The sequence below is a fragment of the Reichenbachiella sp. genome (assembly GCF_039944555.1).
In the GTDB taxonomy this organism is placed as follows: domain Bacteria; phylum Bacteroidota; class Bacteroidia; order Cytophagales; family Cyclobacteriaceae; genus Reichenbachiella.
In genome coordinates, this window is sequence record NZ_JBDUYN010000004.1 from 115344 (window position 1) to 173014 (window position 57671).

At 40.9% G+C, this 57671-nt stretch carries 43 protein-coding genes; 18 read left to right on the forward strand and 25 right to left on the reverse strand.

Annotation, left to right across the window (positions count from 1 at the left end):
- Window positions 1–246 precede the first annotated feature (246 nt).
- The 4 genes from cmk to ABJD64_RS02020 are packed head-to-tail and all read left to right on the forward strand — an operon-like array spanning window position 247 to window position 2997.
- Entirely contained in the window at window positions 247–930 is a 684-nt protein-coding gene (gene cmk / locus ABJD64_RS02005) for a (d)CMP kinase (protein WP_348176880.1), read from the forward strand.
- Between the two features lie 50 nt (window positions 931–980).
- Window positions 981–1535 carry a hypothetical protein gene (locus ABJD64_RS02010; protein WP_348176882.1) on the forward strand — a complete coding sequence of 185 codons (555 nt, stop codon included), beginning with the start codon at window positions 981–983 and terminating at the stop codon, window positions 1533–1535.
- A gap of 28 nt (window positions 1536–1563) precedes the next feature.
- Entirely contained in the window at window positions 1564–2460 is an 897-nt protein-coding gene (locus ABJD64_RS02015) for a 4-hydroxy-3-methylbut-2-enyl diphosphate reductase (protein ID WP_348176884.1), read from the forward strand.
- Complete coding sequence (locus ABJD64_RS02020; protein ID WP_348176885.1) at window positions 2461–2997, forward strand: metal-dependent hydrolase; 537 nt, start codon at window positions 2461–2463, stop codon at window positions 2995–2997.
- Between the two features lie 3 nt (window positions 2998–3000).
- On the opposite strand, the gene ABJD64_RS02025 is transcribed toward ABJD64_RS02020, so the two are convergent.
- On the reverse strand, window positions 3001–3687 hold the full coding sequence (locus ABJD64_RS02025; protein ID WP_348176887.1) for a hypothetical protein: 687 nt from the start codon (window positions 3685–3687) through the stop codon (window positions 3001–3003).
- A gap of 20 nt (window positions 3688–3707) precedes the next feature.
- The gene (locus ABJD64_RS02030) at window positions 3708–3857 is read right to left on the reverse strand and encodes a hypothetical protein (RefSeq protein ID WP_348176889.1); all 150 of its coding nucleotides are present in this window, start codon (window positions 3855–3857) and stop codon (window positions 3708–3710) included.
- Between the two features lie 172 nt (window positions 3858–4029).
- On the opposite strand from ABJD64_RS02030, the gene ABJD64_RS02035 reads away from it, so the two are divergent.
- The 6 genes from ABJD64_RS02035 (at window position 4030) to ABJD64_RS02060 (ending at window position 11561) form a co-directional block, all read left to right on the forward strand.
- Complete coding sequence (locus tag ABJD64_RS02035) at window positions 4030–5385, forward strand: Na(+)-translocating NADH-quinone reductase subunit A (protein WP_348176890.1); 1356 nt, start codon at window positions 4030–4032, stop codon at window positions 5383–5385.
- A gap of 2 nt (window positions 5386–5387) precedes the next feature.
- Window positions 5388–6578 (forward strand): NADH:ubiquinone reductase (Na(+)-transporting) subunit B, encoded by a 1191-nt coding sequence (locus ABJD64_RS02040; RefSeq protein ID WP_348176892.1) that lies wholly within the window; start codon window positions 5388–5390, stop codon window positions 6576–6578.
- Window positions 6565–7365: an NADH:ubiquinone reductase (Na(+)-transporting) subunit C gene (gene nqrC / locus ABJD64_RS02045; protein ID WP_348176894.1), complete on the forward strand. Its 801-nt coding sequence runs from the start codon at window positions 6565–6567 to the stop codon at window positions 7363–7365. The genes ABJD64_RS02040 and nqrC overlap by 14 nt, the downstream gene beginning before the upstream one ends.
- A gap of 47 nt (window positions 7366–7412) precedes the next feature.
- Complete coding sequence (locus tag ABJD64_RS02050; protein ID WP_348176896.1) at window positions 7413–8096, forward strand: NADH:ubiquinone reductase (Na(+)-transporting) subunit D; 684 nt, start codon at window positions 7413–7415, stop codon at window positions 8094–8096.
- 30 nt (window positions 8097–8126) lie between these two features.
- Window positions 8127–8738, forward strand: coding sequence for an NADH:ubiquinone reductase (Na(+)-transporting) subunit E (gene nqrE, locus ABJD64_RS02055; RefSeq protein ID WP_348176898.1), 612 nt, complete (start codon window positions 8127–8129; stop codon window positions 8736–8738).
- 1035 nt (window positions 8739–9773) lie between these two features.
- Window positions 9774–11561, forward strand: coding sequence for a hypothetical protein (locus ABJD64_RS02060; protein ID WP_348176900.1), 1788 nt, complete (start codon window positions 9774–9776; stop codon window positions 11559–11561).
- A gap of 86 nt (window positions 11562–11647) precedes the next feature.
- Here ABJD64_RS02060 and ABJD64_RS02065 read toward each other — a convergent pair whose 3' ends face one another.
- The 10 genes from ABJD64_RS02065 to ABJD64_RS02110 form a co-directional block, all read right to left on the reverse strand.
- Window positions 11648–12970: a tetratricopeptide repeat protein gene (locus ABJD64_RS02065; RefSeq protein ID WP_348176902.1), complete on the reverse strand. Its 1323-nt coding sequence runs from the start codon at window positions 12968–12970 to the stop codon at window positions 11648–11650.
- Between the two features lie 141 nt (window positions 12971–13111).
- Window positions 13112–13270 (reverse strand): hypothetical protein, encoded by a 159-nt coding sequence (locus tag ABJD64_RS02070; RefSeq protein WP_348176904.1) that lies wholly within the window; start codon window positions 13268–13270, stop codon window positions 13112–13114.
- A gap of 294 nt (window positions 13271–13564) precedes the next feature.
- Window positions 13565–15520 (reverse strand): hypothetical protein, encoded by a 1956-nt coding sequence (locus ABJD64_RS02075; RefSeq protein WP_348176905.1) that lies wholly within the window; start codon window positions 15518–15520, stop codon window positions 13565–13567.
- Between the two features lie 132 nt (window positions 15521–15652).
- Window positions 15653–18286 (reverse strand): ABC transporter permease, encoded by a 2634-nt coding sequence (locus tag ABJD64_RS02080; protein WP_348176907.1) that lies wholly within the window; start codon window positions 18284–18286, stop codon window positions 15653–15655.
- On the reverse strand, window positions 18283–18609 hold the full coding sequence (locus tag ABJD64_RS02085; protein WP_348176909.1) for a helix-turn-helix transcriptional regulator: 327 nt from the start codon (window positions 18607–18609) through the stop codon (window positions 18283–18285). The genes ABJD64_RS02080 and ABJD64_RS02085 overlap by 4 nt, the downstream gene beginning before the upstream one ends.
- A 139-nt stretch (window positions 18610–18748) precedes the next feature.
- Window positions 18749–19738 (reverse strand): carboxypeptidase-like regulatory domain-containing protein, encoded by a 990-nt coding sequence (locus tag ABJD64_RS02090; RefSeq protein WP_348176911.1) that lies wholly within the window; start codon window positions 19736–19738, stop codon window positions 18749–18751.
- A gap of 177 nt (window positions 19739–19915) precedes the next feature.
- The gene (locus ABJD64_RS02095; protein ID WP_348176913.1) at window positions 19916–20401 is read right to left on the reverse strand and encodes a CHAP domain-containing protein; all 486 of its coding nucleotides are present in this window, start codon (window positions 20399–20401) and stop codon (window positions 19916–19918) included.
- Window positions 20402–20627: 226 nt separating this feature from the next.
- Complete coding sequence (locus tag ABJD64_RS02100; RefSeq protein ID WP_348176915.1) at window positions 20628–22607, reverse strand: choice-of-anchor D domain-containing protein; 1980 nt, start codon at window positions 22605–22607, stop codon at window positions 20628–20630.
- 367 nt (window positions 22608–22974) lie between these two features.
- A complete protein-coding gene (locus ABJD64_RS02105) occupies window positions 22975–23679 on the reverse strand; it encodes a helix-turn-helix transcriptional regulator (RefSeq protein ID WP_348176917.1) in 705 nt (234 codons plus the stop codon).
- A 6-nt stretch (window positions 23680–23685) separates the two neighbouring features.
- Window positions 23686–24330 (reverse strand): LuxR C-terminal-related transcriptional regulator, encoded by a 645-nt coding sequence (locus ABJD64_RS02110; protein ID WP_348176919.1) that lies wholly within the window; start codon window positions 24328–24330, stop codon window positions 23686–23688.
- 409 nt (window positions 24331–24739) lie between these two features.
- On the opposite strand from ABJD64_RS02110, the gene ABJD64_RS02115 reads away from it, so the two are divergent.
- Entirely contained in the window at window positions 24740–25183 is a 444-nt protein-coding gene (locus tag ABJD64_RS02115) for a hypothetical protein (protein WP_348176921.1), read from the forward strand.
- Here ABJD64_RS02115 and ABJD64_RS02120 read toward each other — a convergent pair.
- The 3 genes from ABJD64_RS02120 to ABJD64_RS02130 all read right to left on the reverse strand — a co-directional run bounded on the left by ABJD64_RS02120 (window position 25180) and on the right by ABJD64_RS02130 (window position 33498).
- Window positions 25180–28860, reverse strand: coding sequence for a BamA/TamA family outer membrane protein (locus ABJD64_RS02120; protein ID WP_348176923.1), 3681 nt, complete (start codon window positions 28858–28860; stop codon window positions 25180–25182). The two genes, ABJD64_RS02115 and ABJD64_RS02120, sit on opposite strands and share 4 nt — an antisense overlap.
- 82 nt (window positions 28861–28942) lie before the next feature.
- Window positions 28943–32602: a metallophosphoesterase gene (locus tag ABJD64_RS02125; protein ID WP_348176925.1), complete on the reverse strand. Its 3660-nt coding sequence runs from the start codon at window positions 32600–32602 to the stop codon at window positions 28943–28945.
- On the reverse strand, window positions 32602–33498 hold the full coding sequence (locus ABJD64_RS02130; protein WP_348176927.1) for an SdiA-regulated domain-containing protein: 897 nt from the start codon (window positions 33496–33498) through the stop codon (window positions 32602–32604). The genes ABJD64_RS02125 and ABJD64_RS02130 overlap by 1 nt, the downstream gene beginning before the upstream one ends.
- A 134-nt stretch (window positions 33499–33632) precedes the next feature.
- On the opposite strand from ABJD64_RS02130, the gene ABJD64_RS02135 reads away from it, so the two are divergent.
- A complete protein-coding gene (locus ABJD64_RS02135) occupies window positions 33633–34856 on the forward strand; it encodes a Pycsar system effector family protein (protein WP_348176929.1) in 1224 nt (407 codons plus the stop codon).
- An 8-nt stretch (window positions 34857–34864) separates the two neighbouring features.
- Here the strand turns inward: ABJD64_RS02135 and ppk1 are convergent, their stop codons facing one another.
- Window positions 34865–36961, reverse strand: a complete 2097-nt coding sequence (gene ppk1, locus ABJD64_RS02140) for a polyphosphate kinase 1 (RefSeq protein WP_348176931.1) — start codon at window positions 36959–36961, stop codon at window positions 34865–34867.
- Window positions 36962–37115: 154 nt separating this feature from the next.
- On the opposite strand from ppk1, the gene ABJD64_RS02145 reads away from it, so the two are divergent.
- On the forward strand, window positions 37116–39500 hold the full coding sequence (locus tag ABJD64_RS02145; protein WP_348195227.1) for a GAF domain-containing protein: 2385 nt from the start codon (window positions 37116–37118) through the stop codon (window positions 39498–39500).
- Between the two features lie 51 nt (window positions 39501–39551).
- Here ABJD64_RS02145 and ABJD64_RS02150 read toward each other — a convergent pair whose 3' ends face one another.
- Window positions 39552–39683, reverse strand: a complete 132-nt coding sequence (locus ABJD64_RS02150; RefSeq protein ID WP_348176935.1) for a hypothetical protein — start codon at window positions 39681–39683, stop codon at window positions 39552–39554.
- Window positions 39684–39731: 48 nt separating this feature from the next.
- Window positions 39732–40304 carry a DNA-3-methyladenine glycosylase I gene (locus ABJD64_RS02155; RefSeq protein WP_348176937.1) on the reverse strand — a complete coding sequence of 191 codons (573 nt, stop codon included), beginning with the start codon at window positions 40302–40304 and terminating at the stop codon, window positions 39732–39734.
- A gap of 97 nt (window positions 40305–40401) precedes the next feature.
- Between ABJD64_RS02155 and ABJD64_RS02160 the strand changes: the two genes are divergently transcribed.
- The 3 genes from ABJD64_RS02160 (at window position 40402) to ABJD64_RS02170 (ending at window position 42797) form a co-directional block, all read left to right on the forward strand.
- Window positions 40402–41529 carry a hypothetical protein gene (locus tag ABJD64_RS02160; RefSeq protein ID WP_348176939.1) on the forward strand — a complete coding sequence of 376 codons (1128 nt, stop codon included), beginning with the start codon at window positions 40402–40404 and terminating at the stop codon, window positions 41527–41529.
- Window positions 41530–41624: 95 nt separating this feature from the next.
- On the forward strand, window positions 41625–42227 hold the full coding sequence (locus tag ABJD64_RS02165; protein ID WP_348176941.1) for a peroxiredoxin-like family protein: 603 nt from the start codon (window positions 41625–41627) through the stop codon (window positions 42225–42227).
- A gap of 12 nt (window positions 42228–42239) precedes the next feature.
- A complete protein-coding gene (locus ABJD64_RS02170) occupies window positions 42240–42797 on the forward strand; it encodes an EF-hand domain-containing protein (protein ID WP_348176943.1) in 558 nt (185 codons plus the stop codon).
- A 1-nt stretch (window position 42798) separates the two neighbouring features.
- On the opposite strand, the gene ABJD64_RS02175 is transcribed toward ABJD64_RS02170, so the two are convergent.
- From ABJD64_RS02175 to tpiA, 4 genes are all read right to left on the reverse strand, one after another.
- The gene (locus ABJD64_RS02175; protein ID WP_348195230.1) at window positions 42799–47769 is read right to left on the reverse strand and encodes a hypothetical protein; all 4971 of its coding nucleotides are present in this window, start codon (window positions 47767–47769) and stop codon (window positions 42799–42801) included.
- Between the two features lie 69 nt (window positions 47770–47838).
- The gene (gene prmA, locus ABJD64_RS02180; RefSeq protein ID WP_348176947.1) at window positions 47839–48672 is read right to left on the reverse strand and encodes a 50S ribosomal protein L11 methyltransferase; all 834 of its coding nucleotides are present in this window, start codon (window positions 48670–48672) and stop codon (window positions 47839–47841) included.
- The gene (locus ABJD64_RS02185) at window positions 48673–49011 is read right to left on the reverse strand and encodes a DUF6150 family protein (RefSeq protein WP_348176949.1); all 339 of its coding nucleotides are present in this window, start codon (window positions 49009–49011) and stop codon (window positions 48673–48675) included.
- 28 nt (window positions 49012–49039) lie between these two features.
- Window positions 49040–49795 carry a triose-phosphate isomerase gene (gene tpiA, locus ABJD64_RS02190; RefSeq protein ID WP_348176951.1) on the reverse strand — a complete coding sequence of 252 codons (756 nt, stop codon included), beginning with the start codon at window positions 49793–49795 and terminating at the stop codon, window positions 49040–49042.
- Window positions 49796–49968: 173 nt separating this feature from the next.
- On the opposite strand from tpiA, the gene ABJD64_RS02195 reads away from it, so the two are divergent.
- Window positions 49969–51753 (forward strand): glycoside hydrolase family 15 protein, encoded by a 1785-nt coding sequence (locus tag ABJD64_RS02195; RefSeq protein ID WP_348176953.1) that lies wholly within the window; start codon window positions 49969–49971, stop codon window positions 51751–51753.
- A gap of 6 nt (window positions 51754–51759) precedes the next feature.
- Here ABJD64_RS02195 and ABJD64_RS02200 read toward each other — a convergent pair whose 3' ends face one another.
- From ABJD64_RS02200 to ABJD64_RS02210, 3 genes are all read right to left on the reverse strand, one after another.
- The gene (locus tag ABJD64_RS02200; RefSeq protein ID WP_348176955.1) at window positions 51760–53664 is read right to left on the reverse strand and encodes a tetratricopeptide repeat-containing sensor histidine kinase; all 1905 of its coding nucleotides are present in this window, start codon (window positions 53662–53664) and stop codon (window positions 51760–51762) included.
- A 26-nt stretch (window positions 53665–53690) separates the two neighbouring features.
- The gene (locus ABJD64_RS02205) at window positions 53691–54098 is read right to left on the reverse strand and encodes a hypothetical protein (protein WP_348176957.1); all 408 of its coding nucleotides are present in this window, start codon (window positions 54096–54098) and stop codon (window positions 53691–53693) included.
- A gap of 251 nt (window positions 54099–54349) precedes the next feature.
- On the reverse strand, window positions 54350–55519 hold the full coding sequence (locus ABJD64_RS02210; RefSeq protein WP_348176959.1) for an AIR synthase related protein: 1170 nt from the start codon (window positions 55517–55519) through the stop codon (window positions 54350–54352).
- A gap of 227 nt (window positions 55520–55746) precedes the next feature.
- Here ABJD64_RS02210 and acs point away from each other — a divergent pair, with 227 nt between their 5' ends.
- Complete coding sequence (gene acs / locus ABJD64_RS02215; protein ID WP_348176961.1) at window positions 55747–57642, forward strand: acetate--CoA ligase; 1896 nt, start codon at window positions 55747–55749, stop codon at window positions 57640–57642.
- The last annotated feature ends 29 nt before the right edge of the window (window positions 57643–57671 follow it).

Below are 57671 nucleotides of genomic sequence, written 5' to 3' on the forward strand. Positions count from 1 at the left end.
TTGTTGCTATATTTGTTCAAACAAAAATTTACATGCGCTACAAACTCACTTCACGAACTTTTTCATTAATTTTAATAGGGTTGCTACTAAGTTTTGGCTCATGTAAGTCGTCTCATTATCCTAAAGAGAGAAAACCAAGGAAGATCAAGAAAGGCAAGCCAATTCCTTGCCCAATAAAAGACTGCTAAAAGTCAAGAGCACCTTAAAGAATTATTGACTCATTAACCCACTTGAGCTAAACATCTTATGAGAAAAATCATCATAGCCATTGACGGCTATTCGGCTTGCGGAAAGAGTTCCACAGCCAAGCGAGTAGCTGCAGCACTCAATTATGGATATGTAGATACAGGAGCGATGTACAGATCTGTTACTTTGTATTTCATCGAGCACTATATTGATCTAACTAATCCAAAGTCTGTAAGTAAGGCCCTTGACAACATAGAAATTACTTTTCATCACAATGAGTCTACAGGCCAAAACGAGACCTTTTTGAATGGATTGAACGTTGAAGCTAAAATTCGGGACATGGAAATCTCCCAAAAAGTGAGCGAAGTAGCAGCGATTCGAGAAGTTAGACTGGCCATGGTAAAGCAGCAGCAAAAAATGGGGAGATCGAAAGGTGTTGTGATGGATGGGCGCGATATTGGGTCCGTAGTGTTTCCCGAGGCAGAATTAAAGATCTTCATGAATGCTGATTTCGATGTTAGGGCAGAACGGAGACAAAAAGAACTTTTTGACAAGGATCAATTGGTCGATTTGGATGTAGTAAAAGAAAACCTTAGAAAGCGGGATAGGATTGACACCACACGAGAAGAGAGTCCTCTTATTCGACCCGAAAATAGCGTTGAGGTAGATACCACGCATATGTTTTTGGAAGAGCAAGTCGAGCACATCGTGCAATTGGCTACCACAAAGATGGTGGACTCGTAATGACCAGGAGTTTGCTCCTTATGGGTGTGCTTTTAGCCAGCTGTCAGCCAATGAGCAGACCAGAGGCAGCGAATCAAGATGTTCAGGAGTACATGGCTACCGAAAATCCAATTGTTGATGTTTGGTCTAGTATTGAGGTGAATACAGAAAAGCCGGATTTGGCAAATGCTGATGAAAACCTTTTCGGAAAGTTTTATAATGATCGAATAGAATTTCATATCATCGACGAACCTGACATTCAGCTTCACGATGCGGAAGTCAGTAAGATTACACTTTATTATATCGATGGTGTATTGTGTCGAAAGAAGTATGAACTTGATCGTGCCATTGCAGACGAGCTTGCCATCAAATACGGAGCCGTTTCATATAAGTCGCTAAATCATGCTACAGACTCGTTGGCTCGTGAAATGGGCATTGTACTCTCCTCAGCCAACGGTAATCGCTTCAATCCCTATTTGAAAAAGTATCAACTCCGATGGAAACTATCGGATATGTCTATTTATTTTCTTCATGAGGAAGATTCTACTGCGGTTATCAATCAATACATAGAAGAAATGGTTGAATACAGACAGCTGTACAAGTCTGTTCAAAAAGAATTGATATAATTTTGCATCAAATCTCGTTGTTGAAAGAATGAATATAGAAATCGACAAAAATTCTGGGTATTGCTTTGGTGTGGAGTATGCCATTGAAATGGCGGAAGATGAGCTCAATGAGAACGGACAGCTCTACTGCCTGGGAGATATTGTGCACAATCACATGGAGGTAGATCGATTGGCAGCTAAGGGTCTAAAGGTGATTGAACATGAAGAGTTGAAAAAACTACATGACTGCAAAGTGCTTATCCGAGCGCATGGCGAACCACCAGAGACCTATAAGATTGCCATCGAAAACAACATCGAGTTGATTGATGCATCATGTCCGGTCGTACTCAAACTTCAAAATCGAGTAAAGGGGTCATTCGACCAAATGGAAGAACGCGAAGGTCAGATTGTGATATATGGTAAGCCCGGACACGCCGAAGTCATAGGCCTGACAGGGCAAACCAAAGAAAAAGCGATTATTGTTATGGAAGATGAAGATCTCAATCAAATCGATTTTTCAAGACCTGTTACACTATATAGCCAAACCACCAAAAGCACCAAAGGCTTCTATCGTTTCAAGGAAATGATTGAGACTAGAATAGAAGCGGTCAAGGGAGAGGGATTGGAAGTCACTGATTTCAAAGCCAATGACAGCATTTGCCGACAGGTATCCAACCGAGAACCAAGTATGGAGAAGTTTTCGCAAAAGCATGATGTAATCATCTTCGTAAGTGGCAAGAAAAGTTCAAATGGAAGAGCGCTCTACGGTGTATGCAAGAATTTCAATGAACGAAGCTATTTCGTAGGAAGCGAAGAAGAAATTGACATTAGTTGGATCGAGCCTACAGATTCCGTGGGCATCTGTGGAGCCACCTCTACTCCGATGTGGTTGATGGAGCAAGTGAGAGATTTCATCCAATCTCAATTTGCTGCAGTCCCTAAATAAATGGCTTCAGCTTTCGGTCATGCAGTAGTAGCCATTGCTCTGGGTAAGAGTTTTTCTCAAAAACATATCAGTTGGCTAGTCATTTTAGTAGGTGTGATTTGCACCATTGTTCCAGACTTAGATGTAATTGCTTTCAAATTTGGTATACCTTATGAAAGTTTTTGGGGGCATCGCGGGTTTTCGCATTCCATTCTTTTTGCCTTACTTTTTGGAATACTGTGCGCTATTTGTTTTTCTCTTAGACGGTTTTCGTGGAAAGTCTTTTGTTTTCTTTGGAGCTTCTTTTTCTTGTGTACAGTCTCTCATGCGTTATTAGATGCTATGACTAATGGAGGACTTGGCGTCGCTCTATTTTCTCCCTGGGATGATACTCGGTATTTTCTCCCCTGGCGTCCTATTGCAGTCTCGCCGATTGGAGTGGAGAGATTTTTTTCAGAATGGGGGCTAAAGGTGCTTAGGAGTGAGGTACTCTGGATAGGTCTACCGTCCGCTGTGCTTGCAGTTGGTTCAATAGCAATTAGAAAGCTTTCGAAATAGGATTTACTTCTTATTCGTATTCATCTTCACCCCAACCGATATCTCTACTCCCTCCAATAGCACTTCGGCATCTGGATAATCGATGGTACGAGTTTCAACATTGCTTCCTACAGAGCCACCAGAGTATTCTCCAGTAATGGCTGCACCTGAAGTCCCGGATAGATATTGCACCTCCGTAGTAATTGAAAATTTACTACTGACATGAAAAGCAAATTCCACTCCCGTCATCCAGCCGAACCCGATTTTGTTTTCGACACTTAAGTCGGAATTGGCAACATCCCAATTCTCATATTCCCGAATAGCACGATCCATGTTGCCGTAGTTGATTCTTGGGGCTATATGGCCCATGCCAAAACCCCCCGCCAGCAACTTCACCGCGATAGCGTCCGAATCAATGGTCAAAGACAGCTGCAGCGGCATCAGTATTGACCAATGTGGCCCGGTAAGTGGTTTGTTGGCTTCAAAAGGAAGGCCTTTCATAGGTAAGCCTGGCATATTATATAAAGAAGCACCGGTTTCAATACCGAGCATACCCATACTGATACCAAGACCGCGAATCGATAGCGGACTGACAGGTACTGAGAGATAGCCATCTTTAGGAATTAATACGGAGGCCGAAATGCCTTGCGCTCTTGAAGAAAAACCGAGCAGCGTCATGGCGAGTAATGGGAGTAGAATTTTCTTTTTCATAAGATAAAAATAAAACAAGTCTACGTTATTGTTGCATCGCTTAATTCACTGCTAAGTGAATTAAGCGATGCAACAATCTCAACCTTAACAATGATGTCTTTGTGTAGGTAAAAGACCGAAGGAGGAGGTGTGTCAGCCGATGTTTCTTCGAATGTCAGTACCCTTTTCATGACGTACTTTTGATTGATTCTGTTTGACCCGTAAACTAATATCAATTCGCAATTTTTTTCTCTCCGCTTTCCATCCTCAAATACTTTTACGATAATTGCGCTCCTAGCCCATTATCATCAATTTTTTATTATTTTTGCCTCGTTTTATAAAACAGGACTTTTGCATTAAAATATGTCTCAGAATATAAAGCTTAAGAAGGGATTCGACATTAATCTCGCAGGAAAAGCTGAAAAAAAAATCGGAGAGCTCCCGCCAGTGGAGACTTACGCCATTAAACCCACAGATTTTGTTGGTATGAACCGCCCGAAACTTCTTGTGAAGGAGGGCGACAATGTGAAGGCAGGTACGCCAATCATGGTCGACAAATTGGTAGAAAACGTGATGTACTCCTCACCCGTAAGTGGTGAGATTGCCGAAGTGGTAAGAGGTGCTAAGAGAAAAATTTTAGAAGTTAGAATATTAGCTGATAAAGAGGTATCCTTCGAGGCGTTCGGTAAGCATGACGACGTGAAAGGTCTTTCAAAGGAAGCGGCTATCGACCAGATGACTAAAGGTGGAGTTTGGCCTAATATTATCCAGCGACCATTCGGTGTCGTGGCAGATCCAAACGACTCTCCCAAAAATATTTTTGTATCTGCATTTGATACACATCCCCTGGCTCCGGATATGAATTATACCCTGGAAGGACAGAAAAAGTACTTTGAGGCAGGAATCAGCATTTTGTCGAAATTGACAGAAGGCGAAGTTCATGTGAATATCAACGCTTCGGACTCCTCAGATTTCTTTAAAGGTTCTGAGGCACAAACGAACACCTTTACAGGCCCGCACCCTGCAGGCAATGTTGGCGTTCAGATTCATCATTTGGCACCGATCAACAAAGGTGAGGTTTCCTGGACAGTGCATCCCTATGGAGTAGCTCAGATTGGAAAACTTTTCCTTGAAGGAAAGTACGATGCGTCTAAAGTGATTGCATTAGCTGGTTCTGAAGTGAAAGCACCACAGTACTACAAAACTTATTCGGGAGCTGCGATCAGCAAGTTGATCGATGGTACCATCAAGGATGGTTATGTACGATACATTTCTGGTAATGTGTTGACAGGTAACCAGATCAATTCAACAGGTTATTTAGGTTTTTATCACCATCAACTGAGCGTAATTCCGGAAGGAGATTACTATGAGCTGTTTGGTTGGATTTTACCTACAACCAATCGATTGAGCTTTCACAGAGCTTTTGGTTTGTTGTCATTCCTTGGCGGAAAGAAAAAGGAATTTGTGCTCGACACGAATAATAGAGGCCAACACAGAGCATTTGTTCAGACTGGTGCCTTTGATAAGGTGACTCCAATGGACATTCTACCTACCTATTTGTTGAAAGCAATCCTCGCAGAGGATTTTGATGATATGGAAGGTTTGGGTATCTACGAAGTGATTGAAGAAGATTTGGCACTGTGTGAGTTTATTGATGTGTCGAAAAACGATGTGCAAGCCATTTTAAGAGAAGGACTAGATCTAGTAAAAAATAGTTAAGAATGAAGTTTATAGAAGACATATTTGCGAAGGTTCGCCCCAACTTTGAAAAAGGTGGTAAGTGGGAGAAGTTTTTCTATATCTACGAAGCGCATGAAACGCTTTTTCTGGCGCCCAACAGCACAACTGGTGCAAAAGGTGCTCAGATCAAAGATGCGATAGACATGAAGCGAATGATGATGACAGTAATCATTGCGATGCTGCCATGTTTACTTTTCGGTATATGGAATGCTGGTCATCAGCACTATCTGGCGGTTGGCGAAGTAGCTGATTTGGCTAGTGAAATTCTTTTGGGTGCAACTCTTGTTGTTCCAATCCTCATCGTTTCTTACTCTGTAGGTCTTGGCATCGAATTTACCTTTGCTACTATTAGAAAACATGAAGTCAATGAAGGGTTCCTGGTTACAGGGATGTTGATTCCCTTGGTGATGCCCCCTACCATTCCGTTGTGGCAGGTAGGATTGGCTACTGCTTTTGCAGTGATCATCGGAAAAGAAGCCTTTGGAGGAACCGGAATGAATATCCTGAATGTGGCCTTAACAGCCAGAGCTTTCTTGTACTTTGCTTACCCTTCTCAGATTTCAGGAGATGTTTGGTCCTACTTGGGAGGCCAGGAAGCCGTTGCAGGTTTTTCCGGAGCGACCCCTTTAGCGATTGGAGCCGCCGCCGTAGAAGGCAACCAATCTATGCTGAGTATGCTTGGCGAAACCTGGTCAACAGGACTGTATAGTTTCAACAACCTGTTTATGGGGATTATCCCCGGTAGTATAGGCGAAACCTCTACCTTAATGTGTTTGATTGGTGCTGCGATATTGGTCCTAACTGGTGTAGGCAGTTGGAAAATTATTTTTAGTGTATTTGCCGGAGCCTTTGTGATGGGTACGGTTTGTAATATGCTTGGCGTGAATGAATACATGTTGTTGCCAGCACACTACCATTTGGTTATTGGAGGGTTGGCTTTCGGTGCGGTATTTATGGCATCGGACCCTGTGACTGCAACACAAACAGAAACTGGAAAATGGATTTATGGATTCCTTATCGGAATGCTAACCGTGATCATAAGAGTATTTAATCCGGCATATCCTGAAGGAATTATGCTGGCGATTTTATTAATGAATGTATTTGCTCCACTGATTGATTATTATGTGGTGGCAGCTAACAAGAAAAGGAGGTTGAAACGTGCAACGATCTAATTTATACATAGTAATATTTTCCGCCATACTAACCATAGTATTAGGTGGATTGTTGTCTGGTACTTCAGTGGTACTGAAGCCATTGCAAGACAAACAGGTAGAACTGGACACCAAAAAGAAGATTTTGGGTGCGGTAATGGATATCTCCAATATCAAAGATCCTAAAGAGATCTTAGCGCTTTATGACAAAAGGGTAACCTCTACCGTGGTAGATATCAATGGTGACCTCATGGAGAAAGATGCTAAGGGCAATCCTTTGATCGCTGAAAAAATTGATTTCCAAAAAAACCATAACAAGTTCAAGAAGGATGTCAACGCCAGGCCTTACCCTGTATTTATGTACATGAAGGAGGACGGCTCTGGTGTAGATGCTTATATCTTCCCGATGTTCGGAGCGGGACTTTGGGATTGGATTTCAGGTTTTATTGCTGTAGATAGTGATTTGGTTACTGTTCGCGGAGTGGCCTTCGATCACAAATCGGAGACACCAGGATTGGGAGCACGTATTACTGACACTAAAGTTAGGTCGAGATATGAAGGGAAGAAATTATTCGATGCTGGCGGTGTGCTACAATCAGTAAATATGGTTAAAGGAGAGAAGGGGTTGCCACTGGATGACCACCACATAGATGGAATGTCGGGTGCAACGCTAACGGGCAAAGGTGTAAATGCCATGTTGAAAGATTACTTTGGGTTCTATGGAAACTTCATAGAAAAAACAAAAGCTGCAAACCAGCCCGTGGCGGAAGTTGTTGAACCAGTTGAGGAAGTAGAAGCTGCAGAATAATAAAGGAAGAAGTTGATTGGGGTTGCCCCATTTAAAAATATAATACAATGAGTACAGAAACTTTGGAACAAGCGATAGTTAAAGAGCCAGCAGAGCCCTTATTGTCGAAGAGAAGGAAGAAGTTCATCACCGATCCGCTAAATGATGACAACCCAGTTACCATCCAGGTATTAGGGATCTGTTCAGCTTTGGCCGTTACAGTCAAAATGGAGCCTACTCTGGTGATGTCTATCGCCGTTGTGTTTGTGATTGTTTTTTCTAATCTGATCATCTCAGTGATGAGAGATTTAATTCCCGGTCGTGTAAGAATCATTGTACAACTGGCCGTGATAGCCACTTTGGTGACTTTAGTAAGTGAAGTGCTCAAAGCTTATCTTTTCGACATGTATAAGGTGCTTGGAGCCTTTGTTGGATTGATTATTACCAATTGTATTGTGATGGGTCGATTGGAGGCATTTGCCATGGCCAACAAAGCATATGACTCAGTACTTGATGGTCTTGGAAGTGGATTTGGCTATGCCTGGATTATTTTGACCGTAGCTTTTTTTAGAGAGCTTCTTGGATCAGGCACAGTATTCGACTTTCCGGTTTACGAAAGTATTTCTCAAGTAACCGGCGGTTTTGTAAATATTCAAACCAACGGATTAATGGTAGATTCTATTGGTGCCTTTATGGTACTTGGAATTTTAATCTGGATTCAGAGAACTAAAAACGGATACGTAGAACACTAAGACTTGCTCTAAGTAGATAAAAAAATAGAAATGGAAGCATTTAATATATTTATAAAAAGCGCATTTATCGACAACATGGTGTTCGCATACTTCCTGGGTATGTGTTCGTTCCTGGCGGTATCTAAAAAGGTATCTACGGGCTTGGGCCTTGGTGCAGCCGTAATATTCGTTTTGACAATTACAGTACCTATCAACTGGTTACTTCAGGAATATATCCTGAAAGAAGGTGCACTGGTTTGGTTGAACAGTAGCTTTGAAACTATAGATTTGAGCTTTTTGCAATTTATCATGTTCATTGCCATTATCGCGGCAATGGTACAGCTTGTGGAAATGATTATTGAAAAAGTTTCTCCGGCACTTTATGGGTCACTAGGAATCTTCTTACCACTAATCGCTGTAAACTGTGCCATTCTAGGTGCATCCTTGTTTATGGTTCAAAGAGATTATACTATAGTAGAAGCAACTGCCTATGGCGCTGGCTCCGGATTCGGCTGGTTCCTGGCGATTGTGGCTTTGGCAGCCATTAGAGAAAAACTCAAATACTCCAATGTTCCCAATGGATTGAAAGGTCTGGGTATCACGATGATTCTTACAGGGTTGATGGGTATCGCTTTCAAATCCTTCATTGGGATTGTGCTGTAAAAGCAAAAAGAATTTAATTTGAAACAGGAAGTCCTGCCTTTGGCAGGACTTTTTTTATGCTCTCAAGATTACTTTATGCACAGTACAAGAGAAAGGCTTCTCATAATCTGCTTGTTATCTGCGATATGATAAGCTGAAAAAAATTGTGATTATTATTTTTTGAAAACTGTTGACGTTTCGCAAAACCTGACATTAATAAGTAAATGTTAATTATTGTACGACGATTAACATGAATCGAATGATAAATTAACCAATCATGATAAAACCTATTTTGAAACTTTTACTGAGTGCGCTACTATATGTATTTTTTATGTATACAATAAAGGCTTCTCCACGAGATTTACCGAGGGTTGATCAGAATGTCGGATATGAATGTCAGACTTGTCAATGAGCAGAGATGATTTATGTTTAATGATCAGTGAATGATAAAAAAACAAAAGAAACATGTCGAACAAGTTCCCTCAATTTAATAACAAGATGTCATCCCACCTCATGATTAGTCTCTGCTATCTTCCCATTTCTCGTTGGGATTGATAGTGCGGGGTGATAGGCTGTAGCCCCTGAGGATCATTCCTCGGGGGCCCTTCTATACTCATTGATGTACCGAACACATTCCAAAAAGCGATAAGATTATTAAAAACATTGAGAGGTACTTCGGACTTTGGTTTTCCAGAAGTACCACATCACTCAATAAATGTGGTTTAGTTAATCACTTATGTAGTAGATGACAGTGGGGCCAGACGGGCCCCACGCTGCTAATTCAAAGTATCATTTGAATGGTAAGCTATATTCTAGTTGACTATAAAATACCTACTACTTAAGTGCAGAGTGCCAGAATCAGGTTTATGTAATCCTTAGTTTTTGACAAATCGAGAGGGGTTTTAAATATTTAATTTTTAAGGCAAGGAAAATAGCATAATTTGGAGACCCAGCTCTCACCCAACTGGAAATGACTGAAGAAAAGAAATTGATGGATGAATTTTTTTAAAATTCAGACTCAAATTGGAATGATAATCTAGAATCAAAATAACCTCTGTGAGAATAGTACTTTTTGTTTTTGTGTACTTCTTCTGTGCCAGATTAACGTTGGCACAAAGCTCTAATTACCAATTCAATATTGTTTTGCTTGAGAAAAATAGCAGTAAGAAAATTCCTTATGCCCATATCCTGCAGGGCAAACAGCTAGTGACTGTCTCAGATCATTTTGGAAATGCTCAAATAAATAATGAGAATCTGGAAGTTGATTATACGATCAGCTGTATTGGGTTTGGATCACTTCAAATTCGATTGAGTAAGCTAAATCCAAATCAGAGGAATATTGTCTTTATGACACCTGATCGAAAAATATTGGAAGCAATTATTATCACACCTACAAGTCTGACAGACATGATTGCTGAAGTTTATTCTAACATTCCCAATGCCTATCAATCCAAACCGCACATGCTTAGCGGGGTACTGGAAGAAAGGTATATGGATACTTTGGGGCATGCAAACATTAGTTCGTCGGCCGAATTGCAAATTCAGAAAGCAGCATATTTGAATCGGAATACCAAGGGAGAGGTAAAAATCGATTCTTTGGCCCGCCAATATGATGTTAAAGAAAATCAACAGTATCAAATTTACGCAGGAGCACATATTCCGCATCGTTTTGATTTTGTGATGAGGAGAGAGGAATTTATCAATCCTAACTCTTTTGATAAATACATGTACACCTACAAGGGAGAACGTGAAGTTGATAATAGGAAATTAGAGGTTATACAATTTGAGCCTAAATCTAAAGGCCTGTTGGGAGCACATTTTCGAGGAAAAATCTATCTCGATATGAATGAGAAGGTGTTCGTTAAGGCAAAATATGAATACACAAAATTTGGAATATTGAGCAATACTGCTTCTCGATGGGCCGATCAAAGAGTGTTTATTACGGAATACAAATCTGGTTCTGAAGGGTGGTACTTTGCATACACGTGGGACGAAGCCGTCAATTACGAAAGGAATTTTCTATTGAGTCAGTACTATAGAACATCTGAAGTTACGCCGGATACAATTTCGGATTGGAACTATGAGGAACGAACACATTTTGTAGAAGCAATAGAAGCTAAAACTGCGGACACAGTTGTAATAATTAGTAAACCAAATGCATTGCCCGATGGCTCATATGCGCGCAAAAGACGATTTTTAGAATTCATTAAGAAAATAGAAGCCGGATTCGGTCTGGAACTTTATAAGTTGAACGCTCAAAATATTGACGCAAACGCCGATCTGATCTACAACTTTGAAGCCATTAGCTTAAATGAATCTTTTAGAATACCGTCATTTGATATAGGCTTATCCTCGACTTTCAGATATCGAATAAGACCGAATTATATTCTTTTGCTCAATCAGTCTGAAAACTATAACCAGAGTATTAAAAAAAGTAGATGGAGTTTAGGGATGGCCTATCGCCTAAATTTTGAAACACTCCGACCCACTCATCTCAGTTTTTCGATGAGTTATGCGGAGTTCAAGAATCAATTTATGTTCGACAAACAACTTGGACTAACTCCAATTTATCAACAAAAGGCTAGTGGGCTGATGGGTGGTTTGAACTATGAAATACGCGTAAATCCCAAATGGAAAATAGGACTTAGTTATAACTATTTTTATTCTTTCAATGATAAGGAGAGACTATATGTAAAGAAAAAATATGGACTGTTCAATTTATTTTCAAAAAAACATGATTATCCTCAGGAGTCTATTGTTTGGCGATCTGATGAGGGTCTGACGACACCGGATGTGTTCGATCGGCATTCATTTGCTTTGACGTTGATGCTTTCTTTGGAATAGGCAGATTATAGTGAGCTCACTTCTGCGTTTAGTGGCTCTGATGTGAAAAAATCCGTCAAACCCATTCCTCCTTAGCAGTGACAAAGTTACTTCCTCTGCCTTAGGGTATTTTTCATCTCCTCCTTTTCCTTTCTAAACATGTCAAGTAGATAGATCATCTCATTTTGATTTTTGATATGAGAAAGGGCCAACTCCGGCGATCGATAATTGTAGATGCGGTAGAGCTTAATAGAGAGTATGACAGCCAAGAATATAAAGGCCGCTGCGCAGCTCATCGTCCAGGCTACCTTCAATCGCTCTTTTTCTCTTTTTACTTGGCTGAAGTAGTTGGAAGCGATCAGTTGGACTTTGTATCTATCGCCATTATCGAGTAGTTCTTTTTGTCGGTTATTAAAAGCTTCACTGGACGCTATAAATTGATTAGCATAAGTAATAGCCAGTGTCGGATTATGAGCAGACTCACATTGAGCGAGGAACTTAAATATTTTATAGTATTCGGGAGTGTTGGGTACTTGATCGATTAGAGCCAATGCTTTATTAGCATAGTCTATTGCCAATTCTGACTTTCTATCAGCAAGAGCTAATTCCGCCATATTCTGATAGGTAATAAATAGCTTTTCAGGATTTCCCAAGAGTTTTTTTTCTTCCTTGGCTAAAATGTAGTATTTCCAAGCCATGACATAGTCTTCTTGATTGTTGTATGAAAGTGCCATATTGTGATACGCTTGACCACGATAATACCAGGGAGATGAGTTTTTTGACTCGAGTTCTATCATTTTATTATACCATTTTCGGGCTTCGTCATGTTCTCCCAATTCGGCATAAATAAGACCAAACTGATTGTAGGTTTTTTGAGTAATAATATGGTTATCCTTTGGGATTAAGTCTACACTTTCGATTAGAGTTTGAATTGCTCCAGCAAAATTCCCTTTTCTTCTATAGGCTATTGATTTGTTATACAGCAAACTTCTTAGAGCGCTTTTGTTGTTGGCAGCTATTGCAGCCTTAATACCTAGATCATAAAAGCTGAGCGCTTCTTGGAAACTTTGATGTCGCCGAAAGATTACTCCCAGCATAATATAAATATTGGCTTGATCGGTTAATGAGTCATTACTTTTCAGTGGTTTGTAAATCTCAAGGGCCTTCAAAAAATGAGGGATAGCTACACTTATTTTACCTCGCTTGTATGCAATGTGAGCCAAAGCAAACTCTCCCTTAGCCTTGCCTAGTTCGTAATTAGCTTTTTGCGATTTTATTAGGATGGTTTCAGCCAAAATTGCGGCGCTATCCAGGTTAGTATTGTAATAACCTTTCATTTGCTCTTTGATAGCATTGATCTCCTGAATGGCCTCCTGATCGAAAGAAAAGGGCCAGGAAAAGAATAGTAGAATGGCTGATATTAGATTCATCTTAAAATTAGGTTTGGCAGTTTAAAGTTAAATCAAGCATGTTAGAATATTCTATTTTTGCCTACAAAATAAGCTTCAATTAGCGACTGTTCATTTGAAAAGGAAAAAACAGGTACCTTAAGTACCTGTTCCACGTGCAAATTAACCGGGACCGTTAGTTTCATCCTCATCGTCGTCAGCCTCATTGGGTCGTTTGGTATCTTCAATATCAATTTGAATTTCGTCGGCTTGATCTTCACAAGCAGAGAATCCGAACATTGAAACAAAAACTAGCGAGAAAATTACAATTACTCTTTTCATAATAATAAATTTTAGATGTTTGAAAAATTTTGAAAAAAGTAAATATCGGAGATAAAGTGGAAGTCGCAGGATATGCCGTCACTTCGAAGCACAGCGAGAAGTTTTCCGACTTTAGCAGTGTCGCAAGGGACTTCCGTGCAGCGTTCCGTTCAACAGGTTCAGGATGACTCTTTTGAAGTGATGTGGTTAAAGAGCGTTTCGAACGACGTTTACTCTCGCTGCCCTGTAATGAGGAGGCCTCTGACCCTCCCTTCGAAAAGCTCAGGATGGGATTCGAGGCGACATGCAGGAGGGCTACTCATTAAAAGGGATAATCTCAGGAGCTCTAAAGTCGAAGTCCCTGATATTAAGTTGCGTCGAGGTGGAAAAACCGACAGTGCTCACAGAGGTATTGATAGGCGCACTTGGGTAAAAACCTACTCTGAGCTGAATGGTGGAAATAGCCAAGTTGTCATTTCTCAAACGAATACCACCACCGTACCCCATGAAACTATCGTTGCCAAAAAAGTCATTTCTACTGTTGCTAGTCATAGTGTAATCAAAAAAGGCAAAGGTGGCCAGGCGAAAACCAAGTACATTGATCGGTGTGAAGAGAAGAGACTCAGCCTTTATATTTAGCCTGGTGGTAGCTCTGAGGTAATAATTCGTCAGACCGCGTATGCCCAGGTGATCCTGGGTACTAAGGATATACTCTTCGTCAGGGGTAATGGCCTGAGAAAAATCGAGGTTAACGAATTGTCGAAACTTGAATTGGTTAATCGGATAGAGATGGGTGAAATAATCCATGCCTATCTTGAAAATACCGTCTTCAAGTGATCCATTTCTGATGAAACCGCCCAAAGAAAAAATGCTGTTGAGATACCCAAATTGTTTGATATAGCCTCCACGTGCATAGTTACCACCGATATAAAAGCGGCTTTTGAATTCGCCTTTTTGTCGCCCGATGACTATTCCCAGGGCGCTACCGGTAGGGATGTCTTCCGTTCTGCCATACTGCAAAATAAATTTATCCTTGAAATAAACCCTGGAGGTAAGTCCAAGGCTAAACAGGATATTTCTTTTGTCGTGGTAGCGAAAATTGGTATCGGCATTTGTGACCGGTCGATCAAAAAAATCGGAAAACTCTAACCGAACAGAAGCGACGGCTTTGGTGTTTTCTTCCAGCCCTAAAAAATCGGATACGACCGAAGTATTGAAAGCTCTTCCTACCCATATATCCTCATACTTGCGATCATAGAAGTACTCGGATGTGACATCGGTTGTTGGTTCGTAATTGAGCTCACCGAACTCATATCGGCTGAATGAGACCCCTCCGGCATATTTTGTTTCCTGTGTTACAAAATCTCTTTCGAAAAAGGCACCAAATCCGGTCTTTCGGAAATGACTGGCATAGTTGAGTTCGGCATCGATAAACGTTCCCTCAATATTTCTGATGCGATAGAAAAATTCAGAACCGCCACTTTTTATATAATCATATTCCAGTTCGTGCCCAATACCAGCTATGTTGATATTACTAATTCCAAACAAGGCATCGTTGTCGTTGTTTGGCCGGTACAAAAAATTGTAAGGGAAGACATCTTTGGCAACTACCACTACATCGGCTTCTCTTCTTCGCCGCGTCTCATGTACGAATATTCTGGCGTCTTTGATATAATCCAGACGTCGTAGGAGGCGTTCACTGTCCACCATAGCATCCGGATCGATTTTCTGATTTTTTTCAAATAGCGTGTTCTTTCTGATTATCCATTCCTGTGTATGGACATGAACGTTGTTCAAGGGTTTTTCCCATCTTGATGGGTTATTTATGGTGGTGTCGTTGATATTTGAGCCAAATACGGGTAGTGGTTTATATCCGATGTGTTTGATGGATTCATTTTCATAAGGAGTGAATCTTTGCTCACTTGATTCTTCTCCATGTGGTTCATTTCCATTTTTGCTTTTAAACAGGTAATCATACATCATACTTGAGACTTTCCCTTTGGACATTTTCTTCTCGACCTGACTATAAAAATTGTCAGTCTTTTTCATGTTATTTTTTCTGACATAAAAATCTACCGTATCCGGAATGATACAAACGGTATCCTTTCGTACATAGTAGGCATCGTCGTTGAGGAATATAAATCGGTCTCCTTTTACCTTTATGGTGTCCATTAACACGTCAGGGTTTTCCTCAAATTGTTGGGCATAAATAGAATGACCGCAACACAGGGACAGCAGAAGTAAAAGAACGTCAGGGATGATTTTATTCAAGAGGACAGTTAGATTTAAAAGATATTAAGAGGAGCTGATTGCTCTGGCAAATTTTAAAAAAGCAGATCAGACAAAAAAGAAGACTCCCAAATTATTAGAAGTCTTCTTTAAATATAATATTATTTCCTATTATTATTCGTACCTCAGGTTATTCACCGGATTAATTCTAGCAGCTCTGAGTGTTTGGGTAAGCACAGTGCCTCCTCCTAAAATGAGCAGAAAAATAAAACTCAATGCGATTTCAAAAATACCTAATGGAGCATGATAATAGACCATCATGCTAAGCATGAACTTGAAAAAAACAAAAGCAATAGGGATAGCAACAATTGCTGCTATGAGCATTAATTTGAAAAAACCACGGGAGAGCAAGATGGTAAGGTCTTTGACGGATGCGCCCATTACCTTTCGAATGCCAATCTCCTTTATTTTGTTTTCCATAGAGAAAACGACCATACCTAGTAGACCCAGACAAGCAATAGAAACGGCTAAGAAGCTAAGAAAGGAGAAAATTTTAATCTGATATCGCAGCGATTGGTATGCATCGTCAAGCTTATCTTCTAAGAACATGAACTCGTATGGAATTATTTCATTCAAAGATTCCCATGTAGATTCAAATTTTGTGGCCGTACCAAAAACGTCCGAAGTTTTTACCTGAAGGGTGGCAGTGGTGAATTTTTCAGGATTGTATCTAAAAAAGAAGGGTTGGATTTCTCTAAAAACAGCAGAATGGTTAAAATCTGTCACTATACCAATGACTCTTCCGGTGACCTCTCCTTCTATTTCCACAGAGCGATTTAGCACTTGATCTTCCTGCCAGTTCATAGATCGTATAAAGGTCTCATTGACGATAATTTGCTCTTCCTGTTGGGTGGTGAGGTCTTCAACAAAAGCGGTTCCCTCCTTGATATCAAACTTCATGAGTGTTAAGAAGGCGTTATCAACGAACATTTGCTCTACCGCAACCGAATCGACAACTTCTTGTAGTTGAACCCATACTTCGTCTGATGATGATGTACCAGGTATGGCAGAAGACAAAGCGATCTGTTGTACTTCAGGGTGAATGGAAAATTCGTGAGACAAAATGTCTGCATCCACTCCATGTAAAGGAACAAGTACCTTATTGGATTCATCAAACCCTTTCTCGAAATTGAGTGTATGGTGATACTGGGTGCTCATGGCAATAGCACCGAAAATAAAAATAATGGACAGCCCAAACTGAACAACAGTGAGTACATTTCTAAGCTTGGTTTTGAATAGTGAACCTGCTTTTGCTTCACCTTTGAGTGAGGCAATGGCCCTCATCTTTGAAAAATAAATGGCTGGAATAATGCCTGCAACCAGACTGGTAAAAAAAGCAAACGCTATGAAGAACAGCGCTACCGGCCAATGAATGGTCAAGTCTATCGTTTCTGCTCCCATGATCATGCTTAGAAACTCTTCCCTAATGAGGGTGAAAATATAGGCTGCGCCTATGAGTGCAATAGACGTGATGATCAGTGTTTCGAATAAAAATTGAATAAAAATGTCGCGTCGTCCACCACCCACTACTTTTCTCAAACCTATTTCTTTAGCTCGTTTTAAGGAGCGCGCCAGAGACAAGTTCGCGTAGTTGAAGCAGGCTGGAAGCAGAATCAGGAGCATGAGAAAAGTGAAGAACATCATGGTCAGATTATCAAAGGAAGGGCCGATTTCATGATTGATACCCGCAGTGACAATTTTTCTGAGTGGTTGAAGGTAAAGACTGATTGCTTCATCTTCTGTAGATAGTTTTTGAGCTATTTTAGCCAATGGCTCACTCAATAAGCTTGGAGATATATCCTCTTTGAGCAGAATATAGGTATAGCAATTGGTGAAGAAGCGGTAGTCGTCATACCTTTTAACCAATCCTTTGTCAATGGCATGTAAGGTGCCGTAAGAGACAAGTGCTTCAAACTGTACATGGGAAGCAGAAGAATAGTCTTTCATGATGCCAGTGACCTGAAACGTACCCTTTTCTTTTATTTCAAGACCCTTGCCTAACACATCAGTATGGCCGAAAAGGCGAGTGGCAGTTTTTTCGGTAAGAACAATACTGAATGGATTTGCCAGAGCAGTAGCGTCATGGCCTGCTTTTAGCGGAAAGCTGAAAATTTCAAGAAATTGCGGTGGCGCGTATAGTCCGGATATAGACAACTCGTTTTTATTTATTTCTACCGATCCCCTAAATCCATCGTTGATGCTTATGGCTGTCTCGATCTGTTCAGTGTACCCACTGATACCGTCAAGCACATAGGGAGCCGTGGTTGCAAAATTATCGTTGGTTCTGGCACTATTAATATGTGTGTTGATACGATAGATGCGATCAGCGTTTGTGTGAAACTTGTCGAATTGCTGCACGCTGTAGATCATGGTGATTCCCAGCAGGCAAATGGACATGCCAAAGGATAGTCCAATGATATTGATAAATGAAAACGTCCTGTGCTTGATCAGGCTTCTCATCGAGACCTTGAAAAAGTTAAATATTAGTGCCATTGAAGGTCCACTGGCTCGGTACGAATAAGAAGAGTCTCTTTTTCTCTTTTTGATGGCATAAGAGAAGATCAGAGAAAGTATCTGTCGCCAGAATAATTGATTGGCCTTGCGCTTACCAAGAGTATCTAGATTGGAAAAGTATAATTCTTCCATGTCTCCATAGAGGTCTTCTACGACTGCTTTTCCGCAAAACCAAAAGAAGAGTTTGGTTGCCAATTTCGGTGGTTGTTGAGTATTTTGACCTTGATTTTTCATTGCGAAGAGAGCTTAAGGTTTGACAATTGCCACAATTCATCCCGTAGAGATTTCATGTCCGATAGTGCTTGTTTGGCTGAAGCAGTTAGTTGAAAGAAGCGTTTTCTTCTTCCTCCTCTTTCGTTGGTGGGTTCTCCCAGGTAAGACGTAATAAATCCTTTTTCGTCCAGTCTGGTTATGGTAGAGTGCAGTGCCCCAATGCTAATCTTCCTATTAGCTCGCTGTTGGATATCTTCCAACACGGCTACTCCGTAGGCCTGATCTCCGAGTGTGGCTATGGTAAGTAAAACCAGCTCTTCGAATTCTCCGATGTGTCCTTTCATAATTGCATGAGTTTTGAGTTTTCAAATATCTCATACGAAGATAATGATTATTAGTTTCTATTTTTGAGAAGATATATAAATGCGATTGATTCCTGCTCGACGATTGGATTACTTTAATAGGGTCATCTTAAGGAATGGATTAGTACTCATATTCGAAATTGGCGACCAGTTCGTGGTCATATTCTCTTGTCCATGGGGCCATGTTACCCTCTCTCCAGTAGCTATAAGGCGTGCTTCTTCTATTTCGCTTTTTGCTGCCAATGTAAACTTTAGGTAGGACCCGTGCTTTATACTCGGCTATTTGTTCTTCTGTCAATTCTACTGTGATCTTTTCTCCATCGTCATCGAAATAGGTCATTTTCTTTTGGTTGACGATCGTAGAGCCAACGATATCCCAGGACAGGGGATTGGCGTCGTATTCCAGCATCTTTAGTGTTCCCGATTCGTCCATGATCCACTCTATCACAAGAAAAAAATCCTGATTGAATTGTATGTTATATTTGGTAACGTCAACCCCTATCCATCCTTCGCGGATATTAGAAGTCACGATGATGTTTTCGTGAAACAAATCTTCACCAGGTTGGTTATTTGCTTCAACCGCCTGAAATCGCACACGCATCATATAACTTTCTAGCTGGCTTACGCCAATAAAAAAGTTCACTTTCTTGATGCCGAAAACTTCATCTCCGACTGGTACAAAAGAGGCCATTGCGAATCCTCCTGTACCCCGGGTACAGGAATAACCTGTGGCTGATTTCACTTTGGTAAGACCCCATGTCCCGTTAAGGATTTCTCGACCTGCCGTGATATTGACTTCATTCAAAACCTTGGTGCTTTCCTTCAAGCTTACAACTAATTTTGTTGAATCTAAGGTGGATAAATTCAGATGCAATTTGTCATATCCGAGTGCCGAGAAAGTTAGTCGGTCATTGAGTTTATCACTTGGAATGATAATGTTGAAGGAGCCGTCCTCAAAGGAGAAAGTTCCCACTGTAGAATTTAGAATACCGATATTTGCAAAAGCCAAGGGAGCATTACTTTGCTTTGAGATTACCCGACCACTGACTAGTTTTTGAGCATGGAGCTGGCCAACGACCAATATGGCCGTTAGAATAATGGATAGTTTCATCCTGTTTTGAGTTAAGTGAACCTTTTAAAAGGATATCTCGCAGGGCGAAATATCCTTACTATGTTGCCACAATGACAAGGGCGGCATCAACGCAGGTAAGATGAAATAACAAACAGAAAGGTTGCACGACGAGGACAAGAACGTCGGGCTAAAAGAAAATCTTATCTATAATCCTAATTACCCTTTTTCTTTTATTGGTCGATAGATCATGACTTTGCCCTTTGTCACATGATTGAGGTTGAAATTGCTTACGCCAACTTTCTTACCCCAGTCACTAGTGTTTTGATGGGCAATTTCAAAATCGCCAGTGTCATTCACTTTGTACACAATGGCCGTGTGTTGCCCCATGGCAGCGCTATATGTGGTGTTTCCGACAGTCCATTTCATTTCTATGTTTTCGAATTGTATGAGATCACCGGGTATTATGTCTTCCTTTTTAGGGTTTAGCTTCCGCCCATATATGGTGACTGTTTTCATAGAACTCCTGTCGAAATAGGCACCTGAGTAAGCCAATGCTCCCGCAGCCAAATCCCAACATTCCCCACGATCTACTTTCTTGCCCATGACACTATCTACGTAGGTAATTATTTTGGCATTGAGGTCGGGGAGGTCAGATTTAATGTTGAATGAAAATAGGATGAGTAATAGAGCTGATTTCCACATGTTGATTTGCTTTGATTTATTCCTTTTACGAGATGAATCTACACAAAGATGCCAATTGTCTTGGTCAAAATGTACATGCTTTGATTTTTCCAATAAGATTATTTACAGAGTTGAACACTCAACTCTGCCAGCTTTTAGATAGACTTATGTTTAGGCTATGCGATGATCAAAATAATAAAAGATAGCTCCGCCATGCGGCATGACGAAGCCCCTTATTCAACTTATCCTATTTTTTCAAAAACTTGAATTGTATTGGCTTTTGGTTTACTCCTTCAATGGATATGAAATACAAACCGGCAGTTTCTTTACTCAGATCAACCATTGCCCGGTTCGATCTGAGTATTGGTTGTTGTGTTATTATTTTGCCTTGGATGTTTGTCACGCTCAGGTTGCCGGACATTTGCTCTGCCAGATGCAGGTTGACTAAGCCGGATAGGCTTGGGTTTGGAAAGATCGTGTTATTGAGCCTGTCATCGACTCCTACACTTAAAACCGGCGCCGCGCCTTCTCCTTTTAATACAATCGTGTAGCTGGATTCATCACTGTCATTGTTGGTCAGGGTGAGCACAGCATTGGTAGTACCTTCAGTACTGGCAGTATACTTCACAGTAAAGGCGGCAGAACTGTTTGGTGCAAAGGTCGAGACGACTTCAGTCTGAACTACGGTAAAATCGGTGGCATTGGCGCCGCTCACGGCAATTAAGCTTCCTGCCGCGCCCGTAAGCTTGAGGTCTGAGGTGCCCTTATTTTCCACTGTAAGTGTAGTCATATCCGTCGACTTCCCTATTTCCACACTGCCCAAGTCTATGACGTCTCCTGAGGCCAATTCGCTATCGCCGTTTTTTAGATTGATTTCTGGCGCAACTACATTGGCCGTCAAATCGATGGTGTAAGTGCTTTCGTCTGGATCATCACTTTGAAGAGTCAAGGTAGCCTTCCGCTCGCCTAAGTCACCTGCAGTGAAGCTCACCGTGAAGGTTACTTGGCTAAATCCTGTAATTTCATCTGTGACTGCGGTTTGCGCGACAGTGAAATCACTGGCATTGACTCCGCTTTTTATGACTTGGCTACTGGTAGTTCCTGATAGTTTTAGATCTGTACCACCCAGGTTTTCGATAATGAATGTAGTGTCCTTTGATTGACCCACTTCGAAACTGCCAAAATCTACCGAACCGGTTGAAGCTACATCAGTTTCGCCAATCTTGACGTTTATTTCTTGTTGTGTCGCAAATACATAAATACGATGGTTGTCGTTGCCTGAAATATAGAAGTTGTCTTTTACGTCAAAGGCTATAAAAAAAACTGTTTTTTGAAAGACAAGATCCGCTTGAACTCGCGCTCCCGCAGGGTATGATATAAATGGAATGGGCGTTTCATATTTTTTTATAAAACTTCCTGATGGACTAAAAACTTGAATAGAGTCGGTAGTGATATCTGAGACATAGGAATTGCCTTTAGAATCCACGGCGATTCCGGCTGGGTTAGAAAATTTGCCATCGCCTACTCCACTACCTCCGATGGAGGATAAAAATGTGCCGTCGCTGTCAAATTTTTGAAGGTTATCTCGCTCTGTATCTACGACATAAATGTTGTCCTCCTTATCTATAGCAATGCCGTAGGGTGCCCTAAACTGACCGTCGCCATCCCCGTCTGAACCAATAGCTTTGATAAAGGTACCATCGTTGTCCAATTTCTGAATCCGATCATTGAATCGATCGACCACATATATGTTGTCCTTCGAGTCTATGGCAATTCCTACTGGGCTATTGAAATCACCATTATCAGAGCTGGCGCTGGTTGTGCCTATAGTTTTGATATAGGTGCCATCTTTGTCATACTTGTATACCGTGTTGTTGGAGCGATTGGTGATGAATAGGTTTCCATTGCTATCGCGGGCGATGCCTGTGGGCCGACTCATTAAGGGTTCGGTAGCCTTAGTTCTGACTGGTGCTGCAGCGCCTGACCCAAATTTTAACAGGAAATTGCCATTCTTATCAAACTTTTGAATTCGATTGTTGTATTCTTCGGCAACATAGATATTTCCGTCAGGGTCTACCGCCATGCCTTGTGGGCCGTAAACATCCCCATTTCCGGACGTTTCCAGACCAGAGCCTATTGAATCTTTGAGTATCAGGACAGGTTGAGCTAAAAGCTGCATACCTGTCAAAAGCAGAAAACCAGTTGTTAAAAAGCTTATTTTATTCATTTTATCTTTTTTAGACTTATTCATCATGCAATCGAGACTCTTTCAGGCTTGAAGAAAGAGTCCTATTTTAATTTGATATATGTGAAAGAGAGGATTGGCGACCCGGCTAGTCAAATGATTCATAATCTCTACAGCTTATTCAGCTGTCCGCTCAATTATGTTCTTTGTAATTTTCCCCCATTGCAAATAAATCATACTTGCCACTCAAAGGATAGTCCCCTGATTTGGCATTTTTTTTAACATCCATAGGTTTTAATGGCAATGTTAGATGTAACAGGGATTAGAACTTTGGCTCTTTGATGTGAGTCAAACTAAGTAAGGTATCTCAGACCGTAGACGGCCAGGTGAGAGATTTGGAATTTTACAATTAGCTAATGTGCAAAACCTTAGCGATGTGAATGATCTGAGCAAGCGCGTTGATCTCCATTTTTTTATATATGTTCTTTTTGTGCTGCTCTATGGTACGAGGGGACCTGATAAGTGCCTGGGAGATTTCTTTGACGGATTTTGATTGCGCCAACAATGAAAAAATTTCCTTTTCCCGAGGGGTCAGGGTCATATACCGCTTGATATAGTTCCTGGTATCAAATTGAGTATTGAGTGCATTGGATATCTTTTTGCTGAATACAGGTAATTGATCCACCGTATTACTCAAGGATACAAAAGTCTGATTTTCAAGGTTGAGCCTTACGCTGGTGATGACCAAATTGTATCCCTCTTCTTCCTCTATCCTTAACTTGATTCTGACAAAATAGGCCAGTATTTCATTTTCATCTCCTCGGTCAACTAATCCTTGCAGGAGCCCTTTTACTCTGGGGACATCTTCAGGGTGGGTGACTAGTTCTTGAAACGAGGCACCAAGCGCCCTAATTTGATCCAACGTCGCATCAAATTCTGTACAGGTATGTTCATCCATATATTGTACAGAATAGTCAGCGATATGGTGCACGTGATAAAACCCAGGATATCTTGGAGAAGTATATCCTACTCTTCTCCCAAAGAGCTCGGGAAGTAGAGAGTTACTACTGACATGGTTAATTACTTTTCCTAACTTTTCGTATGCTAGCTCCATGGTTTGTCAAACTGTCAATTCGAATGCATGAGCGTATTGGTAAAGCTCCTGAAACGAATTGATTTCTAATTTTTTATACACCCTTTTTTTATAGGTTTTTACTGTATTTTCTGTCAGGTCTAGTTGAGCGGAGAGTTCTTGATTGCTTCTATTTTGTGCCCAGTATTTGACCAGATCCAATTCTCTCGGTGTGAGCTGATCAAATTTCATAAAGTTCTTTTTGATAAACTCGGTATCTTCCAAAATCTTAACGAGCTGCTCTTGCTGATTCATGGTGCGCGAGACATCTACGCTAAAATGAAGAAGCCCGCCCAGCTCTTCCACTAACATGGCCGTACTATAGTAGGTTCTGTAATTGCCATCTGTGCCAAGAATGCGCTGTAAAAAACTTACCTGACTGAATTCCTTGACGTGGTCTAGATAGTATCTGCAGGCATCCATCGCTTTGGGCAGATCGTCAGGGTGAACAAGACCCAGGTTTTTTTCAGGGTCTCCTACTATGCCATCAATATCCGCAATTTTTTCAAAAACCGGATCTATGTATAGTATGCTAAAATCATCCACCGAATTGATATGAACGGCGCAAGGCAGGTGTTTGGAAACCTCATCTAAATTGTCCTTATTGGCAATCAATTGATCTAGTATATCCATGAATCACATCTAAATACTTTCAACATAACACAACGCTTTGACTCTGTGTTGATCATTCGTATTCTTTGTCTAAGTTAGTTAGGCTATACCACAACTCTCCAGGCCCATGGCTAATCATTTGCTATGTTCCTCATTGAAGGAACAATTGGACCAAAATCAAGCCCGAAATTAAAGCATCAAGGTGTAATTTTTGGTAACAAACTGAGAAGCTATTGAATAGTATATGATTTGCGAGTCTACTATCAGAAAAAAGTAATCGGCTTTAGCTTACCATTCAACTCAATTTCTCATACCATCTATGGTTTTTTTCTTATCGAAATTGGAGTTAAGGCTCCTGTTCAATTAAATATTGCTGAAGGATTCAACTTTCACGAAATGAAATAGTAGTCACATATTAATTTAAAAAACAATGAAAAGGATTTTTCAGCTTATTACAATACTGATTGTTTCCGGGCAGACGTTGAGCGCCCAATCAGGAATAGACCTCGGGGATTTGAAGATTAACCAGCCATTGAACACCAGGCAAGAAATTCAATACTTTTATAGTAAAACTATGGATGCGGAACTGGTTTCGTTTGAGACGCCAGTGGTTAGGGATTTTATCCAATTTGACAATGGCCTGCGCCTGAATATTATTTATCAAGAGGACTTAGAAATGGTGCCGAATGCTACTGAATTTCATAAAGGCCTTTGGATAAAAATTTTGGTCAATGATTTTGATTCGAGATATAGGAAAATTAAAGACTCTACGGCGAAGATTATTAAAGACCAACCCGAGAAAGGGGAATTATATTTTCAGGCTCCAGGTGGTCAGATCTTTAGAATGGTTAAAGCCAGAATTCAGGAAGGCTAAAAGAAGAAACCTAAATCCAAAGAAATGAGATCTTCTTCCGGAGAAAAGGCATAGGACAGAGAGATGGAGGCCTTGCTCAGCGGAGCTACCCAAACACCTGCTCCGGCGGCTTTGTGCCATGTATCTGAATGGACGTCGGTCCAAACCCTTCCGATATCATAAAATCCGTGTATGCCAAATTTGCCCGGAAAGAGCACTGAGGAAAAGTCAAATAACTTTAATCGCAAATCTACATTTTGATAAAAGCTTGTTTTACCATAAAATCGGGTTCTCCTAAACCCCCGTAGGTTACTTCGCCCGCCGAGTGTGTTGGCATTATAAAACTCGTCCGGCGAGAGCTCGCCAAAGTTGTGAGCATAGCCTGTCCGGGAAGCCAGAGTTACCCTTGCCGGATATTGAAAACTAGAGTAAAATGCGATGTTGGAATGAAAATGTGCGAAGTCAGAAGCGTTCTCGTTCCATCCTCTGTATCCAGCGAGTTCGGTATTCCAGAACAAACCTCTGGTTGGAAATAATTTCTCATCTCTGGTGTCAAATATTAAGGCGCCGAATGGCCCTCCATAATGACGTTTATCTTCAAAGAGCTGGCTGGTATCAAACTCGCTAAATCCAGAGGAACTAATGTAAGAATCCGATCTTCGCTGTATCTCCATAGTTCGCTGCCGCAAGCCAAGTGAAAGCAGTCCTTTGTTTCCCAGATTGCGACTCAATTTGATGTCATAGATATGACCTTCTTGACGTATCCTATAGAAGTCAATACCTGTGTCTACATCATAAATGGACTCATTGCCCAACCCAAAAAAGTTGTTGACCTTTGGATTTCTAATATCAACACCAATTCCCAGATGCCATTTGCCAATGGCTTCCGTAAAATTGCCGGTATATTTAACATTAAAGGCTGCGGTGGCCAGCGCTATATTGGCCAGAATGGTATGCTGTGCTTTGTAGGGATCTTTTCGCCAACCATGTTTGGTAATCAACGCCCCACCACCAATAAACAAGCCGTCGTCAGGATTTACGGCACCATAAATCAAAGGCATCAATTGGTCATACTTAAAACTATACTGATGGTATTTATTAATATTTTTTTTGTTGCTCAATTTTGATTTGAAGCTTGGTCCGGCTGTTTCAATCACAGAGGAGCTCTCGTTGTCATAGATTTTAATATTTCCAGCAGCTTTATTAGTCGTCAGATCATGGTATTTGTCGGTGCCATCTCCTCCAATAATTCTTACTAAAATCTTATTTTTTTGACTTCCAGAGATTTTGAATTCGTCATCATCATCCAGTCCGTAAATTCTGAGTTCTTTGGTTTCATTACTTTCGAAAATCCTTTGATAGGTGATCTGCTTTTTGTCGCCACTCTTAGATATTTTATGGATAGATAGTTTCAGTTGATCTGTACTAAGGCTTTCAATCAGGAACAACTCTTTTTTATCCGAGCCTAAAACTTCCACCTCTCTGGCCAAGGACTCGTAATGTTCAAGGGTGTAAGTTGGCAAATTGTCTCTTCTGGCCTTCAGCGTCCGAGCGGTACGTTCTCCAATTTGCTCGTAAATTTCTTTCGGCCATTGTCCAATTGCCTTTTCGATTACTTCATCAGAAAGATTACCTTTTACTTCCAGCGCCATTTTTTGCCAATCGGCTCTGGTGGTTTCGTTTAGAAACCATCGATCGAAGTGTCTGGCATTGAAGTTAAATCCGGGTGCCCATCGAACGTCATCATTGAAGCCTTCTACTCTGGGCATGGCCCACTTTCTACTGGCGAATTTAGGGAACCATCCTTCGTTGAGGTAAAAGGTTTGATCTCTGTCTCTGGGAATCGGTCGATAGAGTTTTCCTTTTCCCTGATCAAAAGAAGCCCATCTCCATTGATCTTCGTGACGGTCCCAATCGGCTATGACCATATCAAACAGCCTGTTTCTGAGGGTAAATGTTTGATCAACCTGGAAGTCGTTGTCTTCATGAGTTTTTTCTAAGACTTCAGCTGAGTTAACCACGTCGTTCGAATTACCAAAAAAAGAGGCATCAGACCAGTCGAATGCCGGGCGCTCTTCATATAAGGCAAGCGTATTTGCAAAGGTCTTTCTATGCCTGCCAAAAGCACCATCGTTGGGAATGTAAACCAGTTTAGGGTTGGTGTGATAAATGCCTACGGCTTCTGCCATTGGTGGTACGACAAAGGCGCCGTATGGATTACTGGCACTCATTTGATCCTGAACGATGTTCACGGCCAAGGTACCTTTCATAATTTCGGGCAAGGCGCGTTCCGGATACTTTTCCAGAGATCTCAATACATACTGTTTGCCATCTGCTGCCTGCATGCGTAGCGAATTGGTTTGATATCCCCCTCCCTTTTTTATGATTTTCAGCCCTCCCTTTTCTTCAGTGATATTGAAAATAGGAGCCTTTATTTTTGTTTCCCAAACGTCTCGATAGTTAACCCCCATCATTTTCTGCTTGAAATTTCCGGCTCTGTATTGGCTGGAGGCATGGGCCTGTTGTACCGTATCTTCGAACGAATATCTCGGAAAATCAAAGTTTTCGGCAATTGGACGGAAGGTGTACAAGCCTGAGGTATAAATTTTCTCACCACTTGGACTTTGTTCATCTGCAGCCCAGAATTCCAGTTCCGGATTGCCTGATGGCTTGTAGCTTACCTTTCCAAACCCTCTTCGGGATTTTCCGAATTGCAAGTATTTTCCTTTCTCTTTAAGATAAGACACTTTAGAACCAGACCCACTCACTATGTAGTTCATGTTATTTTTTTGAATGTGCTGAAGAGAATGTTCGTGACCCGACACGTAGACCGTATTAGGATATTTGGCCAACAGGCCTTCTAGCGTATTTCTTATGGCCTTGTACTTTGGGTGTGGAATATCTTGAAGCGAGCCGGCAGTAGATCTGTATACAGGATAAATCGAACCAATAACCGGTAATGGAATATACAATGAAGGATTCACTGCCGTCAACGGAAAAAGATGACTTTTAAAATTATACTTTCCTCCGTGTGGACCATAGCTGTACATAGGATGATGTGCCGCTAAAATGACATGATCATTTTTATGAGCTTCCATCATTCCATACAGATCATGTAAGATATCGGCCACCTTATGAGGGACTAGCACATCATTTGTTAAAGGCTTTTCCCATTGATGCAGAATCCATTGCCAGTCAATGACAATCAAATAGAGGCCTTCGTCGAGCTGGATTTCTTCAGGTCCCGGTTTGCCATTTTTTGGAAAAAACACTTCTTTGCTATCAAAGTACTTCTTCACAAACTTGGTCTGGTTCCGCACACGATCCCAACCTTCCTTTCCGCTGTGATCCCAATCATGATTACCCGGGATAACGATGGTTTTTCCTTTAAAATTTTTAGTAATTTCCAGTTGTTTTAAGAGCTTTTCCTCCTGTAATGCTCTGTCACTATGATCCTTGTCAGGAAGGCCATCTTTATAGACGTTATCACCTAAAAAAATCAAAGTAGCATTTTCGCCAGCAGATTCCAGATGACTCTTGAGAACCTTTAGATTGTGGGTAGCCGCCTTTGGTTTACCTGCATCACCGATCAAAAATACCTCGTGGCTGGATTGAGGTGCCTGAGCCCAGGTCCAACTGGGAATGATAAGCAAAGCAATGCTCCATCTAATTATATATTGAATTCCCGTTTTCATCATTTTGCGATGTATTGGCATAATACTATAACCTACGCTATACGTAAAATCGTGAATAAATTAAGAAAAGAAAAAATACACGGTATTAAAAGAAAAATCCGAAATCAAATGAAATGAGATTTTCTTCTGGTGAAAATGCATAAGATAGAGATGCCGCAGCCTTACTCAAAGGTGCTACCCAAATGCCTACTCCCGCCGACCTATGCCATACCTCAGAGTCCTGAACCGCCCAGACTCTACCTACATCATAAAAGCCGTGCAGACCAAATTTGCCTGGAAAAAGAATAGAAGAAAAATCAAATAGCTTAAGCCTTAAATCTACGTTTTGATAGAAAGTGGTTCTGCCATAGAACCTGGTTTTCCTAAATCCTCGCAAATTGCTACGCCCACCTAATGTATTGGCATTGAAAAACTCGTCTGGTGCGAGCTTGCCAAAGTTATGAGCATACCCTGTACGAGAGGCTAGGGTCACGATGGCAGGATATTGAAAACTGTAGAACAGAGCCAGACTAGAATGAAAGTGTGTATAATCTGTTGAATTTGATTTTAGGCCCTTGTAGCCTGCGAATTCTGATTCCCAGTAAAGGCCCCGTGTGGCAAATAGCTTTTCATCCCGCGTGTCAAATTCGAGTGTAGTATATAGGCCACCATATTGTCTTGTTTCTGTAAAAAGTACATCCGTGTTAAACTCATTGAATCCTGTAGAAGCAATAAAAGTGTCTTGATCTTCATCAATTTCAATCGTGCGCTGATGAAGGCCGAATTCGAATTTTCCCACATTACCGATTTCGTTGTGCAGAGATAGGTAATACGAATAGTCCTCCACTCGTATTCTATAGTAGTCTATACCTCTATCCACATCATAAAACGACTCGTTTCCCAATCCGAAAAAGTTGTTGACCTCTGGTTTTTTGATGTCGATGACTGCACCTAAGTTCCATTGACCGATGACATTAGTGAAGTCTCCTTTGTATTCAATATTGAAGGCACCTGTGGCAACAGCCACATTGGCCATCAGACGATGTCTGGAAGCAAATGGCTCCTTGCGCCAGCCGTGCTGGGTATACATAAAACCACCGCCTAAAAATACGCCGTCGTCTCGGTTGTATGAGCCATTGACAAGAGGTAATAGCACATCATACTTGAATTCATATTTGTTGTAATTGTTGATTTCAGGTCTGTTGCTTACTCTGGGTTTAAAACTGTAGGAAGGAGTTTCAAATTTTGTTGACTTCCGATCATAGACCTTCACATTTTTGGCTGATCGATTGGTGGTTAAATCATAAACTTCATCTTTGTCTTTACCTCCGATGATTCTGACATTGACTTTGCTTCTAACATTACCCGATATTTTAAACTGATCTTCTTCGTCAAAGCCATAAATGCGAACCTCTTTGGTATCATTGGCGTCGAATGTCCGGTCGTAGATCGCCTGTTCTATGTTTCCTTTCTTCGAGAGTTTGTGCACCGTTACGCGGATTTTGTCCTGACTCAGATTTTGAATTAAAAAGAGTTCCTTCTTATCGGTGCCAAGGACATTCACTTTTTTGGCTAAACTCTCATAAAACTCCATCGCATAATCGGTAAGATTATCCCGTCGTGCCTTCAAGGTACTAATGGTCTTTTCTCCCGTTTGTGCAAATACATTTTCAGGCCATTGCTTAATGGCTTTTTCAATGGCTTCATCAGTCAGGCTATCCTGTATGAGTTTGATCATTGATTCCCAATCCCCTCGATCGGGCACTGTCAGAAAGATTCGATCGAAAAATCTGGCGTTAAAATTGAAACCAGGGGACCATCTTACATCGTTATTGAACCCCTCGATCTTTGCCATGGCCCATCGTCTACTTGCAATTTTGGGCAAAATACCTTCATTCATAAAAAAGGTTTGATCTCTATCTCTTGGCACGGGACGATACATGGTTCCGTTTTCTTTTTCAAAAGAAGCCCAGCGCCATTGATCTTCGTGTCGGTCCCAATCGCCAATTACCATATCGAATAATCGATTTCTGAGCACAAACTGCTGATCTACATGATTATCATTGTCATCCATGAGCTCCTCTTGCACATCAGGAGAGCTTACCAGATCTTCTGAATAACCAAAAAATTTAGAATCGGACCAATTCCCACTGGGTCGTTCTTCAAATAGTGCCAGGGAATTGGAAAGCACTTCTCTATACTTCCCAAATGCACCGTCGTCTGGTACGTATACCAAGCGGGGATTCGTATGATAAATGCCAACGGCATCTGCGAGCGGAGGAATCACATATGCTGCATAGGGATGGCTTGAGCTAATTTGATCCTGAACCACATTGACAGCGAAAGTTTCCTGAAGCAGATGCGGGAGTGCCTTACTTGCATATTTTTCGACAGAACGCAGCACGTACTGTTTACCATTTTTGGCTTCCAGGCGTAAAGAGTTGGTTTGCATGCCACCTCCTCGTTTGAGCACCTCAAGCCCACCTTTTTCTTCAGCGATATTAAAAACGGGAACTTCGACAGGCAAATTCCACACGTCTCTGTAATTGGAACCCATCCAAGTCCGCCTGTTTTTTGAAGCCTCGTACTGAACAGAGGCCGATGTAATCTTGCTACTTTCTTTGAAATCGTATCGGGGGTAATTGGCATTAGGGTCTGGGATGTATTCAAATTTATATAATTGGCCTTCGTATACCTTTTTTCCCACTGCTTCTTCGGGATCAGAGGTCCAAAACTCAAGTGCTACTTCATCATTGTCATATTTTACTTTGCCAAAGCCAACCTTTGATTGACCAAAGGTTAAATACTTCCCTTTTTCTTTTAGATAGGTTGTTTTAGAACCTGAGCCACTGACTATGTAGTTTACCCCATCTTTTTGAATATGTTGGAGTGAATGCTCATGACCAGCAGCATAGATCACATTTGGATAGACTTTGAGCATTCGTTCCAGGATATTGCGGATGGCTTTGTATTTCGGATGTGGGATATCTTGAATCGACCCGGCAGTTGCCCGATAGGTCGGATAGATAGACCCTACGACTGGCAACGGAATGTAAAGATTATCCTCCAACTCAGTCAAAGGGAATAAGTGCGATTTGAAAGGAAACTTTCCGCCATGCGCTCCATAGCTATACAGTGGATGATGAGAAGCTAAAATAACATGGTCATTTTTGTGTTTTTCCATCATCGAGGCAATATCAGCCATGACGTCGAGAGGCTCCACCTTTTGTAAGGGGTCGTGTTGCAATGGTTTATCCCACGCATGAAGAATCCATTGCATGTCAAATACGATCAAGTATATGCCATCGGCCAACTTTATATCTTCAGGTCCCGGATGCCCATTCTTTGGATAGAATACTTTTTTACTGTCAAAGTATTTTTTTACAAATCTTTCTTGTTGATTGACATGGGTCCATCCATCTTTTTTGCCCTTGTCCCAGTCATGATTGCCAGGGATTACCAGTGTGCGACCTTTGAATTTTTTTGTGATCTCGAATTGAAGCTTCAGTTTTTCTTCAGCTTCTTTTCTACTGGGATGGCCCTTTGGAGGGAGACCATTAGGATAGATGTTGTCACCTAAATAGATCAAGGTAGCGTTTTCACCAGCAGATTCTATTTGCGATTTGAGGGTAGAGAGGTTTTCGCTGGCCAGTTTTGGTTCTCCAGCATCTCCTATAAGGAAAACCTGGTGCTGCGTACTTGGAGTCTGGGCTTGGGTGATAAGAGAGCATCCAAGAGCGACAATTATTAATATATATCGAACCATTAGTTCATGTTAAATTTTAAAATATAGCCTTTGTCCCCTTGTCCTTCACTCGAAATGAAGAGATCGCCATTTGGCGCAAAGCAAATACCTTCAGGTTGCCCTAAGAGCCTGGGGTCTAGCGGCATACTTCCTTTGATATGGCCTTTCCTATCCGTTATCAACAATAGTTTACCGATAGATGCAATGATATAAAAATGATCATTGATTGGGTGTAGTGCGATGCCGGAAGGTTTGAAATTGATTCGATTGGCTTCATATTCAAAATCCTTGTTCTCTTCCAAATAAGCTTTGATATCGTCTCTGGAAATGTTAAACGCCGCTTTATTTTTGATTTCTTTTTTATCAAGATCAAATCGATAGATCGCTCTGCCTTTTTTCTTTTCTCCTCGGATGCCTGCGTCTCCTTTGCAAGCGATGAATAATTGATCCGTTATTGGATCATAGGCTAACCCTTCGGCATCATTATTTTTCTTCAGGGCCGTATTATATTTTTTTAGTTTATGAATTTTACCTTTCGATTTGAGTTCAAATTTGTAAATATTTCCATTGCTTTCGGCCACATAGATTTTTTTACCGTCAGTGGCAATGCCTTCATAGTCTCCCGAACCTTCAAACCTCACTGTATTTTCCAGTTCTCTTTCTTTGTGGTTGTAGAAAAAAACCTTGCCATCCTCGTCTTGTATGCAGGCGATAATACCGGGCTTGTAATAAGTCATTCCCGATATTTCTTCCAAGACGTAGGGAAGAAAATATTTAGCGTCCGGTTTTTGCAGATCATAATTCTTAAGCGTATTGGGCATGTAATGAAACAAGGCCTCGGCTGTTGGCCGTGAATTGTACTGACAGCCGAATATAAACATCCAGATGACAAGCAAGCTAAATTTTGCTTTTGACATGATTTCTCGTTTAAATTGAGAGGATTTTGTTACTAACACTAAAAATATGAAATGCGTTTGGTATGTTACACTATCTGTAAGGAATTTGTTTCAAAGCATTTTTGTTAATTTGTTGTTTAACCGATGAAAAATTGATGGCAGCTCAAAAACCTGTATTGGCACAAGTGGCAGAATATGTCAGGAATACTCTCAAGAATAAGTTGCCAGAGCATTTTTATTATCATGATCTGGAGCATACCGAAGAAGTCGTAAAAGCTGCTGAATTAATTGCGAAAGGAGAGGGCCTCAAAGAACAAGAAAGGGAAAATGTCGAAATAGCTGCTTGGTTTCATGATTTGGGACATATTTATGCCTGTGAAGATCATGAGAGAAAAAGCGCAGAGCTAGCCAGGGAGTTTCTTGAAAAACAGAACTTACCGGCCGAAAGAATCTCTCAGGTCGAAGGCTGTATAATGGCTACTATGATGCCGCAACGCCCCCTCAACAACATGGAGGCTGTATTATGTGATGCTGATTTGTATCACCTCTCTACTGATCAATTTGACGGCCGGGCCCAACTACTTAGGAAGGAGTGGGAAGAGGTCAATGAGGAGGGGTTCAAAAATTCTTCATGGCTCAAGATTAATGCTGATTTTTTGAGTGGGCATTCTTACTTTACTGAATATGCCAAGACTAACTTTGAGGAGGGGAAACAGAAAAATTTGCAGGCCGTTAAGGATCAAGTGCAAACTGGGAAAAAGGAAAAAACGGCCGACCTCAAAAAGAAAATTGAGAGTTTAGAAAAAAAGTTGGCAAAAGTCAAAGAGAAGGATAATACACCGACGAGAGGTATAGAAACCATGTTTCGGACCACTTCCAAAAACCACTTGGATTTAAGCGCCATGGCTGATGCCAAAGCCAACATCATGATATCCATCAATTCGATTATCCTTTCTATCATTATATCGGTGTTGATACGAAAACTGGAAGAATATCCTCATTTTGTTGTACCTACTTTGATTATGACGGTGGTTTGTTTGGTCACAATTGTGCTCAGCATCCTGGCCACTCGACCTAATATATCTAAAGGGAAATTCACGAAAAGCGATATCATGAACAGGAAGACTAACTTGCTTTTCTTTGGAAATTTTCATGGTATGAGCCTGGATGAATATGAGTGGGGCATGAAAGAGTTGATGAAGGATAGTGACTATCTCTATGGTAGCTTGATCAAGGATATCTATTATCTGGGTAATGTTTTGGGCAAGAAATATAGAAATCTACGTGTTGCGTACACCGTTTTCATGTTCGGGTTTGTAGTGGCGGTGGTTTCATTTATTGTTGCCGAAGTGTTTTTCAAAAATCAGTATATGTATTGATTTCACCTCTATTCGATCTGCTCCCACTTCTTGATCATTTGGTAGGTATCTAACTGAGCATTTACTGGTTTTTCTCCTTTTTTGATTTGCACTGGAATATTGTCTTGATGCTCATTGAGGAAGACTGCCTTTGTATTATCTTTCAACTGAAGGGTCAACAGATCCATGATTTGTTTTTTCATCTTGGCGTCATAGACGGGAAAGGAGACTTCGATGCGGCTTCTCAAGTTGCGCTTCATCCAATCTGCTGAACCTAGGTAGATATCATCTGCTCCATCATTTTTGAACCAAAATACTCGGGCATGCTCTAAGTATCTTCCTACGATTCTCCGAATGGTGATATTTTCACTCATACCAGGGACTCCAGGAATAACACAACAAATACCTCTTACAATCATCTCAACTTTCACGCCTGCACGACTAGCCTCATAAAGCTTGTCGATCATTTCCCGGTCCTCAATGTTGTTTAGTTTGATGATAATGCTTCCTTCTTTGCCATCCTTTACATTCTCAATTTCCCGATCGATTAGTGCAATGAATTGATCCACGATGTTGAATTGTGAGACTAACAGATGATTGAATAAATCTGGCTCTTTCCTTTTGTGTAAAAACTTAAAGAGTCGGTCCAATTCTTCACCCATTTCATGGTGACAGGTTAGCAATCCATGATCTCCATAGATGGTAGCCGTTTTTTCATTCAAATTTCCGGTGCCAAAGAAGCAGTAATTTTTCTTCGACCCATCAGTTTCTCTCTTTTTAACTAAAGCCACCTTGGCGTGGACTTTTAGTCCTGGAATGCTGTAGATTATGATTACGCCTTCCGCCTGCATTTTTTCTGCCCATGCGAGATTATTTGCCTCGTCAAACCTTGCTTTTAGTTCTATAAAAACAATGACCTTCTTGCCATTCTTCGCTGCAGAAATCAAGGCATTGCCGATTAATGAATCTGAAGCCATTCTATAGAAAGTAACTTTGATCTCAGTCACGTTTGGATCAATGGCCGCCTGGTTAAAAAACTGCAGGATGTAATTATAAGTATGGTAAGGAAAATGAAGCATCTGGTCAGATTCGTCGATTGCTTCAAATATGGATCGAAAGCTGTCAAGTGTTTTGTTACGCAATGGGTCCTGCCTTTCATATTCCAAGGAGCCTCCAATTGGATTGGGGAATTGGAAAAAATCGAATAAACTATGATAGCGACCACCATGTACTAAATCATCTTCTTGAAGCTCGAAGGAATTTCGTATATGCTCGAGAAGGCCTTCAGACATAGTGCGATCGAACAAAAAACGAGAGGGTACGCCGACGTTCCTTTTTTCAATCTGTTTTTGAATCTTTGAAACAAGATCTCCAGCATACTCATCTTCTATATTGAGATCCGCATCTTTGTTCAATTTGATGCTTTTGCATTCAAGTACCTCGTGATCTGGAAAAACAAAGTCAAGATGCATGGCCACTATATCGTCTAGGTACATATAGTGAAATTGACCAACTTTTGATGGGAGTTCTAAAAATCTAGGTAGCTCATTGGAAGGAATATTAAGATATGCATATTTTATTTCTGAATCATTTTTTTGTTTCAGTTGAAGGGCAAAATATAATTCTCGGTTATTCAAAAAAGCATCGCGTTCAGAGCTTCCAAATTGGTATGGTTGTAAAAAGGAAAGCACCTTGGTTTTGAAATAATATAAGCTCGCAGCTTTTTGTTCCTCTGTAAGTTGTTCGGGTTTTAAAATATAAATGCCTTGCTTTTCAAGACCCAAAAGCACGCTATTTCTTAACGTATCTCCATATTCATTCAGTTGTGTTTGAATTTTTCCATGGATTTTTTTCAATAGTTTCTTTGGCGCAATGTCGAAAGCTTTATTAATTTTTTTCTTGTCAATTTCTACAAGTCTTCGAATATTGGCCACTCTTACTCTAAAAAATTCATCCTGATTAGAAGAATAAATGGCTAAAAAGCGCAGCCGTTCGATTAGAGGAACATCGTCGCTTTCTGCTTCCATGAGCACTCTGTAATTGAAGGTCAACCAGCTAAGATCCCTGTCAAAATAAGTGTTAGTGATCTCTTCAGGGTTCTGTTCCGTGTTTTGATGTGCTTCCAATGTCCTTTTTCAATTTAAAAAGAAATATAAGTTAAATGAATTTCAATCGAGTGGAGGTGTCCATGATATATTTGTTAAATCTTTTTTCTATAGAATCCGATCTGCGAGTGAAACTAAAGAATCTGCCAATACGTTCGCATTGAAAGGCTTTTAAGTGAAAAATATGCAGGCAAAGACGGATTCGTGTGATGGAGGAATGGATTTTCCATTCGAATGTAAATTAAGCTTAACTAATCTGATTGGTTATTGGCAAGTGCGAACAAATGATCAGAATAAATATTTGGCCTCTACTGCCGGGATCATTATGGAGCAGGTGAATGAAGCACCCGAGCTTCTTAAGCCAATAGAAGATATTTCTATATTAAATAAATATCAGGATACTGTAAACTTGTTGATGACTGCTATCTTTTCTCCATATACCGAGGAGGAAGAAATGGTGGCTGCTATTACTCCCTTCAAAAAGGAAGATGTACACAGCACTAAGGCTTACAAAGACCTAATGGTAAAGGCTGGTTCACATGATGCTCTACTTGATCCTGAAGAGATGGCCGAAATCATGAAACACAAGACCATGGCGGCTTACCTGGCCATTATGGAAATGTACTATGGTGTTTCTATAGAGTTGCACAAAGACATCATTTATACACTTCACGACCACAGAACAGGCCTAAAACAGTACTACAAGATAATTATTAACCCTAAGTTTTGTGAAATAGTCCTTAAAGGTGATTTACCTGAGTTGAGTGATGAGCAAATCAAATTGCTCACTGACAACATTGACAATTTGGATGTTTGGAAAACCCTACTCCCTACTGATCTTTTTGAATTTCAAGGACTGGTTGTATTCAAATTGAATGAGGTCACGAAAGACGAAGTGTTATCAAGAATCAAGGAAAACTTACTTGAAAAAGATAGTATTTCAGATGAAAAGAGCTTTGCTGACTTGGAGCAAAAATTCAGATCACTTTTACAGTTGTCAGACCTTAACCTGGGCATTGCCGGATATCAAAAAAGCAAAAACCGATTTATTAATTTCGGAGGCGGAACTCGGCGTAGTATTTTGATAGGCAAAAAAGATAAAATCGAATGCGAAGAAGCTAATAATAGCCTGTTTGATCGCTTTGCGAGGCAAAGAGAACCAATGATAGTAGAAGATATGTCTACTTGCTGCAATCAGCTGGAGCCGCAAGTCGACAGCCTAATGGAGGAAGGCGTACAAAACTTGATTCTCAATCCATTGTTTTACAACGGAGAGTTTGTAGGCCTGCTTGAGCTGGCTTCGCCCAACAAGGGTGACCTAAATGCATTGACCTTAACGAAAATAAGAAATGTACTACCGTTGTTTGCTATAGCAGTTAAGCGTAGTTCAGATGAATTGGAAAATAGCATTCAGAATTTAATTAAAGAAAAATACACCTCCATTCATCCTACAGTAGAGTGGAAGTTTAACAATGCCGCGCATGAAATGCTTGATCAGATTTCTCAGCAGAAGAGTACTGTTGCGCCGCAAATTGTTTTCAACGATGTTTATCCCTTGTATGCAGCATCTGATATTCGAAACTCTTCGGTAGAAAGGCATCATTGTATTTATAAAGACCTGATGCGGCAATTGCAATTGGCAAAAAAGGTGTTGTCAAGAGCTATGGAATTAACCAATTTACCAATTCTTGACGAGACTATTTTCAGACTGGAAAAGTTCAGAAAGAAAATAAAGAACAAATTAGTTACAGGCGACGAAACCATAATACTTGAGTTCCTCCAGGAGGAGGTAGAGCCGATCATAAGAAACATTGAAACTGGTCATGCGGGTGATAAAGAGTTTTCCAGGGAATACTGGGAAGCACTTGATTCAGAGATTGGTGTTGTATATGATCATAGAATGAAATTTGAAAACAGCTTGACTTCCATTAATGACGCAATTGGGAGCATTCTCGATGAGGAGGAAAAAAAGGCACAAATAATGTTTCCTCATTATTTCGAAAAGTATAAAACTGATGGAGTGGAGCATAACATTTATATTGGTGCTTCTATGGTCGAAAATATGGAGTTCGACGAGGTGTACTTGAGAAACCTGAGACTCTGGCAATTGGTGGTGACGGCAGAAATTGCTAACAGAACTGCTGCAATGATTCCGGAACTCAACATGCCGTTAGAAACTACACACCTGATATTGGTTCATTCCAACCCATTGTCCATTAGATTTAGGCAGGAGGAGAAAAAGTTTGATGTAGACGGCGCCTATAATATTCGGTATGAGATAATCAAAAAACGGATTGATAAGGCTGTTATCAAAGACTCTGATGAAAGAATCACCCAACCTGGAAAAATTGCAATAATTTATTCGCAGGAGAGAGATGCCGAGGAGTATAGGAGGTATATCGTTTATCTTAAGAATAAGGGTCTGTTGACCGGTGAGCTGGAGCAATTTGAGCTAGAAGAGTTGCAGGGTGTAAGTGGACTGAAAGCACTTCGAATAGCGGTTAATACTGAATCTACATCTATTATTGACGAGGTTAAAAAATTACTCGAGGTGGTATAACAAAAAAATCCAGCCGAAGGCTGGATTTAATATCTTGGAAGAAGCTACATTTTAAGCTTCTTTTTCTTCTTTTTTGTTGGTGTTTCTAAAGTCAATAAATGAAATCGCCGCGGCAAAGCTCGCAAGGACGATCACAATATTTACAAACAAATCAACTCCTGAAGTAACCGCTGGATTAAACATAATCTTAGTTCTTTTAAATTAACACTGCGAAGATAAATAAGAATCCGTTCAACTCAAAAGTTCCTTGTATCTATAGCAGTCGAGGGTGTGATCATTGACCAAACCTGTAGCTTGCATATGTGCATACATGATGGTACTGCCCACAAACTTGAATCCTCTTTCTTTCAAATCAGTGCTAAGGGCATCAGATTCAGGAGTGGTGGCAGGCACATCTGTCTTTTTGGCCCAATGACCAACAATCGGCTTATGGCCTACGAAAGACCAGATATATTTAGAAAATGTTCCAAATTCTTTTTGAACTTCAATAAACCTGATGGCATTGTTTACCGCAGCCCTAATTTTTTGTTGATTGCGGATAATCGCTGGGTTGGCAATAAGAGATTCTATTTTGACCTCGTCAAATTTTGCTACTTCTTTCACATCAAAATTGGCAAAGGCGCTACGGTATCCTCCTCTCTTTTTAAGAACCGTACTCCAACTCAAACCAGCCTGAGCACTTTCCAATATCATAAACTCAAAATGAATCCTATCACTATGCGAAGGAACTCCCCATTCCTCATCGTGATACCTTTCATATTCCTCAAAATGGCCGATTGCCCACTCACACTTGACTTTGCACATACAGTAGAGATTATTTCCAATAAAATTAAGCGGAAGTGTATCAATTTGGCTATTTTTCAGCGTTGAATTTTACAACAGAATAATAAAAAGCTACTCATTGTCCGCATACATCAAGTCACTTATCGTATTCCTTTTTCTAGTCATTGGTGTACCACAACATCAAGCAGTATTGTTGGCTCAATCGTCCGGTGAGCAATGGTTGGATATGAAAGACCTCGATATTCAGCCACATCTTCCAAAGTATCTCTTGTCTAGAAAGTCTGCCGTTTTTGTGTCTGTTCCCAGGTCAAAACAAAATCCAAGTATTAGGGAAGATTGGAAGAAATTGTCTGAAAAGGTTCATCGGGCTTTTCGAAGAATGAAGATTGACGCCATAGCTTATTATTACCTGGATGACGTATTTGCCAGCCCAGATGTCAATGAATCATTTGCCAGAGACATGGAGAAGCGTGAAATTAAATACATCGTAGTGCTTGAACAAGGCGCACCAAATGCAGCGGGTGTTGAGTCTTTCTCAATTACCATTACAGCATTCAATGACAAGAAGTCCTTTATTTCAGAGCGACAAAAAGCATGGCAAGTGCAGGGTCCCGTACTTGACGTGTTGTTGAATGAAATGAGAAAAGATGTTTTTAGGGCAGAAATGGTTGTGGAAAATTACCTGATTCCTGACGTGCCTGAGTTTTTCACCAATACTAAAATTTTGGAAGGTAAAAGAATACCTACATATGCCATGGATTTGAAAGTAGATAAGCTGGTGGTTCCGAAGTTTCAAAAGTATCAAATGGAGGATAGCACGTCTTTGGATATGGAGACAAGAGAAACGATTGAAGCTTACAATGATGAAGTGGACCGTAAAAACAAGAGGCTTGAAGAAATCATGCTCGGTTATCCACTGCAATATGTGTTCTCTGAAAGTATGTCAGATGATGACATTTATAACCAGGGTCATCAATTTGCACTTCACATTATTTTAGGAACGGGCAAGACTGTACGACAAATGTTAAACTACGATACTGATCCTTATGAAACCGACTATGTCACTATCAAAGCCGGCAGTACCCTGAGCACGTTGCCGGTAGAAGCGGTAGTGTACAAATACTATGTCAAGCATGTCTATACCAAGGATGTTTATCTTGGTTCAAGATGGGACGCCGACCTCAACTGGGAGCAGGCTCTTGAGAATTTCATATTTCATATGAAAGATGTCCTAAAGGCACAATAACTAAGGGTTCACAACGTGAAAGACATCTTTTCATTTGGTCCCAAAATTTGCGATTGAACAATATTAAACCCTATATTAGCCTAATCATAGGATGCGTGAAAAGAGCAGAAATGAAGATTAGATGTGCTTTAGTTTTTTTTGTAATTATGTTTTCGCTTCATGCGAACGCACAGGAGATACCGATTCCATTGAAGGTGGGGGACGAAGCGCTCAACTTTGAAGGAATAGATCAGAACGGAGATTCATTTGAACTTTATGAAATCCTAAAGAAGGGCCCGGTCGTATTGATGTTTTACCGTGGGTTTTGGTGTCCACACTGCAATAAGCAACTGTCTCAGATGGAAGACTCTCTCGATTTCATTACTCAAAAGGGAGGAATTGTAGTAGCTGTCACACCCGAAAAACCAGAGAGTGTAGAAAAGACTATTGATAAAACTGGAGCATCTTTTAAGATCATTCATGACAAAGATTTATCAATCATGAACATTTACCATGTCGCTTTTAATCTGGAAGAGGCCATGTTAAAAAAGTACAAAAAATGGGGCATTGATGTTGTTGAAGCGAACGGTGACAACGGCCCGAACCTTCCTGTTCCAGCCACCTATATTATAGGTCAGGACAGACAAATATTGTATACTTTTTTCGATCCCGATTATAAGAAGAGAGCAACCGTAGGTAAAATTTTACAGAATCTTTAAGTTTAATGCACTATGCTAACACCACTACAAATAAAGAAACTAACACATTTTTTCAACATCCTTGATTTTGACAAAAATGGATCTATCGAAGCAGATGATTTTGAGGCGATTGGAGAAAACCTGGCCATCATTCGCGACATTGACTTGGATACTCCTGATTATGAAATTGTTATGGGGATGACCAACGGCATCTGGGAAAAGCTGGTACCGTATGTTGAAAATGGGCAAGGTACTCAGCAACAATGGTTGCAGTTTATGACGGTGTTGCTTGACCCAAAGAACTTAGAGACTTATAAGAAATACCTAAACAACTTTGTTACAACATTGTTTAGGTTGTTTGACATCAATGATGATGGATTTATCTCTCAAACCGAGTATATCGATCTGTTCATCGGTATGAGGATAGAGGTACGTTTTGCTCCAAAGGCATTCAGAAATTTAGACACAAACCAAGACGGGCGTCTTTCGCATGAAGAGATGGTACGCTCGGTCGATCAATTCATGAGAAGCGACAATCCAAATGCCGCAGGTAATTGGTTATTTGGTGGATGGGAAGAGAGCAAAGTATAATTTAAAACCCGTCGTCCTCGTCTTCGTCTAACTCTTCGAAAGTATTGTAGTCTTCTTCCACCGGAGCATCTTCATCCGAATTATCTGTGCCGTCTTCAATGGTGTCATAAATATCTTCTTCCAGATGAGTTTCTTCCGGATACTCGAGACTGTAAGCCTCGTTGATTCCATAATATTTGTTGCGGAAGTCATTTACAAACTTCAGAACCTCAAATTCGTCCCCTACTACTGTCCCATATTCTCCGAGACCCGCGGTACTGATCGTGGAGTTTTCTGCAACAAAATTATTGAAATCGTTGTTTGAGGAGAACATCATCAAACGTCCGTGTTCGTAGCTGAAAAAATACCAGGTCGATGGCGCGATTTGTAAGAATAAATGAACTACGTCTTCTCCTTCGTCGGATTTCTTTATTTCCAAAAACCCATCTGAAAGTGCGTTAATGTCGGTTTGTAGGATATGAGAAAGCCCCATTTTAGAGGTATTATAGAAACCTCGATGTCTATGAGACCATGCTAGATTTACATTAGAAATAAAAAGTGTTTTTGTCACCTTTGGTGAGCTCTCGGCCAATGCCATGTACTCATTCATTGAGTTGTTTTCGTAATTTTTTGTGGCAGGATCACCGATCATATCCGCTAGCTTGTACATCAATTCGATGTTATTGCCATGTGCTACATCCGGACCAATTTGTGCTACTACGTCAGTTATGTTTGCTGTCATTGCAGTAATCACCGTTGGATGGAGTTTCATGTCCAAAGCCAGCATGGCATCCATGAAATAAGTGTTAGAGTCAGGTTTCGCAAAACCAAGAACTGTTGCATCAAGAGAAAATTCAGTTTTGTTCTTTATGAAGGAAACAGGACCCTCATACAAAAGCTGTTGCGTGTCGTCATTATAAATAAAACTTCTGCCAGCATAGCTCTCATTAAGCGTTTTTGCAGGATCTTCAATTCGAAATTCAGCCAATGAGTCGGTATATGACATAATTCCACCGGCTTTGAATAGGTATTCATCAATATCACGGGTTTTATTATGAACGAAGGCCATATAAGGTTCATATGTGAGGCTGTTGTACAATAATCCAGCGACAATGGGTTGCCCGGTGGTTGTAGTAGCCGTATCTATATCAATGATTACTTCATCTTGACCCTGCGGAACAGAGTAGTTGACCCAGTAATCAAATTCACCCAGGCTCTTAATATCTGGTTTGACCTGACCCTCCATTTCTAGATTCTTGCGATCAGCATACATGGTTACATCACCAGCAAAATAGAAGCCTGGTGATGGCTGAAGCTTTTGAGACTCAAGCACAGTTCCACCGGATACCGTCATGCTATCATATTCATTTTTACCAATTTGGAAACCCTTTAACTCGAAACTGTCGAATTTAATAGCGAATGTATCCTCAGCAGCGTTCACAAGTTCATAGGTAGCATGTCCTTCGAATTTCTTACTAGAAATTACAGTGATATTGCCATCAAACAAGTTGTGGTATCCGTTGAGCGTATCAATTTTGAGTTTAGCATTTTCAAATGGACGTAGAACGGCATTCTCGTAGATGGTAGTTTCGTTGTTGTCTGGGATGATTTCGGCGTCAGCTACTTTAATATAGGGTATTCCCTGTATATTAAGTTCGTAGGTGTTGATGTCATAAATTGCATTGGTGGCATTAAAAGCAAGAGAATCCAATTCATCACGAGTAGTATAGAAATAGGAAGACATGATATCTACTTCCTCAGGCTTGGTCATCGCTATTTGGGCCGAATCCAGATACCAGGTAGCCTCCGTAATAGAGGTTTTCATTTGAGCGTAAGGAAAACTGATGGCAGCTACCCCCTCCTGCTCAGGTCTTACCTCTGCAATATTATCGATTAGGTCGAAGTCCAGTGCGATGTCATCCCCCTTCATAGCGGGTTTGTCAGGATTGTCGGTCAGGATTTCAAATTCAGCATGCCTACCGGAATATTCGTATTGGCTAAAATGAAATTCATCAGAGATCGATTTCGAACCTCTGGATAGCATTTCTCCTGATCCATAAACACCTCCAGCTGTAATGTTGGCTTTCCCGTCAAGTGAGGCTGTGGAGTTATAGAATTGAAATGGCTCATTTCTATTGGCAATGTACATACTGTCTTTGAGAGGCAACCAAAGCATTTTGTAGTCAGCCAGAACTGCTTCAGGATATGAGGCTTGGTCCAATTGCCCTTCCCGAATGACTCCCTCCTGGCCTACGGCAGAGACAGAATCCATATAAAAAATGAAATCATCGGAGTTTACCGTAGTAGTTCTATAGTCTATTCTTCCATCTGCACGTAGTCCGTCTGCGTTTAGTGAAAGGCTGTCATACAAGATTCCTTCACCACCATATAGTGCATAGCCATCTTCTGGAATTACATGCTCGAAACCTAATGACCTATCAGGCATGATCACAAGGTTTTCGGCAATTGGCGCAATAATTCCGCCGGAGAAAAAGGTACCCTTAAAGGCTATACCTGCAGGGTCGTCACGGTTGATGCTATCCATTTCAAACGGAGGGACGACAAAATAAACAGACTTATCGTAGGCGCCATTCAGGATATCGGGACCGTCGAAATATACGATAGCCTCAGAGTCAGAAACGAAGAAAGGATACTGAGCGAATCGCCGAACTCCGGCCTTATTCTTTGGGTGGTTGATGTATAGTGTGCCAGAAGTTTGGGTAAGATGATTACTCAAGGAAGTCTTGTGTTCTCCGCTTTCCTCATGAAAGTCTACTTGAATTCTGATAGAGTCGATGACTGGCATCTGAATCAAATATTCATCATAGTTGAAAAAGAAATCTTGACCCCTGTACTTAAAGTCGCCTGCATTAACTCCACCGCTAAATTTCATGTTTTTATCCTCTAGTAATGTGACCCTACTTGAATCCGGTGTAATTCTAACGTCTTGATCTGGAGTGACCACAATTCTGCTTACACCTCGTACCTCCATTTCACCTGTTTCAAAATTCAAGGATGCATTGGATCCCTGAGGATTTAGAGATGAGATGAGAATATTATCAAAGTCCTTTTGCTTAGAGTAAGCCATGACATAATGAAAGGCCTTGCGAAGAACAGTAATCTGATTAGTCTCTTCATCTAAAAGGATATAGTTGTTTTGTTTAAGAAACTCCATAGCGGCACGAGCCAATTCAGGCTTAATTCCGAAGTGATCCTGCATTTCGATCAAATTGTATTCCGGCCCTTGTACTAACCTGGCGAATTCAACAACTGCCCTTACCGGGTGAAATTCGAACATGCCTGTCATTTTTTTATAACGAAGCGGATTGAAATATTCTTCAGATTCAAAAAGAGCAGGAACTCTGTTTTTGGCATTCAATATAGAGATGTCAATGCTGTCTGCTTCCAGGTGCCATTCAAGCATGTCAGCTTTAAACTCCAATTTGAAAAAAGAAGAGTAGTAATAGGTGTTCTTGTAATCCCCCTGATCTTTAAGCAGTGTTAGTTTTGATATCCCCTGATCATAATCAAACCGCACAGAGTGGTGGTAGATGGAATCTGTGCCATGATAAAGTGCAAATGATATTTTATCCGAAAGTATCAAAGAATCCTCGAAAACGTATTCTACGGCTTTTGCTATGAAAGAACGACCTCTGCCATCCGCGACCTCTATTGTAGATTGGTCCTTGGAAACTGAAGTCCCATATTTACGAGCACCCTTCATGGCAAATCCCCCTTTGTATTTTAGACGTTCACCAGGTAAGCTCAATTCCAGATCAGAATAATGAGAGATAAATTGTGGATAAACCTTCTCCTCATGATCCAGGCGTCTTCCACTTTTGAAATAAAATGCTCCTGGGGCGTCTCCGCTGAACAACTCCGGATACCTTAATTTGGTTCGCGAGGTTTTTAGTTTTGGGACGCTAACATCGAATGAATAACCTTCGAGCAAAATAACTGCACCGTCAGTTCCTTTCATATCATCAGGCCAGTCCAATTCTCCTGATGTACCGACAAATACTTGATCTTTAATCAGGAAAGTGCCAGAGGCATTTGTGACCGTTAATGTGTCATACGGCGTGGCTATTTTAAAATCGATGCCTGTAAGTTGTAATACAGGGCCAGCAAGAATTGGGTCCTTATCGTCGGCTTGCATTTGAGCAACCAAGTCTACCTTTTCGAGTGAAAAACTCTGACGTTCCAAGACCAATGGTTTTTTAACTTCCTCTTCTTTTAAAGGTTCTTCTTGATAGTCATCCGAGTTACCGAAGCTGTCATCATTTCCCCAGCTGTCGTCGCTACCCCAACTATCATCAGACCCCCAACTGTCATCACTGCTGCCCCAGTCATCATCAGAAGCCCAGTCGTCAGACCCGGCATTTTCTTCTATAATTTCTTCATCCTGTACGTCTAACAGTTCCTCTTCTGAGATAAATTCGTCATCTTCTTCCTCAGTTTCTTCGCCTGAGGATTCCTCGGGTTCAGGTTGGGATTCTTCTAATAGTGCAACCTTATAAGACCCTCCAGATGTGGAAAGTTTGTTGTAATGTGAGTGGTAGAGCGCCCCTCTAGCGAAGAAAAAAGTAAGTGTCTTGAAGAAATCAGACACATCATCTTTGTCGTAGCGATCAACAGCATGGTGACAAACATCCAGAATGCTCGATAACTCCGCAGGATTGGCACCTTCTTGTGTTAGTGCATAGGTGATTAAGCTAAAGAAGTACTCATGATAAGGCTGTGTTCCAAATCGTCGATCCTCCATTTTTCGACATAATTCGATGATAGAAGCCTTCTGCTCGTCAGAAATACTTGAAGTCCAAGCATTACGAAAGTCATAAGATACTTTTTCAGCAGATTCTGTCCCGATGCCTGAGATATTTTTCACCACGTCTTCTACAAACTGATCTGGTTCTGGCGAGAACCTGAAATATTGTGCTTGTGCCAAACCTGCAGAAAGTGTAAAAAAAAGAAGAAAGTATATTCGCCTGTACAAGACCATCCAATGCTATTCTGAATCAACTGCTAAAGATAGTAAACCGATTGTGATATGCTATGCGCTTTATCAGTATTTGCTGAACTTCAATGCTGTCCAGTTGTCTTTTATAACTGATTTTTCAAGGTAAAGATTATATGAATCCGTACTATTTTTAATGTCCTCAATGTCTTCTTCATAGAAGCCGCTTAGATAAAGCTCACCGCCCTTTTTCAACAATTGGGCATAATAGGACATTTCTTCTAACAATACATTCTTGTTGATGTTTGCAATCACCACATCATAATTGGTCTTATTAAGTGATAATTTGTTAATAGCACCTTTATGATAATTGATGTTCTGAAGCCCATTGAGCAGAAAATTCTCCAGACCATTTTCCACACACCACTGATCTATGTCAGTGGCTTCTATATACGATGCGCCTAGTTTGGAGGCCATAATGGCCAAAATACCGGTGCCAGATCCCACATCGAGTACTGATTTTCCATTGAAGTCTCCGTCCAATTGCAATTCCAGCATTCCCTGCGTGGTCGCATGGTGTCCCGTTCCGAATGACATTTTTGGTGTAATCACAATTTCATAAGTATATGAATCATCAGGCTCATGAAAAGTAGCGCGCACTCTGCAGCGGCTGTCTACAGCAATAGGATCGTAATTTTTCTCCCATTCCTCATTCCAGTTTTCCTTCTCGATAGTTTCAATTTTGTATTCGATCGAGGCAAGCGCACTGTATCTATTTACCATTTCGCTAATGGCATGACCAGAGTATCTTTCCGTAAGAATGTAGGCATCCAGGCCCTTATCTGTTTCTTCAAAAGTGTCAAAGCCCATTTCGGCAAGTTCGGCCGTCAGGATATCAGCAAATTCACGGTTAGTTTGGAATATAATTCTTGTAAATGTCATTTATCTGTTGCAGCCAGCGAAGGATTCATAGTCGGTGTAGTAAACCGAAAAGTCTGCCAAACTCCTGTCTTTTTCAAAGTATATGTAAACATCAGCAAAATCTCGGTCATCCACAAAAGACCAGTGACCTACCTGATCTGCATACAAGGAATTTTCCTCTTCAAAGATAATAATGTCAGCAAAGGCTTCGGATTCATCTTCATAGACTTTGAAATGGGCATATCTGGGGTTGGGTTCGATATACACCTTGCCGTAAATTTCGCAAGGGTCTATTTGAGAGAAGCCTTTGGGTTCTTTGTTCCAAAGTAGAATGCTCAATGAAAGAATAAATGAAATCATAGCGGGTAAATGTTGCTTAATTCAATACTTAAAAAGAGTTGACAATAGCGAGGAAATCATCGGCGTTCAAAGATGCTCCACCAATCAACCCACCATCTACATCAGCTCCAGCAAATATTTCCTGTGCGTTAGAAGGCTTGCAGCTACCTCCATATAGTATTGGGCAGGTATCTGCTAATTCCTGTCCAAAATGGTCGGCTAAATGGTTTCTTAGTTCAGCGTGCATTTCTTGCGCTTGTGCAGAGGTTGCTGTTTTACCCGTACCAATTGCCCAAATCGGCTCATAGGCAATTACGGTTTTTGCAAAATCATTTGCTGACAGATGAAAGAGACTTTCCGTTAATTGTTGTTTTACATATGCGTAGTGCTCCTCTTTTTCGCGGATTTCCAACGGTTCGCCACAGCAGAAAATTGGTACCAGGTTGTTTGCGAGAGCTAAATCCAATTTGGCCGCCAATTCCTGATTAGTCTCGTTGAAATATTCACGTCTTTCGCTGTGCCCCAGAATTACGTAGTTGACGCCTGTTGATTTAACCATCTCGGCAGAAGTCTCCCCGGTATAGGCTCCTGATGCTTTGTCACTGCAATTTTGAGCAGCTACCTCAATACCTTTTTTTCCAACGATGGACTCGGCAAGTTTATTCAAATGGATAAACGGAGTACCTAATACGATTTGTGCCTCTTCATTCCCGGTGGCTTTTTCTAAGACCTCTTGGGCTAATTTGATACCTGCCTCGAGGTTGTTGTTCATCTTCCAGTTTCCCGCTACTATTTTCTTTCTCATTGTGTGTTTATTAATAAATATGAATTTTCGCTGAACAAAGTTGCAATAATTATGGCATTAATTGATAATATTTCATCATTTTAGCGTATTGATTGAATTTGCACGTTGTTGGATTTGATCAATACAGCACAAGATCCAAAACATTTTTCTCGAATTTTTAATCCTAGATTCTTATGGATAAAAGACATACCTATGACTTTGGTGTAATTGGCAATTGTGCTTACACCGCTCATATCAAAAAGGACACAAACATCTCATGGATGTGCTGGCCTCGGTTCGATAGCAGTTTCATTTTTGGTAAATTAATCGACGATCAAAAAGGAGGCGAATTTTCAGCACTTCCTGCAGAAGGCGAATTTTCTTCCAAACAATATTACCTGGAAAATACGAACGTGCTCTGCACTGAAATAGAGTGTGCTACCGGAAAATATAAGGTGACAGATTTTGCTCCCAGGTATTTGCAACATGAGCGGAGCTATAAACCGCTAATGCTGATTAGAAAAATCGAGCCTATCTCTGATCATCCAAATATCAAAGTGATATGTGATCCTGTTGGTGACTATGGCGCCATCCGTCCAGAAAAGAGTATGGGTAGTAATCATATCAGATACATCGGACTGGAAGCGCAGGTGAGGCTGACTACCAATATTTCTTTGAACTATTTGATCAATGATCAGGATTTTGTGCTCAACGAAACCAAATACCTTGTGCTGACTTTTGGTCCACCAATGGAGGCTGACCTAAAAGAAACCTCAGAGCTGTTTCTTGATCGCACCGTCAACTATTGGCACAAATGGGTAAAGACTGCGAGTATTGTCAATTTTTATCAAAAGGCTGCCATTCGATCGGCTTTGATACTGAAAATTCATCAGTATGAGGATACCGGAGCCATAGTGGCTGCCACTACCACGAGCCTGCCTGAATCCCCAGGCTCTACACGAAACTGGGACTATCGCTTCTGCTGGATGCGGGATACTTTCTACACGCTCAATGCCTTCAATAACATAGGTCACTTCGAAGAACTGGAGAAGTATTTTCATTACATCATGAATATTACCAGTGGTGAGAATGACAGGTATCAGCCACTCTTCGGAATAGGAGGGGAAAAGGATTTGATAGAAATTGAAACTAGTCTGAAGGGCTATCAGGGAAATCAACCAGTTCGTGTGGGTAATCAGGCCTACGAGCACATCCAGAACGATGTGTATGGCCAAGTGCTCCTTTCTTTACTTCCGTTATACTATGACCAGCGGATTATTTTTACCGAAAGGTTTGATTCTGGCGATTTGATATTTAAGACGTTAGGCTTAATTGAAAAAACCATGGAGCAAACGGATGCCGGGCTTTGGGAATTTCGAAACCTGAGTCAGCATCATTGTTACACCTATCTTTTCCATTGGGCGGGTAGTTTGGCCGCTGAGAAAATAGCGGTAGTGCTCAAGGATGAGAAGATGGGCAATCTGGCTAACAAACTTGGAAAAATTGCTAAAGGCAAAATAGAGCAGTGCTACAGTGCCAGCAAAATGGGTTATAGTCAGGCGATAGGAACAGACCGAATGGATGCCAGCTGCTTGCAGCTTATCAACATGAACTATTTGGAGAATGATTCGGAAAGGGCCAAACAGCACCTCATAGCCATGGAAAAAGATCTGAAAGCTTCTAATGGTTTATTCTACCGGTATAAGCACCAGGATGATTTTGGAGAACCGGAGACTACTTTCCTGATCTGTGCCTTTTGGTATGTGGAAGCATTGGCTTGTGTAGGGAGACTCGATGAGGCCATCGAATACTTTGACAATTTGGTCGGTTATTCTAACCATGTTGGCCTCCTTAGTGAAGATGTAAATGAAAAGGATGGAAGCATGTGGGGCAACTTTCCGCAGGCATACAGTCATGTAGGTCTGCTTAATGCTGCGCACAGAATCGCCAAAAAGTTGGACATGCCTGATTTTAGGTGATAATGGTTACTCAGATAAGATTGGCAAATAAACTTTGAAGGTAGTACCCTTTCCTTCTTGGCTTTCTACTTCTACTCTACCATTGTTGAGTTCTACGAATTCATTGACAAGGGTAAGGCCAAGACCAACCCCTTTTTCACCTTCTGTACCCCAGCGACTCCGCTCACCTTTGAAATCAAAGAGGTGTGACATTTTTTCCTGGGGTATGCCGATACCGGAATCCTGAATGCTAATCACGGCCATAGTTATTTCGTAGGAGAGAGTTATCTCTACTTTCCCTCCTTCCGGTGTAAATTTAATGGCGTTGCTAATCAAATTTCGAATAATGGTAGACACACTATTTTTATCTGCCTGAATAGTGACTTTTTCTTTTACCTTCTTGGTAAGCTTTATTTGCTTGGCAGCTGCCAAATTTTGCATAATGCCTAAATTGGAATTACAAAGTTGATGCAGTTTGATCTTCTCTGGCTTGTATGGCATTCGACCTTGTTGGCTCATCGCCCATTCCAATAAATTGTCCAATAAGCTGGATACTTCGCTAGTTGAAGTGTCAAGCATTCGGCCTAGTTTGAGTAGCGCCTCCTTATCGTCACTTTCTACAAGCAATTGAATCAGCTGTGACACCCCATGGAAATTACTAATAGGCCCACGGATATCATGAGAAATGATGGAGAAGAACTTGTCTTTAGTTTGGTTCGCTTCCGCCAGCTGATTTCGCTGTGCGGTAATAATCTCTCGACGCTTTTTCACTATACGAATGGCACGCACTTTCACCCGATATATCTTAAGTAAAGCATACATAAGAAATAGCACCAGTACCAAGATCACGATCACACTCCAAAGTACGATCTGATTGTTTCGAGCTTGTTCGTTGAGCAAATCGACTTCTGTTTGCTTGAGATCTACTTCTGCTTGTTTTTTTGATACCTCGTACTCAGTACGTAGGTCAGCCATTTTTCGAATGACCTCATCATTATTGATACTGTCACGATAGGTAATGTATTGACTTTGATAGTTGTAAGCTTTTCTGTAGTAGCCTTGGGTCTGGTAGAGTTCTGATAGTTTGAGGCTTGCGTCTCTGATTTGCTCTTTAAGGCCTTCTTCTTGACCGATGTTTAGTGCGCTGTGAGCGTAGTTTAGTGCTTTTTTTAGATCGCCTCGTTGTTCATAGATGTCCGCGAGTGAAATTTGATATATAGCTATTGGGTCGAAATCGCTTAATTCTTCCAAAACTTGGATAGCTTCAACTATATTTTTTTCTGCTTGTTCATTTTTTCCTTGTTTAGCAAACACTAAGCCTTTGTTTCCTAAGGTGTAAGCTATTCTTGATGTGAAGTTAATTTTCCTAAAAATGCTTTCAGCCTCGTCAAAATACAACATAGCGGTATCAAGTAAATCATGGATCCGATAAAGTTCTCCTGTATTAAGTAAAACACTGCCCAGCCTTATGGAATCGTTTTCAGATCTTAGGATATCAATACTCTTATTGTAGTATAACTTCGAGTTGTCAAAGTTATCTTGCTTTCTATATACCTCGCCTAGGTCGAGATACACAACTGCCACGCCCAATTCCAACCCAATATTGGAATAATGAAGACCCGCTCTCAGATAGTAATCAATGGCACTAGCCAAATTACCTTTTGATCTTTTTCCATTACCTACATTTCTAAGGCTTTGTGCTAGCAAGCGTTCATTGCCAATCCTTTTTGCATAAATAATTGCTTGCTCGGCGTAAGAAATTTCCCTATCTGGGTTTGTTGAGTTGAACGAAATTTTATTCAGTAGTGCGCAAATAGTAGAATCTGACAGATCATTTCTTGAATCTACAACATGTATAAGACTATCAGCCAATGACTGATCCTGCCCTTTTACGCTGTAAGAAAAATAGCCCGCAAGAATGCAGGCTATCAATGTTATTCTATATTTAATTTTAAGTATCAAGGTCCCTCGACTTTCACTTCTGGATCTAAGGTGAAATCCCCCTTTCCTGGTACATTCACTTTGATGGTAAAGTACTCAGTATCTTTCTGATTTCCACTTATAGTAGATCTCCACTTGGGTGATTTTGGAAGCGGCTTCATTACACTCTTGCACACTCCTCCTGGAGGTGCAGGTGCCTCTTCAAATGAAACAAATGAAACACCAGTCTTACCATCTTTTTGAGCGATCTCAAAAGTGACTTGACCACCGTTGTTAGCGACAATCTCGAAAGTGGCGCTGTCATCGGGAGTTATGTCATGATCATGATTAGTGTCTGTCAACACGATCGTTGTGTCCACGTTAGCTTGGGTAATGGTTTCGGTATCCACCGTCACTGTAACCGTAATGTTCTTTGGTTGCGGCATAATTATTCTTTGCTTTTAAAGTTAAAAAAAATGATTGAGAACAGGTGGAACCCTAATATTAAACAAAGCCCTTGAAAAACAAAGCAGATTGGTTGAGATGAAATCACGATTCTTGTCAACTCTTTCTTTAATGCAATAAAGCCTACAAATTGTGCAAAATAATGAAGGCTAACGATTTGACGAAATCCTGCCTAAATTATTTACTTTTTTCTCCAGATTTGGATAAAAAAGGCATCTGAATTGATTGTTGGTTACTTCAAATACTCGAAGGTCCCGTTTTCAGTTTCGATGGTTGCCTTGGTTTTTTCGGCTGATTCCACTCTGCCGATTATTTGAGCGGCCACTCCAAAAGATTCCGATACTTGAATTAAGTCCTGAGCGATTGCTTCTGGAACATAGAGTTCCATTCGATGCCCCATGTTGAACACCTTGTACATTTCTTTCCAGTCTGTGCCGCTTTCCTGATGGATGAGTTTGAACAGCGGAGGAATTTCAAATAGATTGTCCTTAATTACATGTACATGATTTACAAAGTGCAAAACCTTAGTTTGAGCTCCGCCGCTACAGTGAATCATACCATGAATTTGATCCCTGTAATTTTCCAACATTTGTTTGATGATAGGGGCATAGGTACGTGTTGGTGAAAGCACGAGCTTACCAGCATCCAATGGTGATCCCTCTACTGGGTCCAGTAAATCTTTAGATCCGGAATAGATTAAATCGCCCGGAACGGACGGGTCGAAACATTCCGGATATTTCTCCATATATTTTTTGGCAAATACGTCATGTCTGGCGGAAGTAAGTCCATTGCTTCCCATACCACCGTTGTATTCACTTTCGTAGTTGGACTGTCCGTAGGATGCGAGTCCCACGATTACGTCACCCCCTTTGATATTTTCATTGGTAATGACATCGGCTCTTTTCATCCTGCCGATGACTGTACTATCAACAACCACAGTTCTGACGAGGTCGCCAAGATCTGCAGTTTCTCCTCCTGTTGAGCGGATATCTACACCGTTGTCGCGCAGCATCTGTAACACCTCTTCGGTGCCTTCAATGAGTGCAGTAAGCACTTCTCCAGGAATCAGATTTTTATTTCTTCCAATGGTAGATGACAGCAAGATATTGTCTACCGCTCCTACACATAGTAAATCATCGGTATTCATGATGACAGCGTCCTGAGCGATTCCCTTCCACACGGACAAATCTCCGGTCTCTTTCCAATACATATAAGCCAATGAAGATTTAGTGCCTGCACCATCAGCGTGCATGATGTTGCAGTAGGCCTCATCTCCAGCTAGCATGTCAGGGACTATCTTGCAGAAGGCATTGGGGAACACACCTTTGTCAATGTTTTTGATGGCATTGTGGACGTCTTCTTTGGAGGCTGAGACCCCGCGCTGCATGTATCTTTCGTTCATCACGAATGGTATTTAGGATTCGAGCGCAAAGCTAATAAACTCTTATCTCGGATACTTCTTTTTCGATTGACAGATTTATCGTTCCTATAGCTTGCCGTGTGGAAGACGATTTTTAACCCAGGTTATTAGCATTAAGCTCATTTATAATGCAATTCAGCTAAAAATTGGTTTCAAATAATTAAAAGAATATAAATTGAAAATTCATAATTATTGAAACCAATGTAGTCATGTTTAATAAAATAGAAAATCTAAGTGAATACTTCCTGGCCTATGAAAAGAGTGTGGCCAATCCTGAAGTTTTTTGGGAGCGGGTGGCCAACCAATTCTATTGGAGGAAGAAATGGGACAAAGTAGTTGAGTATGATTTTGAAAAGGCCCACGTCGAATGGTTTCAAAATGCTAAACTCAACATCACAGAGAACATTTTAGAGCGACATCTTTATACCATTGGCGATAAGCCTGCTATTATTTGGGAACCAAATGACCCAAAAGAAGAAGGGGTGACGCTGACCTATCATCAGCTTTTTGAGAAGGTATGTCAGTTTTCTAATGTGTTAAAAAACAACGGCATTGAAAAAGGAGACCGTGTGATTATTTATATGCCAATGATTCCTGAGGCTGCAATTGCCATGTTGGCTTGTGCACGAGTAGGCGCAGTACATTCTGTGGTATTTGCCGGGTTTTCTTCTTCTGCACTTGCAGATAGGATCAATGACTGCCAGGCAAAAATGGTACTGACTTCAGATGGAAATTTCAGGGGAGCTAAATCAATCCCTGTAAAAGCAGTGGTAGACGAGGCACTTGAAAATTGTACGACAATAGAGAAAGTAATTACTGTCAAACGGACAAAAACAGAAGTGACCATGAAAGCTGGGAGAGATCTCTGGTGGCATGAGGAGACAGTCAAAGTAGATACACAACACAAGGCTGAAGAAATGGATAGTGAAGACATGCTCTTCATTTTATATACATCAGGGTCAACGGGTAAACCAAAAGGGGTGGTCCATACTACTGGTGGTTACATGGTGTACAGTCAGTATTCCTTTCAAAACGTATTTCAATACAACAGTGATGATGTCTATTGGTGCACAGCAGATGTAGGCTGGATCACGGGGCATTCTTACATCGTCTATGGGCCACTTTTAGCAGGAGCTACTTCAGTGATGTTCGAAGGGGTGCCTACCTATCCGGATGCTGGTCGCTTTTGGGAAGTGGTGGACAAGTATAAGGTGAATCAATTTTATACCGCACCCACGGCTATCAGAGCACTACAAGCTTTTGGTCTTGATCCTATTGCACCATATAAGCTAGATTCTTTGAAGGTATTGGGTACGGTAGGCGAACCGATCAATGAAGAAGCCTGGCACTGGTATCACGATCATATTGGCAAGGGCAAATGTCCTATTGTTGATACTTGGTGGCAAACAGAGACTGGGGGTATTATGATATCACCTTTGGCCGGATTGACTCCCACCAAGCCAGCTTATGCAACGTTACCTCTACCGGGCATTCGACCCGTGATTGTGGACGGAGAAGGTAAAGAATTGAAGGGCAACGGAGTACAGGGGAATCTTTGCATCAATTTCCCCTGGCCATCTATGATTCGAACCACTTATGGTGACCACGAACGCTGTATCAACACCTATTTCTCTACCTACAAGGGCATGTATTTCACAGGAGACGGAGTAAAAAGAGATGAGGACGGTTACTATAGAATTCTCGGTCGAGTAGATGATGTGATTAACGTATCCGGACACAGATTAGGGACTGCGGAGGTAGAAAATGCGATCAATGAGAATCCATTGGTGATAGAATCTGCCGTTGTTGGCTATCCACATGACATCAAAGGTCAGGGTATTTACGCTTATGTGATCTGCGATATCGAAGGACGAACAGAAGGGAGCCTTAAGGATGAAATCAAAGCCACGGTGAACAAGATTATCGGGCCGATTGCTAAGCCTGACAAGATTCAAATTGTGCCTGGCCTACCCAAAACGCGATCTGGTAAGATCATGCGGAGAATTCTCAGAAAAGTGGCAGAAAATGATACCTCAAGTTTGGGAGATACTTCTACATTGCTCAACCCTGAGGTGGTAGATGAGATTATTAAAGGGGCGCAGTAGTGGCCCGTTCTTAAATAAAAACGCTTCCA

Bases quoted from the DNA above. Each gene is read 5' to 3' on its own strand.
- ABJD64_RS02085 (WP_348176909.1), bottom strand. From the start codon at position 18,609: ATGAAAGGACACATCGGAGAATTCGAAGAGCTGGTTTTACTTACCATA.
- ABJD64_RS02155 (WP_348176937.1), bottom strand. From the start codon at position 40,304: ATGTGCAAAGTCAAGTGTGAGTGGGCAATCGGCCATTTTGAGGAATAT.
- ABJD64_RS02020 (WP_348176885.1), top strand. From the start codon at position 2,461: ATGGCTTCAGCTTTCGGTCATGCAGTAGTAGCCATTGCTCTGGGTAAG.
- ABJD64_RS02080 (WP_348176907.1), bottom strand. From the start codon at position 18,286: ATGAAAAATCAAGGTCAAAATACTCAACAACCACCGAAATTGGCAACC.
- ABJD64_RS02150 (WP_348176935.1), bottom strand. From the start codon at position 39,683: ATGTTTAATCCAGCGGTTACTTCAGGAGTTGATTTGTTTGTAAATATT.
- ABJD64_RS02100 (WP_348176915.1), bottom strand. From the start codon at position 22,607: ATGAATAAAATAAGCTTTTTAACAACTGGTTTTCTGCTTTTGACAGGT.
- ABJD64_RS02125 (WP_348176925.1), bottom strand. From the start codon at position 32,602: ATGGTTCGATATATATTAATAATTGTCGCTCTTGGATGCTCTCTTATC.
- ABJD64_RS02040 (WP_348176892.1), top strand. From the start codon at position 5,388: ATGAAGTTTATAGAAGACATATTTGCGAAGGTTCGCCCCAACTTTGAA.
- ABJD64_RS02110 (WP_348176919.1), bottom strand. From the start codon at position 24,330: ATGGATATACTAGATCAATTGATTGCCAATAAGGACAATTTAGATGAG.
- ABJD64_RS02050 (WP_348176896.1), top strand. From the start codon at position 7,413: ATGAGTACAGAAACTTTGGAACAAGCGATAGTTAAAGAGCCAGCAGAG.
- ABJD64_RS02070 (WP_348176904.1), bottom strand. From the start codon at position 13,270: ATGAAAAGAGTAATTGTAATTTTCTCGCTAGTTTTTGTTTCAATGTTC.
- ABJD64_RS02170 (WP_348176943.1), top strand. From the start codon at position 42,240: ATGCTAACACCACTACAAATAAAGAAACTAACACATTTTTTCAACATC.
- tpiA (WP_348176951.1), bottom strand. From the start codon at position 49,795: ATGAGAAAGAAAATAGTAGCGGGAAACTGGAAGATGAACAACAACCTC.
- ABJD64_RS02010 (WP_348176882.1), top strand. From the start codon at position 981: ATGAGCAGACCAGAGGCAGCGAATCAAGATGTTCAGGAGTACATGGCT.
- ABJD64_RS02210 (WP_348176959.1), bottom strand. From the start codon at position 55,519: ATGAACGAAAGATACATGCAGCGCGGGGTCTCAGCCTCCAAAGAAGAC.
- ABJD64_RS02095 (WP_348176913.1), bottom strand. From the start codon at position 20,401: ATGTGGAAATCAGCTCTATTACTCATCCTATTTTCATTCAACATTAAA.
- ABJD64_RS02030 (WP_348176889.1), bottom strand. From the start codon at position 3,857: ATGAAAAGGGTACTGACATTCGAAGAAACATCGGCTGACACACCTCCT.
- ABJD64_RS02130 (WP_348176927.1), bottom strand. From the start codon at position 33,498: ATGTCAAAAGCAAAATTTAGCTTGCTTGTCATCTGGATGTTTATATTC.
- ABJD64_RS02035 (WP_348176890.1), top strand. From the start codon at position 4,030: ATGTCTCAGAATATAAAGCTTAAGAAGGGATTCGACATTAATCTCGCA.
- acs (WP_348176961.1), top strand. From the start codon at position 55,747: ATGTTTAATAAAATAGAAAATCTAAGTGAATACTTCCTGGCCTATGAA.
- ABJD64_RS02105 (WP_348176917.1), bottom strand. From the start codon at position 23,679: ATGGAGCTAGCATACGAAAAGTTAGGAAAAGTAATTAACCATGTCAGT.
- cmk (WP_348176880.1), top strand. From the start codon at position 247: ATGAGAAAAATCATCATAGCCATTGACGGCTATTCGGCTTGCGGAAAG.
- ABJD64_RS02195 (WP_348176953.1), top strand. From the start codon at position 49,969: ATGGATAAAAGACATACCTATGACTTTGGTGTAATTGGCAATTGTGCT.
- ABJD64_RS02015 (WP_348176884.1), top strand. From the start codon at position 1,564: ATGAATATAGAAATCGACAAAAATTCTGGGTATTGCTTTGGTGTGGAG.
- ABJD64_RS02090 (WP_348176911.1), bottom strand. From the start codon at position 19,738: ATGAAACTATCCATTATTCTAACGGCCATATTGGTCGTTGGCCAGCTC.
- ABJD64_RS02065 (WP_348176902.1), bottom strand. From the start codon at position 12,970: ATGAATCTAATATCAGCCATTCTACTATTCTTTTCCTGGCCCTTTTCT.
- nqrE (WP_348176898.1), top strand. From the start codon at position 8,127: ATGGAAGCATTTAATATATTTATAAAAAGCGCATTTATCGACAACATG.
- ABJD64_RS02025 (WP_348176887.1), bottom strand. From the start codon at position 3,687: ATGAAAAAGAAAATTCTACTCCCATTACTCGCCATGACGCTGCTCGGT.
- ABJD64_RS02185 (WP_348176949.1), bottom strand. From the start codon at position 49,011: ATGATTTCATTTATTCTTTCATTGAGCATTCTACTTTGGAACAAAGAA.
- prmA (WP_348176947.1), bottom strand. From the start codon at position 48,672: ATGACATTTACAAGAATTATATTCCAAACTAACCGTGAATTTGCTGAT.
- ABJD64_RS02205 (WP_348176957.1), bottom strand. From the start codon at position 54,098: ATGCCGCAACCAAAGAACATTACGGTTACAGTGACGGTGGATACCGAA.
- ABJD64_RS02115 (WP_348176921.1), top strand. From the start codon at position 24,740: ATGAAAAGGATTTTTCAGCTTATTACAATACTGATTGTTTCCGGGCAG.
- ABJD64_RS02135 (WP_348176929.1), top strand. From the start codon at position 33,633: ATGGCAGCTCAAAAACCTGTATTGGCACAAGTGGCAGAATATGTCAGG.
- ABJD64_RS02120 (WP_348176923.1), bottom strand. From the start codon at position 28,860: ATGATGAAAACGGGAATTCAATATATAATTAGATGGAGCATTGCTTTG.